The sequence below is a fragment of the Actinokineospora xionganensis genome, assembly GCF_014323725.1.
In the GTDB taxonomy this organism is placed as follows: Bacteria; Actinomycetota; Actinomycetes; order Mycobacteriales; family Pseudonocardiaceae; genus Actinokineospora; species Actinokineospora xionganensis.
In genome coordinates this window covers 115,343-173,013 of record NZ_JABVED010000004.1, presented here as the reverse complement: position 1 = coordinate 173,013, position 57,671 = coordinate 115,343, and the positions used below count along the sequence as shown (strand labels likewise).

The window sequence follows — 57,671 nt, the reverse complement described above, 5'->3', positions numbered from 1 at the left end:
AGACCCCGGACCAGCCGACCTGGTTCTTCCGCGGCCTCGGCGACGTGGTCAAGCTGCCCGGCGACGCCCTGACGGTGCCCACGAGCGTGCTCGGGTTGGGGGAGGAAGCGGAGGTCGTGCTGGTCTACCTGACCGGGACGGACGGCAAGACCCGCTACGTCGGATTCACCTTCGGCAACGACCTCACCGACATCGGCAAGTTCGTCGCCGACCGCGGCCACCTGGGATACGCCAAGCTGACCGACTGCTCGGTCTCGCCGTGGCTGTTCAGCGGCCCGCCCCCGGCGACGGTGAACGGGGAGGTCGCGATCGAGCGGGGCGGGCAGCCCGCCTGGAAGGGCTCGTTCACCACCGGCACCGCGGCGCTGCGGTTCGACTTGGACACCATGATCGACCACCTGCTCTCCTACCCCGCGCTGCGCCACCCAGGCCGCGTCCACTACGTCTTCCTCGGCGCGGACCGCGGCAGCTTCCAGGACGGCTTCCGGATCGCCGACGGCGACCAGGTGACCATCGACGTGACCAGCCACGACGTCCAGCTGTCGAACACGATCGTGTGGGCCACGCAGTCGTGACAACCTTTCCGGCGCCCTGAGCCGTCTTGCCGTCTGTATTCGGCGGGGCGCCTCGACCGGCCACTGGCTGGGTTCGCCGGTGAGCGCGCACGGCCGACCGGCGCTGTGGTCGAACCCGACGGCGCGCGATGAAGCCGCGGAGAGTCGTCGGGGTTGTCCGGTGCCCTAGGCGCTCTTGTTGCCGCGCAGAAGCTTCACGGGCGAGCGGCGCCGCGTGCCCTTGGGTTGCCCGCTGGCCGCTCTGCTGTGCGGTGACTGTCCGAATAGGGTCGACGGATGCCACTTTTCTCATTCGAGGGCAAGAGCCCGAGCATCCACCCCACAGCCTTCATCGCCCCGACGGCCACCCTGGTCGGCGACGTGATCGTCGAGGAAGGCGCCTCGGTCTGGTACAACGCCGTGATTCGCGGCGACTTCGAGCAGGTGATCATCCGGGCGGGCGCCAACGTCCAGGACGGCGCGGTCCTGCACGCGCCGCCGGGGATGCCGTGTGTCATCGGGGCAGGCGCGACCGTGGCGCACGCCTGTGTGGTGCACGGCGCGACTGTCGGGGCGGAGGCGTTGATCGCGAACGGGGCCACCGTGCTCGACGGCGCGAAGATCGGCGCCCGCACGCTGGTCGCGGCCCACTCGCTGGTCGTCGGCGGGGCCGAGATCCCTGACGAGGTGCTCGTGACCGGCAGCCCGGCGAAGGTCAAGGGGCCGATCGCGGGCACGGGCGCCGAGTTCTGGGTGAACGTCAACCCGCAGGCCTACCGCGACCTCGCCGCTCGACACCGCGCAGGCGTCCGGCTGATCGAGGAGTAGCCCCTTCGCTTGACGAGGTGTACGCCGTACGCCTATGGTTCCCGACGTGTCGAGGTGTACGTCGTACACCTCGGTCGTGACGAAGGGACCGCCATGAGCTCGACGAGGACGACCGCACTGGTCGCGGGTGCGTTGTTCCTGCTGACGGAGATCGCCGCGATCGCTGGAATGGCGCTCTACCAGCCAGTCCTGAGCGATCCGGCCTACGTCACCGGCCCGGGCTCCGACGGTCGGGTGCTGCTGGGCGGACTCGCCGAGCTGCTCCTGGTAGCCGCCGTGATCGGCTCGGCTGCCACGCTCTACCCGGTCATCAAGAGGCAGAACCACGGTCTCGCCCTCGGCTACGTCTGCGCTCGCCTGTTGGAGGCCGCCATTATCGCGATGGGCACCATCAGCGTGCTCACGGTCGTGACACTGCGCCAGGGCCTGGCGGACGACGCCGCGCTCGGGACCGTGGCCAAGGCGTTGCTGGCCACGCACGAGTGGACTTTCCTGTTCGGCCCCAACTTCGTGCTGGGCGCCAACAGCCTGATGCTGGCCTACCTGGTGTTTCGGTCCGGACTCGTGCCCCGCCCGATCGCCGTGCTCGGTCTCGTCGGCGGCCCGCTGATCTGCGTGTCGGCGACGGCCGTGATGTTCGGGCTCTACGAGCAGCTCTCCACGTTGGGCGGCCTCGCCGCGCTCCCGGTGTTCGCGTGGGAGGTCAGTTTCGCGCTGTACCTCGTCACCAAGGGATTCAAGCAGGCCGCCGTGGCCCCGGTGGCGACGAGCGCGAGGACGGCGCCCGCGAACACGACCGCCCAGTGCACGGTCCAGGTGCTTTCGTGACGCGATGAGTTTCGCGGGCTTCCCGGATCTGTATAGGCAGAGGACCGATACGGATACGGGAGTCAACCGATGAGCACGATGTTCGTGGTGCGCTATACGACAAGGCCCGACGCGGCCGACGAGAACCAGGGTGCGGTCGAGAAGGTGTTCGCCGAGCTGGCGGAGAACCAGCCGGATGGCTTGCGGTACGCCACTTTCCGGCTGGCCGACGGGGTGACCTTCGTGCACGTCGCGGTGACCGAGGGTGAGGACAACCCGCTGCGGGCGGTCACGGCGTTCGCCGAGTTCCAGGCCGGGATCGCCGACCGCCTGGCAGGCCCGGTGGACCGCTCCGAGGCGACCTTGGTCGGGTCCTACCGGGTGATGTCCGCATGAGCGCCCCGAAGGTCGTCACGCGCGACGAGTGGCTGGTCGCCCGCGGGGAGCTGCTGGCGCGGGAGAAGGAGATCTCCAGGGCTAAGGCTGAGGTCGACGCGCGGCGTCGGGAGCTGCCGATGGTCCGCATGGACAAGGAGTACAAGCTGGCGGGGCCGAACGGGCCAGTGGGCCTGCTCGACCTGTTCGAGGGACGCAGGCAGCTCATCGTCTACCACTTCATGTTCGACCCGGCCTGGGACGAGGGCTGCGCGAGCTGCTCGCTGGTGGCCGACAACATCGGCCACCTCGCACACCTGCACGTCAACGACACCTCCCTGGCGCTGGTGTCCCGCGCGCCCCTGGCCAAGATCGAGCCGTTCAAGGCCCGGATGGGCTGGACCATGCCGTGGTTCTCGTCGCACGACAGCGATTTCAACTACGACTTCCAGGTGTCCCACGACGAGTCCATCACGCCCCCCGAATACAACTACAAGGACGCGGACACCCTGCGGACCGAAGGACTGACGCACTTCCTCACCGGCGAGGACCCCGGCGCGAGCGTCTTCCTTCGTGAGGGCGATGACATCTTCCACACCTACTCGACCTACGCCCGCGGCCTCGACACGCTGCTGGGCACCTACCACTACCTCGACCTCACACCGCTGGGCCGACAGCGCTACGTCAACCAGTTCCGCCACCACGACCGCTACGACGAAGTGACCGGCCATTCCTGTCACTGAGGTGTCGTAGCCTCATCCTGGCGACGCCGTGACCAGCGCGGCGATGAGTTTTCAGCACCGAACGGATCTGTATCGGGGAGAGGTCCGTGCGGTGAGAGGAGCAGTTGGTGTCATCGACAACCCAGGAGCGGGCGGGCGAGGATTTCGCCAGGCTCACCGACCCGTTCCGAACGGAGCTGCTCGCGCACTGCTACCGGATGCTCGGCTCGATCCATGAGGCCGAGGACCTGGTCCAGGAGACGTACCTGCTGGCCTGGCGTGCCTACGGCGACTTCGAGGGCCGGTCGTCCCTGCGCACCTGGCTGTACAAGATCGCGACGCGGGCCTGCCTGAAGGCTTTGGAGCGCGGAACCCGCCGCCCACTGCCCTCGGGCCTGGCAGGCCCAAGCGACGACCCGACCGGTCCCGTGGACCCGCGGCGGCCGGAAACACGGTGGTTGCAACCTTTCCCCGACACCATGCTCGCCCCCGACCCGGCCGCCACGGTCGAGTCCCGCCACACCACCCGCCTGGCCTTCGCCGCCGCCCTGCAACACCTCCCACCCCGCCAACGCGCCGTGCTGCTGCTGCGGGACGTGCTGGCCTGGCGGGCGGCGGAAGTCGCCCAACTCCTCAACACCACCACAGCTTCGGTGAACAGCTCCCTGCAACGCGCCCGAACCCAGCTGGCGGCGGCAGACCCGGTGGAGGACACCGTCGTGGAGCCCACCGACCCCCACCAGAAAGCCTTGGTGCACGACTACGCCAAGGCCTTCGAGGACGCCGACATCCCCACCATCATGCGACTGCTGAGCGAAGACGCCGTCTTCGAAATGCCCCCCATCCCCACCTGGTACGCAGGCCGCGACAACGTGGGCGGCTTCCTGTCCACCCGCCTACGCACCTGCGGAGCCATGCGGCTGTTCCCCACGATCGCCAACGGCCAACCCGCCTACGCCGTCTACATGCGACAGGACGATGGTGAATACCACGCCCACGCGATCCTGGTGCTTACGTTGGCAGGGAGGAAAATCGACCGAATCACCATGTTCCACGAACCCGCCTTGTTCCGCGCGTTCGACATGCCGGATCGCGCACCATAGGCCCTCGTCGGAGCCGCCGGCCGACTACGGCGTGCCCCGCGCGTGGTGGCCGTGGCTCGGCGCGGGCCTGGTGACCGGCTGTTCGTGCCGGTCATCGGGCTCATGGCCGCCATCTGCCTGATCCCCTGCTTCACCGGCGCCGTCGTCACCGTGGCCCGGCTCGCTGGTACTCACACCTCGCGTTCCCGCTGGTCTACCTGGTGCCCGTCGTCGTCTCCCTCGCGCTCAGGGGGGTGACGGGACGAGATGGACGATGGCCTGCGCCAACGCGTCCAGCGGTGCCGGGCTGGGATCGGCCAGGTACTCCGAGGCGATCCCGTTCACCAGGGCGATGAGCGTCATGGCGAGTACGTCGGGCGGCAGCGGCAACTCGGCGCCCGACTGCCTGGCGTACTCCCGGAGCCAGTCGGCCACCGCCGCCCGCAGGATCTTGCGTGAGCCGAGGAGTCGCTCCCGCAGCTCATCGTCGCGGGCGGCGTAGAGCAGGGTCTCCAGGGCCAGCCGGTGTCCGGTCGTGTCGGCCTTGACCTGCGACGCCAGGTATGACGCCACCAGTGCGGGCAGGCCAGCCCCCGCCCCCAGGGTCAGCGCCAGGCCCTTCCCGGTCATCCCCTCGACCCGGTCGGCGATCACCGCGGCGACGAGGTCGTCCTTGCCCGCGAAGTTGGAGTACACCGCGCCGCGGGTGAATCCCGCCGCTGCCGCGACATCCTCCAACCGGGTCGCGTGGATCCCGCGTTCAGCGAACTGCTCGGCCGCGGCGGCCAGGATGCGGCGACGGACCTCGAGGCGCCGGACGCGGGGAGTGGGGGCGGTCGACTTCACCCGGGCACGCTACCGCCGCCCAGCCGACCATGGCGCATCTGGGACAGATTCCCATGTAGGCCAACGAAACCACCCCACACGACTGTCACCCCAAGCCATGATTCGCAGGACTGGCCGGACATTCCGGCCGGATGACGAAAGGTGCGGCGAAACCCCCATGGCAATCAAGAGACTGGTCGGCGGACTGCTCGCGGCGGTGGTGGCCGTGACCGTGTCCGGCGCGGCGACCGCGTCGGCGGCGCAGGGCGACGCCCAGGCCCAGGTGCAGGTCAAGGTCGACAAGGTGGTGACCTACTACCGGGCGATGGGCGCGTCGGTGTTCCGGTCGGGCGACAAGACCTGGGCGGCCCAGGCGGGCAAGGTCTCCGCCTTCGAGAACCGGCCGATCGCGGACGACGACCACTACCGCATTGCCAGCGTGACCAAGTCGTTCGTCTCGACGGTCGTGCTCCAGTTGGTCGCCGAGGGCAAGCTGGCGCTCGACGAGCCGATCGAGCAGCACCTGCCCGGTCTGGTCGCGGGCAACGGCCACGACGGCACGAAGATCACCGTCCGGCACCTGCTGCAGCACACCAGCGGCATCCGCGACTACCTGGGCACGATGTTCGTCAACCCGCTCAACCTGTGGGCCACCCACGACCCGGCCGCGCTGGCCCGCAACGGACTGGCCAAGGGCTCGAACGGCGCTCCTGGCGCGACCTTCCTCTACTCCAACACCAACTACATCATCCTCGGCCTGCTGATCGAGAAGAGCACCGGAAACTCGGTGTCCCAGGAGATCCGGAACCGGATCACCGTGCCGCACGGCCTCACCGAGACCGAGTTGCCCGCCGCGGAGAAGCACCGGCTGCCCGAGCCGTTCTCCTTCGGCTACACCCACCTGCTGCCCACCCTGAAGATCGACACCACGCACTACAGCCCGACCCTCGGCTGGGCGGCGGGATCGATGGTCTCGACCAGCCGCGACATGGCCAAGTTCGCCGCGCTGCTCGCCGAGGGCAAGCTGCTTCCGCCCGCGCAGTTGGCCGAGATGCGCACGACGTTCACCGACGACCCCTGGAGCTACGGACTCGGCCTGGTCGTCGCCAAGCTGTCCTGCGGCGTCACCGCCTACGGGCACAACGGCGTGATGCCGGGCTTCGTCACCGCCGCCTTCGCCACCGCGGACGGCAAGCAGGTGGTGACGGTCAGCAACGCCAACATCGGTCCGGCCCAGCCCCACATGGTGCCGCTCGGCGAAGCGATCGACCTCGCGCTCTGCGGCTGATCAGTGCCCTGCGGCGGCGGTTCCCACGGGGGCCGCCGCCGCTGCAGTGAGTGTCACATTTGATTCCATGGAATTGACCATGGCGCCCCGCCAACTCGATACTCGCGAGTATCGAATCGGCCTGGGGGGTGGGCATGGGTGACGTGCTGGACGCCGAGACGCACCATGGGCGGGTGTACCGGGCCCTCGTGGGCCAACCGCGGACGCGGGTGCCGGGCATCGTCGAGCGGACGGGGCTCTCCGCGGAGGTCGTGGAGACCACACTGCGCGACCTGCTCGACGACGGGGCGGTCTCCGAGCTCGGGGGAGCGTGGGAGGCGCACTCGCCCGCGGAGGTGACCGAGGAGTTGCTGCGCCGCGACGCCGAGCGCCAGGCCGGGCTCCGGCGCAACGGGCTCGAGCTGGAGCAACTGTTCCGCTTCGTCCGCAGGGAAAGCGGCCACTACGGCGCGCTGGAGGTCATCGACGACACCGCGCGCATCTCGTGGACGGCGCAGCAGATGCAACGTGCCGCCAAGGAGCAGTTCCGGGTGGTCGACCGGCCGCCGTACTTCGCGCCCGACGAGTACTACGTCAACCAGGAAGTGATGCAGCGCGAACGGATGGACGCGGGGGTGGTCTACCGGACCATCTACTTCGACTCCGCCTTCGACGACCCGCTGATCGGGCCCAACATGGCGCGGATGATGGCGGCGGGGGAGCAGGCGCGCACGCTCGAGGATCCGCCGATCAAGCTGCTGCTGGCCGACTACGACTCCGCGGTGCTCACCCTGGAGGCGGAGGGCGCGCATGGCGTGGTGTCGCTGTTCGTCCGGCCGTCCGGTCTGCTCGACGTGCTGTCCGGGGTGTTCGAGACCCTGTGGAAGCTCTCGGTTCCGGTGTCGGCCTCACGCATCGAGGGTTTCGTCGACGACCGGGACCGGCAGATCATCTCGCTGATGGCCAGCGGGGCGACCGACGACGCGATCGCCCGCAGGCTGAACCTGTCGCGGCGCACGGTGGTGCGGCGCACCGCTGCCCTGTTCGACCGCCTTGGCGCCACGACGAGGTTCCAGGCGGGGGTGCAGGCTTCCCGCCGCGGTTGGCTTTGACGGCACGGAAAGGGGGTCGGGCGACGTCGCCCGACCCCGATTTCCTAGGCCGCGACCCGGAATCCCGCGCCGACACCGCCGTTGGCGTCCATGTCGGCGATGATGCTCAGGATCGGGCTGCTGTGCTGCAGGCCCCACGCGTTGCCCACCAGCGTCTGGCCCACCACGACGGGCGCGCCCGAGTCGCCCGCCCAGGTCCAGACCGTGTGGGCGAACCAGATCCCGCTGGTGCCGAGGTTGAAGCCGCAGGTGAGCCCGGTCGTCTGGCCCTGCTTGCACATCCGGACACCGACCCCCGGGACGGCGCCGACCGAGGTGATCGTCACCCCACCGACGGTGGTCGTGGGCGCGACCTTGGTTTCGTCCAGGTCGATCACCGCGTAGTCCAGGCCGTCGGGTCCGTCCGACAGCAGGTTGTTCGGGGTGCTGACGTGGGTGACGGTGCCGACGACGCCGGTGTCGGTGTCGGGCGTGATCACTTTGGCCGCGTTGAACGCGGTGCCCGCGGGCGCGATGTTCTTGTAGATCGGCTCGCCGACCAGTTTGGTGCCGTCGGCCCGGATGAAGCAGTGGGCGTTGGTCAGACCGACCAGGTTCCCGGTCCGGTCGTACCCGACCGCCGTGAGAGTGCAACCGGCCGCGGTCGCCTGCGTCACGTCACCCGGCAGTCCTTGGTCGAAAGCGATCCCGCTTCCGCCGCCGAGGGTGACGGTGGTGGCCGCGGCCGAGGTCGGAGCCGCGACACCCAGCAGGCTCGCGGTGAGGCCGACGACGGCGAGCCCCAGCGCCGCGCGCCTGGGTTTGGATCGGATTCCCCGAGACATCTGTGGATTCCCCCTGATTGTGGGATATGGCCTGGACAATGGCGAACCTACATTTCCGGCGTTCCACGAAGGCCGTCCTCGCGCGACCTGTGTGAGCAATGGCGCAGGTGGGCCACGGCATTCGGCCATGGTCGCCCCGATCCGGCCGAGAGAATCGGCTGGCAGCCGAAGGGAGTCGGCTCCCACTTTCGAGGAGAGGAAACGCATGCGCACGAAAATCAGGGGGACCAGCTGGGTGTTGGCGGGGGTGATCGTCGCCGCGTCGGTCGGCATCGCGCCCGCGGCGTCCGCGGCGGAGCCGCACGCGGCCACGCAGGCCGCCATCGACACCCTCAGGACCACCAACGTCTCGCCCGGGGCGGGCGTCGTGGTCCGCGACGGCGACACCCAGTGGGACCTGTCCAGCGGGACCCGGGCGCTGGGCCAGAATCTCCCGTTCGGCCCGGACCACAAGGTCCGCGCGGGCAGTCTGACCAAGTCGTTCACGTCCGCGATCACGCTGCAGCTCGTCGCCGAGGGAAAGCTCGACCTCGACGGCAGCGTGGAGACCTACCTTCCCGGTGTGGTCAAGGGAAACGGCTATGACGGAACCAAGATCACCGTGCGCCAGCTGCTGAACCACACCAGCGGGATCGCCGACTACGTCCTCCCCTTCACCCTCAACCCCTTCGTCCACCTGTTCACCCACACGAAGGCGGAGATGGTGGGCTGGGGCCTGTCGGTCGCGCCGTACTTCGCCCCGGGGACCTCACACCAGTACTCCGGTACCAACTTCCTGCTCGCCGGCATGATCATCGAGAAGGTCACCGGGCGGACCTACGAGCAGGAGCTTCGGTCGAGGATCATCACCCCGCTCGGCCTGACCAACACCTACATCCCCACCCCCGGCGACAAGGCACTGCCGCCGGGCCACGTCCGCGGCTACGTCGGCCGAGTGGTGTACGCCGACTTCACCCAGGTCGTCGAGCCCAGCGTCGGCCAGTCCAGCGGCGGCATCGTGACCAGCGGGGCCGACGCGACGAAGTTCTTCCAGGCCCTGATCACCGGCAAGGTCGTCCCCGCCCCGCAGCTCGCGGAGATGCTCAAGGTGACGGGTATGCCCGGCCCGGGCGTGGACTACGGACTCGGCCTGATCCGCTACTCGCTCCCCTGCGATAGCGTGGCCTACGGCCACCCGGGCCTCTGGCCCGGCTACCAGTCCGTCGCGGCCGCGACCACTGACGGACGGTCGGCCTTCGTGGTGATGAACGTCCTGCCCGCTGTCGACGCGATCAGCGGCGCGGGAGTCGACCGCACCGTCGCCCTGGGCGCCGCCCTCTGCGACCGGGGCTGACAGCCTGATGAGCCCGCGCACGCCTTCCTCGCGTGCGCGGGCTTGTCGTGCCGCGCTTTCAAGCGCACGTGCCCGCTGTCAGTGCAACTGCAGCGGCAAGGCGATCTGGTGTGCCGAGTCGACGGGAGCGGCGCCGGCGCGGGCCGTCGGCGAGGCCAGGCAGTTCGAGCAGGTGACGGTTTCCGCCACCGCGTGCAACTCGCCGACGCCCGTGCCCGACCAGCCCTGACCGCACGCGGGCGCGGGCAGCGTCAGGCTCGCCAGCCACGGCGCCCACCGGACCGCGTGCACGATGGGGGAGCGGCGCACCCGCAGGTTGCGTCCCTCGAACCGGGCCCGCTCGCCCTCCGCTACGCGGGCCAGCATCTCCAGCGGTGTGTCGGTGGGAGCGCTCATGCCGGTAAGCATGCCCGAGGCCACCGACCAAGACCACGCCGTCGGCCCGCTATGCGAAAGTGGGTCATGACCGATGAGCGATTCGAGGTACAACGACAGATCGCCGCGCCACCGGCGAAGGTGTTCGCCTTGCTGTGCGACCCGCGCGGGCACGTGGCGATCGACAGTTCCGGGATGCTCCAGTCCGCCGAGGGTGACCCGGTGCGGCAGGTGGGCGACGAGTTCGTCGTGCACATGGACCGCGAGGCGCTCAACGACTACCCGATGGGCAAATACCAGGTCACCGTGATCATCACCCGGTTCGAGCCGGACGCCGCCATCGAGTGGACCATCTCGGGGCAGATCCAGCCCCCGATCAGGCACCTGTACGGCTACCGGCTCGAGCCCAGCGAGATCGGGACCCTGGTGACCTCGTACTACGACTGGAGCGAGATCGAGGAGCGGTACCGGGACAAGAACATCTTCCCGGTCATCCCCGAGGCCGCGCTGCGGGCCACCCTCGGCATCCTCGCGCGCAACATGGAGTAAACCAGCCGCTACGCCCAGATACATCGGATCTATGTCTTGTGTCACACGCCACCTTGCGGCATTGTGTGCCGAGATTCAGCTCACGTTCAACCTGTGTGACTGATTCATCCGATGACCGATCGGTTTCAACTGGTCGGTACCGCCGTTGGTGGAGGGCGTTCGATGCGCGCACGCAGCTCACTGAGGTCACTCCTGTCCGCTGTCGCCGCGGGAGTGCTGATCTCGACCGGCATCGCCGTGGTCTCGCCCAGCTCGGCCGCACAGGAGTCGGCGGCGAGCGCCGACACCCTGTGGTACGACGAGCCCGCGGGCGACTGGGAGAGCCGGGCGCTGCCGATCGGCAACGGCGCGCTGGGCGCGATGGTCTTCGGCGGCGTGGCCTCCGAGCAGCTGCAGTTCAACGAGAAGTCGCTGTGGACCGGCGGCCCCGGTTCCACGCAGGGCTACGACTTCGGCAACTGGACCGCGCCGCGCCCCGGCGCCATCGACGAGGTCGTGTCCGCGATCGACCGCGACGGCAAGGCCGATCCGACCTGGGTCGCGGGGAAGCTGGGGCAGCCCAAGCGCGGGTTCGGCGCCTACCAGACCTTCGGCGACATGCGGATCGACACCGCGACGTCGGCCTACAGCGGATACCGGCGCGAGCTGGACCTCGCCGCGGGCATCGCCAAGGTCGGCTACGTCGCGAACGGCGTGACACACAGCCGCGAGTACTTCGCCAGCCATCCGGGGAACGCGGTCGTCGGCCGCCTGGGCGCGAGCGAGCCGGGCAAGGTCTCGTTCACCCTGCGCTACACCTCGCCGCGCGCCGACTTCGCGGCGACCGCGGCGGGCGGCAGGCTCAAGATCCGGGGCAAACTCGCCGACAACGGCATGCTCTTCGAGGCGCAGGTCCAGGTGCGGGCCGACGGTGGCACGGTCACCAACGGGAACGGGCAGGTGACGGTGTCCGGCGCGAACAGTGCCACACTCGTCCTCTCGGCGGGCACGAACTACGCCGACACGTACCCGACCTACCGCGGCCCGGACCCGACCGCCGCGGTGACCGCCGCCGTCGACACCGCCTCCGCCAAGGCTTACGCCGACCTGCGCGCCGCCCATGTCGCAGACCACAATGGACTCTTCAGCCGGGTCAAGCTGAACATCGGCCAGGTCATGCCGAACAAGCCCACCGACGACCTGCGCTCGGCCTACACCGGCGGCGTCTCGGCCGACGACCGGGCGCTGGAGGCGCTGTTCTACCAGTACGGCCGCTATCTGCTCATCGCCTCCTCGCGGGCGGGTTCCCTCCCGGCCAACCTGCAGGGCGTCTGGAACAACTCGACGTCCCCGCCGTGGAGCTCCGACTACCACACCAACATCAACCTGCAGATGAACTACTGGCTCGCGGGCCAGGCCAACCTCGCCGAGACCGCCGAACCCTTCACCCGGTTCGTGGAGACGCTGATGGCGCCAGGGCAGAAGACCGCGGCCGAGATGTTCGGCACCGCGGGTTGGGTCGTGCACAACGAGACGAACCCGTTCGGCTTCACCGGTGTGCACGACTGGGCGACCGCGTTCTGGTTCCCCGAGGCCAATGGCTGGCTCGCCTCGCAGGTCTACGACCTCTACACGTTCAACCAGGACACCGCCTTGCTGCGCGACCGCGCCTACCCGCTGCTCAAGGGCGCCACCGAGTTCTGGCTCGCGAACCTGCGCACCGACCCGCGAGACGGCAAGCTGGTCGTCTCGCCCAGCTACTCCCCGGAACACGGCGACTTCACCGCGGGCGACGCCATGGCCCAGCAGATCGTCTGGGGCCTGTTCACCGACACGCTCGCCGCCGCCACCAAGCTCGGCGTCGACAGCACTTTGCGCACTCGGCTGCAGACCGCGCTGGGCAAGCTCGACCCGGGCCTCAAGGTCGGCTCGTGGGGCCAGTTGCAGGAGTGGAAGGCCGACCTGGACAGCCGGACCGACACCCACCGGCACGTCTCGCACCTCTACGCGCTGCACCCCGGCCACCAGATCGCGCCTGCCACAGCGTTCGCCGACGCCGCCAAGGTGTCGTTGACCGCGCGCGGCGACGGCGGCACCGGCTGGAGCAAGGCCTGGAAGATCAATTTCTGGGCGCGGCTGCTCGACGGAGACCACGCGCACAAGATGCTCGCCGAGCAGCTCAAGGGCAGCACTCTGGCGAACCTGTTCGACACGCACCCGCCGTTCCAGATCGACGGCAACTTCGGCGCGACCGCCGGTGTCACGGAAATGCTGCTGCAGAGCCAGACCGGCGACATCCACGTGCTGCCCGCGAAGCCCGCGGCGTGGGGGAGTGGGTCCGTCAGCGGCCTCAAAGCCCGCGGTGACGTGACAGTCGACGCCGCGTGGGCGTCCACCGGATCCACCGAGTTCACCCTGACCCCGGCGAACGCGGGCACACTCAACGTCCGCAACCCGATGTTCTCCGGCGGCTACACCCTCACCGACCTGACCACCGGCCAAGCCGTGACCCCGACCAGGACGGGGGACCGGATCACGTTCACCGCGGTCGCGGGCCACCGGTACCGGGCGACCGGCACGATGCCGCCGGTGACCCCGCCGCCCGCAGTGGTCAACGGCAACCCGATCCGCAACCCGCAGTCCGGTCGCTGCGCCGAACTCGCGGGCGGCAGTTCGACCGCGGGAACCGCCGTGCAGCTCGGGGACTGCGCGGGCGCCACCCACCAGGACTGGATCTACAACGAGACGACCGGTGCGATCACCGGCAAGGACGGCAGCTGCCTGGACGCCAGTGGTGGCAGCTCGGCGGATGGCACGAAGCTCATCGGCTGGACCTGTTCCGGCTCGGCCAACCAGAAGTGGACACTCACCGCGGGTGGCGCCATCACCGGGATCGGCGGCAAGTGCGTGGAGGCCGCGGGCGGCGCCACGGCCGCGGGCACCGCGTTGCGGTTGTGGACCTGCAACGGGTCCGCCGCGCAGAAGTGGGCGGTCGCCCTGGTGAACCCGGTGTCCGGCCGCTGCATGACCGGCGGCCCGACCAACGGGACCGCGGTGCGGATCGCGGACTGCGACCGGAGCGCGGCCCAGCGGTGGATCCTCAACGGCCCGGCGGGTTCGGTCACCGGGGACGCCGGCCGCTGCCTGGACGCGAGCGGCGGCGGGTCGGCGGACGGCACCGCCGTGATCATGTGGACGTGCTCGGGGTCGGCCAACCAGAAGTGGACACTCACCGCGGGCGGCGCCATCACCGGGATCGGCGGGAAATGCGTGGAGGCCGCGGCCGGCGCCACGGCCGCGGGCACCGCCCTGCGGTTGTGGACCTGCAACGGCTCCGCGGCCCAGAAGTGGATTCTCTGACCATGTCGCGAGCGAGCAACGGCCGAAGACTCGTGGCGGCGGCAATGGTGTTGACCCTGGTGTCGGCCTGCGGTTCGCCGCCTCCCGTCACCGAGTCCTCGCGGTCCAAGGAGGTGAAGGTGGCACTGGTGCCAGGTGGCCCGCATCCCTATTTCGCCCTGTGGCGGGTCGGTGGCGCCCAGGCCAAGGAGCGGTTCGCCGTCGGCGAGGTGACCTTTGACGAGTCGAGCGACTGGGACCAGGCCAAGCAGAACCGGACCCTGAACTCGTTGAGCGCGCAGGGCTACACCGCCTTCGGCGTGTTCGCCGTGTCTCAAGTGGACACCAACGCGATGTTCTCGCGGCTCAAGCGGGACGGCATGGTGGTCGCGTCGCTGGGGTCCTGCCCGGGGGAGACGACGAACAAGGCCGACTTCTGCCTCGCCACCGATGTGGAGATCGCGGCGTACAAGGCCGCCAAGGCCGCGATCGGCGCCATCGGTGGCCGGGGCACGCTGGTGCACCTGACCGGGAACTCGGTCGACACGAACACCTTGCGTCGGATGGCGGGGGTCCGGCACGCGGTGGACGAGACCGCGGGCGCCGTGACGCTGTTGGCGACGGTGACCGATCTCGACCAGGACCAGGCCACGGCGGACAAGGCGGTCCTCGACCTGGTCGCGACCAAGGGCGCGTCGATCAACGCCATCGTGACGACCGGATACATCCCCGCCATCGCGACTGTCCGTGGTGTGCGGTCCTCCGGCCTGCCGATCAAGATCGTGGGTATCGACGACGATCCGCTGATCCTCGACGGCATCCGCGACGGCACCGTGGCCGCGACGGTGGTGCAGAACCCGGTCGGACAGGCCTACGTGGGCACTTGGGCGCTGACCCAGCTGTCCATCGGTGAGTGCAAGAACAACCGGCGTGGCGCCGTCGTGGACTCGGGGTCGTTCGTCGTCACCGCGGCCAACGCGGGCACCTACGACCAGGAGCGCACGGCGAAGACAGAGCAGCTGATCGACGAGTTCCGGGCCGACGTGCTGGCGTGCGCGTGATGGGGGATCGGGTGGATGTCGGCCGGGTGTCGCGGCGCGGTTTCCTCGTGGGAGCGTCGGGCCTGCTCGCCGCCGGATGTCGGCGCGAGCCGGTCGAACCGCTCCCACAACCGCCGCGGGCGGCCACCTCCGCGGCAGCCCCAGTCGGACCGGTGACGGTGTTCCGCGCCCTGTCGTACGCGCGCGGCCGTGATGTCCGGGTGGTCATGTACCGCCCGGAGGATGTCGACCGCGTTGGTCTGCCGGTCTGCCTGGCGTTCCACGGAAACGGCGAGGACGCCGACGTGTTCGGCCGCCTCGGTGTCGTCGAGGCGCTGACCCAGCTGTCCCGCTCGGGGGAGATGCCGTTCGCTGTCGCCGCGGTCGACGGCGGCGGTTCGAGCTGGACGCCGACCGGCGCCGACGACCCAGGTCGAATGCTCAGCGAAGAGGTCCCGGGCTGGCTGTCCCGGCACGGGTTGGCGAGCACTCCGTTCGGGGCGCTGGGCATCGGCGAGGGCGCCTATGGAGCGCTCGCGTATGCCTCGAACCCCGGTCTTGCCGCCGTGGCCGTGCTCGACCCGACCCTGTTCACCACCTGGTCCGAAGCACGCACGCGCGGCGGCATGGCGACGGAGGAGACCTGGCGCGCCGCCGATCCGCTTCGCCGCGCGAGCAGGCTGGTGCGGCTGCCCCTGGGGGTGTGGTCGCCGAGCGAGGACCCGGGGATCCGACGGGTGGCCGACGAACTGAAGGCCAGGACGGTCACGGTCGGCGAGGGTGGGCCCGCCTACCGGGGACGGGCGTTGCCGGAGGTGCTCAGGTTCCTCGGAGACCACGGCGAACGGGTCGGCGACGGGTACTAGGGGAGCGGGTTCTCGTCGACGAGGAGCTCGGGGGCGGAGAGCCGCCACGCCTCGAAGAGGAGCTCGGACAGCTCGTCGGCGTCGATCTTCGTCAAGTACACCACGACCCAGCCGAACCCGCCCGCGGTGAACTGCACCTCGAAGACGTCCGGCCGCTCGGCGACCAGCGCGAGCTGCTCGGACAGCGTCTGCTTCAACCCGACGGTCTTGGTCCGCGGCCAGTGGTACCCGAACCGCTTGCCCCGCACGCTGAACGACGTGTAGTCCCGCGCCTCGGCCCGCTCGACCTCGGCGAGCTTGTCCATCATCCGCGCGAACTGATCACTCGACACACCCATACCGGTCATTCTCACGTATGGCACCGACGTTCCAACGCCCCAGCCGCGCCGGACCCGCAGGCCCCGCGGCTTCCAGGGGCGGGCAGCGCGGTCTGGACCTATGTTGTGCCCGTGACGTTCGGACTGCTCGCCATCCTGCCCGCCATCCTGTTCGCGGTGGGCATGGCCCGCGACCGCCGCAGGATCGGCAACGCCGTCTGGCTGGGTCTCACGCTGATGTTCCTGCTGCTGTGGGCCCTGTCGTCCGCGGCGGAGGAAGTGGTCGGCGTCGGTGTCGTGGTGGTGTTGCTGCTGCTGGCCTTGGCGTTGCCGGTCGCGCTGGTGGTCAACGGACTGTTCATGGTCCTGCGCGAGGGCCGCAGGCTCGGCAACCTGCTGTCCCTGCTGACCGGCTTCGGCATCCTGGGGCTCGACGCGGTCTTCCTGATCGCGGCCGCGGACGAGGTCGGCTGGATCGCCGTCACCTCGGGTGCGCTGGTCGTCGTCGTGGGGTACGTCGGGTTCCTGTTCGGAAGCCTGCTGCTGTACGCGATCATCTACGGCCGCACCGGCCGACGGTCCGGGTTCGACGCGGTCATCGTCCTGGGGTCCGGCCTCATCGGCGACCGAGTGCCACCTCTTCTGGCCAGTCGCCTCGACCGTGGCGCGGAGATCTTCCGCCGCAGCGCGGACCGGTCACCGCGACTCGTCGTCTCCGGCGGCCAGGGTCGGGACGAACTGGTCTCCGAAGCCGCCGCTATGCGGGACTACCTGGTGGCCAGGACGATCCCGCCCGAGGCCATCCTGGTGGAGGACGCGGCGACCACCACCGAGGAGAACCTCCGCCTCAGCCTCGCCCTGCTCGATCCCCCGACCGACCGGGTCGCCGCCGTCACCAACAACTTCCACGTTTTCCGCACCGCCATGGTGGCCCGATCCCTGCGCCTGCCGGTGGACGTGATCGGCTCGCCGACAGCCTTCTACTTCCTGCCCAGCGCGTTCCTGCGCGAGTTCGTCGCCATCATGATCCGGCACAGGGGCGCCCACGTGGTGGCCTGTGGACTCCTCGTGGCGGCGTACCTGCTGCTGGTGCTCGGATAGGGTGCCCACCGGTTGTCACGGGTGGAGAGGAACAGGATGAACACGGTCCCGGTGTTGGCCGCGGCGGTGTCGGTCGGCGGAGCGGTCGTCACCGCGGTGCTCGGCACGGTCTTCGAACGCCGCCGCACCCGGGCGCAGCGGCGGGCTCGGCTGCGCCACCTCGCGAGCCGGTACAACGTGCCCCTGCTGCAGGCCGCACATACCTTGCGGGTCAGGCTGGGCAACACGGTCGCCGGGCAGATCAAGGAGTTCCGCGAAGGCTCCGAGCGGTTCCAGGACTACGCTCGATACGAGACCCTGTACCGGTTGGCCCGGTACCTGTGCATCGTCCAGATCATGTGGCGCGAGGTCGACTTCCTGGACTTGGGGCGCCGCAAGCACAACCGGGAATTGATCAAACGACTCACGGCGGTGGGCACCACCTTGTCCGACCGCGGCCTGGGCACTTTCCTGATCCTGGGCGGCGAGCAACGCGCCATCGGCGACCTGATGATCGACCCGGACAGCCCGGCCGACGGCCCCCCGCAATGCGTCAGCTTCCCGGTGTTCCGAGACCGAATGCGAGACGACACCCGCTTCGCCGCCTGGTTCAAGCCGCTCTTGGACGACATCGACACGCTGCTCGCCACCGAGCAGGTCCCACCCCGCCTCGACCGCACCGCCGCGGCCTTGGACGACCTGACCGACTTCCTGGACAAACGCAAGATCGGCCTACCTTGGGCAGACGCGGCGTAGGGACACCCACCCGCGGCTGCCCAAGAGGACCGTGACGGCGGACGACCACGGCTACAACGTATCCGCAGCCGTCCGCGTCAGGTGACCGGATGTCAAGAACTCGGGGAGGCGGAACAGTTACTTGAGGGTGATGCAGCCCAGTCGCGCGCCCGCGGTGCCGGCGTGGCCCGCGTGGGTCTGCGTCGCCTTCTCGTGGATCACCACGGAGGCGGGCTTGCGGTCGGTGAGCTTCCAGTCCACTGTGGAGGTGGCAGTGGCGCTGCCGGTCGCGTCGGTGGTGAGGTCCAACCAGATCTCGTTCTTGGCGTTGGCGTAGGCGGGGTCGACCGACGGGGTCACCGGGTCGGCCTTGTCCTGGAAGTGCGGGCCCGCGGCGTCGCCCTTCTCGCCGCAGGGCTTCACGTGGGCGTGGGCGCCGTAGGCCCGGTTGGGGAGCAGGCCTGTGACTTTGAGCTCCGTGCGCACGCCGCTGTCCGAGGCGTTCACCACGGCCTCCGCGGAGGACCCGGCGGGCAGCAGTTCCGCGTTGTACACGGTTGCCGCGCCATCAGGTGCGAAGGCGGCGAAGGTGCCGCCGCCGCGCAGAGCCGGGGCCGGGGCGTTCGACGACGGCGACTCGGCCGCGGGCGGGGTGTCGGTCTGACCGCATCCGGCGAGCAGCAGGGCGGTGGCCAGAATGGACAGTGTGCGGGCGGACATTGAGCCTCCTTGATCGGCCGGAGCCGTTCACCGCGCTCCGAGGGGGATCCGATAGGGCTCAGAGATTAGCCTACTGGTGAGTAGAACTTTCGCCGGGGTACTCCGAATAGTCCAAAAGGGACATGGGCCGATTGGCTGTACACCTTGCATGTCAAGGGTTTGAGCAAACGACGATGCCCGGCGGTCGTCGCGACCCGCCGGGCTGTCCACTGTGGATGAATGACTACATGGCCGCGGACGCGCGCTTGATGGCGTCGCGGATGCGGCAGTAGGTGCCGCAGCGGCAGACGTTCTCGATCGCGTCGATCTCGGCGTCGGTCGGCGTCTTGTTCGTCTTCAGCAGGGCGGCCGCGGCCATGATCTGGCCGGGCTGGCAGAACCCGCACTGCGCGACGTCCTCATCGAGCCAGGCCTGCTGGACCGGGTGCAGTTCGTCCCCGTCGGCCAGGCCCTCGATCGTGGTGATCTTGCGGCCGCCGCACTCCGAGACCGCGACGGTGCACGGCTGGAACTCCTTGCCGTCGAGGTGACTGGTGCATGCCCGGCACGCCCCGACACCGCAGCCGTACTTCGGCCCCGTGAGGCCGAGCCGCTCGCGCAGCACCCAGAGCAGCGGCGTGTCCGCGGGCGCCTCGACCGCGACCGGCTTGCCGTTGACGTTGAACCTGTACGTGGGCACGGACGTACTCCTCAGAAGTTGATCGGGAAGCTGCGCGGCTTGGTTCCGGTCGCCCTGGCGTAGGCGTTGGCCACCGCCCCCGCCGCCGCGGGCACACCGAGTTCGCCCGCGCCACCGGGTTCGCCGGTCGGGGGCATCACGAACACGTCGAGCTTGATCGGCGCGTCCTTCTGCCTCGCGTAGCGGAAGTCGGCGTAGCTCTTCTCCCGGACCTTGCCCGCGTCGAGGTGCACGCCCGCCTGCAGGACGGTTGAGATCGCGTCCATCAGCCCGCCCATCATCTGGGCCTTGAGACCAGTCGGGTTGATCGCCAGACCCACGTCGACCGCGATGGTCGCCCGGGTCACCCTGGGCGCCTTCGGGTCGGTGGCGTTGATCTCCACCAGGCACGCGGTGACCGACCGGTACTCCTCGTGCACCGCGACACCCTGCGCCCAGCCGCGCGGCATCGCCTTGCCCCACTGGCCTTCCTTGGCGACCTTGGCCAGCACGTCCTTGGCCCGCTTGGACTTCAGCACCGACATCCGGAACTGCACCGGGTCCTTGCCCATCTTCGCGGCGAGCTCGTCGACGACCACTTCCTCGGCCGTGCGCAGGCCCGCCGAGTACACCGAGCGCCAGCTGCCGGTGTGCACCGGAACGGGAACCTCGGTCAACAGCTGCGTGACAAGTCCGAAGTGGTACGGGTTGGACGCCGAGAGGTGGAAGAACAGCAGCCCGTCGCCGGGGCCGGAGACGGCGGCGCCGCTGGCGGAGACGATCTCACCGAAGCCGTGCTTGAGGTCGGTCTCGACCGAGGCCATCCGGTGCTCGAAGGACAACACCTCGCCGAGCAGGTAGGTCGCCCTGATCTTGTGGTGCGACGCGGGCCGCAGCCTGCCGTGGCGCACGTCGTCGGTGCGGGTCCACATCAGCCGGACCGGCCTGCCGATCTTCTTGGAGACCAGCGCTGCCTCGACGGCGGGCTCCCAGAACAGCCTGCGGCCGAACGAGCCGCCCGCGCGCAGGACGTGGAGCTTGACTTTCGACGAGGGCAGGCCGATGGCGCCCGCGACGTCGTTCTGGGCCATGATCGGCGACTGGCAGGCCACCCACACCTCGGCGCCGTCCTCGCGGACGTCGGCGATGGCGCTGTGCACCTCCATCGGCGCGTGGCTGACGAAACCGAAGTCGAAGCTCGCGTCGAGGTGGTTGGTCAGCAGCCGGGGGACGGCGAGCGGCGCGGTCGAGGCGCGCAGCTTGGTACGGATGTCGGCGTCGGACAGCCCGACCGCGGGCCCGTTCTTCCAGGTGATCACGAGCGCGTCGCGGCCCTTGAGCGCCAGGTCGATGGTCTCGGCGCTGACCGCGACACCGCTGGGGATCTGGGTCACCGCGACCACGCCGGGGATGGCCAGGGCGGGTGCGGCGTCGAACGAGACGACCGTGCCCTTGATCGTCGGCGGCCGCGCGACCACGGTCGCCAGCGCGCCCTCGATCGTCATGTCCATGGCGTACTCGGCCTTGCCGGTGACGATGTCACGGGCGTCCATGCGGCCGGTCGGCTTGCCGATCAGGGTGTAGCCCGAGGCGTCCTTCGGCGCGGTGGACACCGCGGTGCTGGTGGTCGACGCGGCGGCCGAGGCCAGTGAACCGAAGCTTTCGCTGCGCCCGTCGGGCGCCCACACCGCGGAGTCACGAGTGGTCAGCGTGCCCGCTTCGACACCGAGACGCCTCGCGGCGGCGGTGATCAGCCGCGCGCGGGCGGTCGCGGCGATCCCGCGCAGCGGGCTCCACAGCGTCCGGACCCCGGTCGATCCCGCGGTGAACTGGTTCCACAGGAACTCGGGCTTGGCGTCGGAGAGCTCCACCGCGACGTCCGAGAGCCGGGCGCCCAGCTCCTCGGCGATGATCATGGCCGCGGTCGTGGTGATGCCCTGGCCGGACTCGGCGCGGGGGAGTTCGAACCGGACCCGGCCGTCGTCTTCGACCCGCAGCACCATCGACCACGCCGTCGGCTTGGTCGCCAGTGTGATGACGTCACCGAGGTCGAGGAGCTCGGAGGGCGCGGGGAGACTCGGCAGGGCGTCGGCGACCGGGTCGAAGGTGTACTTCGCGGCGACGGTGAGAGTCGGGGCGGCGACCAGGAACGTGAGGAACTTGCGCCTGCCGACCCTCGGCTTGGCGTCCGGGGATTCCTCCGTGCGGGCAGTCGGCTCGCCGGGGCCTGCCATCCGAACTCCTTCCGGGAATGCGCGGCAGGAGCGTTAATCCCGGTCCGCACGCTGGTTCAACTGCGAAAACGCGCGATCCGTGAGCATCCCGGTCGCGCGGTGGTCTAGTTTTTATCACATCGGAAATACAATGGGTAAAGCGGTCTCGGGTCTGAAAGAAAGAAGCCTCTTGCTATTTACGCGGGCGGCACGAACAACCGACAACACGGTGTGTGATGTGATCAGCACCTTGCCGTCGGTGGTCGACCGACACTCTACGTACGCCCACACGGGAAGGGCGATCCCCCGTTCGGAGTAATCAAGACTAGGCCATTTGGTGAAGCTACCCTGGAGTATCACCCGTAAGGGTGATCTGCTATAAGTTCTCGGACCACCTCTTCGAAGCTTGCAGAAAATCCTGGCCCGCGGCCCGCGGGTGCCGGCAATCCCGGCCCCGACGCGCCCTCTAATGCGGGCGCCCCGCTCGCCTATAGCCGCGCCCCGCGCATTGTTTGACGTCATACCGATTCATCCCTACGGTGTGTTTCCATTCATAGCCGCGCAACGATCGTTCGGCTCGATCGTTACGGCTGGGACGGCAAAGATCACAACGGCGATGGGACGCGTCCGGACCGGCGAGTTCGCCCGGTTCAGATGATGATCATGGAAGGATCCGGGGCGACGGCCATGCAGAGACTGAACCGGTTACGCGGGTCGGGCACGATCCAGTCCCGGGTGCTGGCCATCGCCTTGATCCCGTCGATCGCGATCCTGCTCGTGGGTGTGGCTCTCTCCGTCTACCTGGCCTACCAGGGTGTGAGCACGCAGTCCTTCGCGGACAACGTGCGCGGCGCGCTCGGTCCCAGCTCACGGGTGATCGTCGCGGTCCAGGAGGAACGCCGCCTGACCACGCTGCAGGTGACCGGCTCCGGAGGCGACCCGGGCGCGCTCGACCGCCAGCGGCGCGAGGTGGACACGGCGGTCAAGGAACTCGCCGCCACGACCGAGGCGCTCGCCGCGGACGCCCCTGACGAGCTCAGCCGCCCCCTGGAGCGGCTCAACGAGACCGCGCGCGAACTGCCCGCGACCCGTCAGCTGGTGGACAGCGGCACCGCGACCGTGCAGCAGGTCTATGACTTCTACGGCGAGCTCGTCGACTTCGTCGGCGAGGGTGTGCAGGGCATCGCGCGCTCGGCGACCGACGCCGAGGTCGGCTTCGAGCAGATGATCAGCTCCGAGCTGTTCCGATCGGTCGAGGCGCAGGCGCGCTCGCACGTGCTCGTCGAGCGGGCCATGGCCAACGGTCTCGACACCAAGGAGTTCCACGAGCTCGCCCACCAGATGGGTACCTACCACGAGCTCATCGAGACGATCGTGCCGCGGCTGACCGAGCAGGAGCGCAAGCAGTACACCGCCCTCAAGGCGACGCCGAACTGGAAGACCCTGGTCGCAGGTGACGACTCCATCATGGCCAAGGGCCCCGGAAAGCACGAGGTCCCGTTCGACGTCGCCGCCTGGGAGGATGCCAACCGCAAGGTCTCCGCGGGCCTGATCGACCTGTACAAGTCGCACTCGTCCTACGCGGCCGACCTGGGCACCGACAGCGGCAGCCGCGTGCTGGCGACGTCGCTGGCCGCCGGTCTGACGATTCTCCTTGTCGCGATCGCCGCGATGCTGATCGCGCTGCGCCTCTCGCGCAGCCTCATCCGCAGGCTCACCAGGCTGCGCGTGGAGACCCTTGACGTCGCCGAGCACAAGCTGCCCGACGTGATCGACCGGCTCGGCCGCGGCGAGCGGGTCGACGTCGAGGCCGAACTGCCGCTGTTCGACCACGGCGACGACGAGATCGGCCAGGTCGCGAACGCTTTCGGCAAGGCTCAGCGCACCGCCGTGGCGGCCACGGCGAAGGAAGCCGAGATCCGCCAGGGTGTCCGCTCGGTGTTCCTCAACATCGCCCACCGCAGCCAGGTCATGGTGCACCGCCAGCTCAAGGTGCTCGACAAGGCCGAGCGCTCCGAAGACGATCCGGACCAGCTCGCCCTGCTCTTCCAGCTAGACCACCTCGCCACCCGAAGCAGGCGCAACGCCGAGAGTCTGATCATTCTCGGCGGCAAGCAGCCGGGTCGGCGGTGGCGCAACCCGGTCGCCCTGCTCGACGTCGTGCGGAGCGCGGTCGCCGAGACCGAGGACTACGAGCGGGTCAACACCGGAAAGCTGCCCGAGGTGTCGCTGCAGGGCGCGGTCGTCGCCGACCTCATCCACCTGCTCGCCGAGCTGATCGACAACGCGACGTCGTTCTCCCCGCCGGAGACGCACGTCGACGTGGTCGGCACCCTGGTCGGGCGCGGTGTCGTGATCGAGATCGAGGACCAGGGCCTCGGTATCGAAGAGGACCAGCTCGAGGACTTCAACCGCAGGCTGCAGAGCCCGCCCGACTTCGGCGTGATGGCGCTGTCCGGCGAGTCGCGCATCGGCCTGTTCGTGGTCGGGCGGCTGGCCACCCAGCACGGCATCAAGGTCGCGCTGCGCGAGTCGATCTACGGCGGTGTACGCGCGGTCGTCCTCGTGCCGAACAGTGTTGTCGTCCGCGAGCCCGGGCGGACCGGTGAGCCCGCCCCGGCGCCCGAGCCGGTCACTCCCGAGCCGACGAGACCGGATCCGCTGCACCGCCGCACTAGCGGCCAGCTCCCGATCGGCCGGGTCGCCGAGCCCGCGCCCGCCTTGGAGAGCAACGGCTTCTCGACCTGGATGACGCCCGCCGACGAGCAGGCAGCCCCGGCGACCAGCTCCAACGGCAACGGCAACGGCAACGGTAGAGCGAAGGCGGGCGGCGACTTCGCCAATCCGTCCATTGTGGACAAGCTGGACCGGGCGGGTGGCGCGCCAACGCAGCGCATCCCGCAGACCCCGCTCGAGCCGCCGCGGTCCACCAAGCCCGCGCCGAGCAAGCAGGCGTCGCCGCCCGCGTCGGTCGAGCCGCCGCGGCTGCCCGCGGCGCCGAACAAGCACACGGCTCCGCTCGCGCGGCGGACACCGCGGGCCAATCTCGCCGCACAGCTGCGCAAAGAACCTGGTCAGGCCCCCGCCGATCCCGCGCCGCCCGCTTCCATTCCCACGCCCGAGCGTTCTCGTGCGAGCATGTCGGCGTTCCAGCGCGGCACGCGACGGGCGCGTGCGGGAGAGCCGGAGACGGGTGCCCGACCAGGCAGGCCAGGGGAGGAAACATGACGGGCATGTCGACGAACAAGAACCTGGACTGGCTGCTCGACGACTTGGTGCAGCGTGTCGGCGACGTCGACAGAGCTGTGCTGCTGTCGGCGGACGGCCTGATGATCGGGAAGTCGAGAACCCTGGCCCAGGCCGACGCCGAGCACCTCGCCGCGGTCGCGTCGGCGTTCCAGAGCCTGGCCACCGGGGCGGGCAGGCACTTCGGCGGCGGTGACGTCTACCAGACCGTCGTGGAGATGCAGCACGCGTTCATGATGGTCACCGCCGCGGGCACCGGCGCGTGCATCGCCGTGCTCGCCGCGCAGGACTCGGACCTGGGGATCATCGCCTACGAGGTCAACCGCATGGTGACCAGAGTCGGGAGTTACCTCACCTCCGCGCCGCGGTCGGCGGTCGCGGGTCCGGCGGCGCCGTCGGTGTCATGATCGACAACGGCGACGACGAGGCCTGGTTCGACGAGGACGCCGGGCCGCTGGTCCGCGCGTACGCGGTCACCCGCGGCCGCACCAAAACCGGCACCACCCAACTCGACTTGATCACTTTGGTTGCCGCGACGGGCCTGCAGGCGCAACAGTTGGGACCAGAGCACGACAGCGTGCTCGCGGTGTGCGTGGAGCAGCAGTCAGTCGCCGAAGTCGCGGCGAAGGTCGGGCTCGCGCTCGGCGTGGTGAAGGTGCTGATCAGCGACCTGATCGAGCGGAACTGCCTGATGGTGCGCTCGCGCCAGAACGCGGTCGAGCCGGACCTCGAGATGATGCAGAAGGTGCTGGATGGAATCCGCAGGCTCTGAACCGAAGACCGCCGTCCCCGACGCCACCGCGGTGAAGGTGCTGGTGGCGGGCGGGGTCGGGACGGACACGCCCGCGCTGGTCGGCTCCGTCAGCGACATCCCGCTGCTGCACGTCGAGGAGTTCTTCGTCGTCGGTGGGGTGGCCGACCTGGCCTCGGTCGGGGTCGACCTGGGTCGGATCACGATCAGCCCGGAGCTGATGCTCTACCTGTTCGGCACCTCCACGGAGGACCGGTCCTGGTTCCTGTGGGACGAGCTGTCCACCGGCGCCCTCGGCGCGATCGTGCTGGCCGACGCCCGCGCGCTCGAGGACTCCGCGGCCGCCGTCGACTTCTTCCGCGGCCGCGGCATCCCGTTCGTGGTCGGCCTCGACGGCGTGCAGGGCGGCAGGCCGCCCGAGGCGGACGAGGTCCGCGCGACCCTCGGCCTGGCCCCGACCGTCCCCGTGCGACTGTGCGGTGGGGCGCGGCGCGAGTCCACCAAGCAGCTGTTGATCGCGCTCGTGGAGAGTCTCATGGCCGCGGCGCGGACGGCGCCCCCGGTCACCGCGATTCGCTGAATACCGGCCAGTCGGGTCCATCGGGGACACCCGCGGGGCGGACCGACAGTCCATTGTGGTCGGTGAGTTCGTCGCCCGCGACCGCGAATCGGTCCGCCGTCGAATGGTGTCGCGACGCGACGCGGGGGCCCGACGGTGGCGAAGCGAGTGGCCCAAGGGGGGCGTTTCCACCGCTTGGGCTAATAGATCGGCGCGTATGCCGGGTGGCCCATTGCGACCCCTCTCACCCTTTCGCCGAATGCGGGTGAATTCGCGCGGATCTTCACCGGTTCCCGCCCGCGGTGCTAGCGTTCCCATTGTCGGCGCAAATTCCCTACTGGAAAGTAAGGAGCGGGCGCCCCGCGGGGGACACCTGTCATCGCCGTCGTAGCGCGACCGTCGACCGAATAGGCGAGCGCGCTTACCGCTGTTCGCAAGGGGGTCGTGTGGGGTTAAGAATTCTTGGACCCCTTGAGCTCGTCGCAGGCGGGTCCTCGTTCAAGATCGGCGGGCCGCGCGACCGAATCGTGTTGGCGACGCTCGCGCTGCGGGTGAACCGGGTGACCTCCGTCGAGCAGTTGATGGACGCGGTGTGGGGCGAGTCCCCGCCGTCCACGGCACGTGGTCAGATCCAGGGGTGCATCTCCGGGTTGCGCAAGCTGTTCTGCGACGCGGGCAGGCCCGAGGCGATCAAGACCCGGTCGTCGGGATACCTCCTGGTGCTGCCGGACACCGAGTTGGACAGCGAGGCCTTCGCCAAGGCGGTCCGCACCGCGCACGGCCAGGCGGCCGACGGCAAGGCCGCGGAGGCGGCGGCGACCCTGCGCGACGCGCTCGACCTGTGGCGGGGACCCGCCCTCGACGGCGTGCAGAGCGACGTCGTGCGCCGGGCCGCCTCGCCGCTCGACGAGCTGCGGCTCGCGGCCATCGAGGAGCGGACCCGGCTCGACCTCGAACTGGGCAGGCACGAGGAGCTCACGGCGGACCTGCGCGCACTGATCGTCGAGCACCCCCTTCGAGAGCGGCTCTACGGCTTCCTGATGCTCGCGCTCTACCGGTCCGGGCGGCAGGCGGAGGCCCTGGAAGTGTTCCGCCGGGCCAGGTCGACGCTCATCGCCGAGTTGGGGATCGAGCCGTGCCAGGAACTGCGCGACGTCGAGCGCGCGGTGCTCAACCGCGCCCCCGCGCTCGACTTGCCCGCCCGGGCCGAGCAGCCGCCCGCCGCGGCGGGCGAGAAGCAGCGCACCAGCCCACGCCAGTTGCCGAGCAGCATCGCGGACTTCATCGGTCGCGGCGAGCACCTCGCCGAGATCAGGCGCGTCCTCTCCGCGGCGCGGCACTCGGCGACGCCCCGCTACGCCGTGCCCATCATCGCCATCTCCGGGCGCGGCGGGGTCGGGAAGTCCACCCTCGCCCTGCGGGTCGCCCATGAGCTGGGTGAGGACTTCCCGGACGGCCATCTCTACGCCGACCTGCAGGGACTCGTCGGCGACGACCGCACCACCGTGTTGCTCGCGCGCTTCCTGCGCGGGCTCGGACTCAGCGGCTCGGCGATCCCGGACGACCAGGCCGAGCGGGCCGAGACCTTCCGCAGCAGGCTGGCGGGAAAGCGGTTGCTGCTCGTTCTCGACGGCGTGACCAGCGAACAGCAGGTGTCGCCGCTGCTGCCGGGCAGCCCGAGTTGCGCGGTGATCGTCACCAGCCGGGTCCGGCTCAGCGGACTGTCCGGGGCGAACTGGATCGACCTGGACGCGTTCGACAACGACACGTCCATGGAACTGCTGGGCAAGATCGTGGGTCCTGACCGGCTCGCGGCCGAGCCTGCCGCGGCCGACGAACTGGCCCGATACTGCGGTGGGCTGCCCCTGGCGCTGCGGATCGCGGGCGCGCGGCTGGCGTCGCGGCCGCGGTGGCCGATCACCGAGCTGACCAGGAGGCTCAAGAACGAGGTGGGCAGACTCGACGAGTTCAGCCACCACGGACTCGAGCTGCGCTCCAGCATCGGCCTGGCGTACCGGAGCCTGCCCGACGGGGCGAAGCGGCTGTTCCGGCTGCTGGCGCTGATGCGCGTCCCGAGCCTGCCGGGCTGGACGGCCGCGGCCCTGCTCGACACCGACCTCGCCCGGGCCGAGGACATGCTGGAGCGGCTCGTCGACGCGCAGATGCTGGACATGGTCCACGGCCCGTCCGGTGACATCCGCTACCGGTTCCACGACCTGATCCGGGTCTACGCCAGGGAACGGTTGACGGAGGCCGAGACCGAGGCCGAGCGGCACGCGGCCCTCGGCCGGGTCCTCGGATCGTGGCTGGCCTTGGCGGAACTGGCGCACCGGCGCGAGTACGGCGGGGACTACACGATCCTGCACGGCGCCGCCCCGCGCCACGACGTGGCCGAGTGGGCGGAGACCGAACTCGCCGAGAACCCGATGGTGTGGCTGGAGAACGAGCGTGCCGCGCTCGTCGCCGCGGTGCGACAGGCCGCCGCGGCGGGCATGGACGAGCTCTGCTGGGATCTCGCGCTCACCCTGGTCAGCTTGTTCGAGGTCAAGGGCAACCTCGACGACTGGCGGGAGACGACGAACCTCGCGCACGCCGCGTCGCGGCTCGCGGGCAACCAGACCGGCTGCGCGGCGATGCTGTACTCGCTCGGCACCCTGCACATGTTCCAGAAGCGCACGGCCGAGGCGGCCGGCTCCTTCGCCGAGGCGCTGCAGATCTTCACCGCCTGCGGGAACGCGCACGGGCAGGCGCTGGTGCTGCGCAACGCCGCCTTGGTGGACCGCGTGCTGGGCAACTTCGAGGACATGCTGGCCAAGTACGAGGAAGCCCTGGTCAAGATGCGCGCGGTCGGCGACGTGATCGGCGAGGCGAACATCCTGCGGAGCATGGCGAAGTTCCGGATCGACGAGGGCGACCTGCCGGTGGCGGAGCAGATGCTCACCGCCGCCCTCGAGTTGTGCAGGCAGGCCAACTACCTGCGGGGCGAGGCCCAGGTGGTCAGCCGGTTCGCCGAACTGTACTTGCGCACCGGGCAGATCCTGCTCGCCAGGAGGGCGCTGCACCGGGTGCTGTGCACCGTTCGGGAGATCGGCGACCGGGTCGGCGAGGCACACGCGCTCTACTGGCTCGGCATCGTCCGCGGCCGGGAGGGCCGGATGGACAGCGCCGAGACGACGCTGCTGCACGCGCTGGCGACCGCCCAGCGCGTCGGCGACCGGATGATCGAGGGGCAGTCCCACTACGCGCTCGGTGAGTTGTGCCTGGCCAGGGGCGACAACACCACGGCGGCGGAGAATCTGGCCCGGTCGCTGGACCTGTTCACCGATCTCGGCTCCACCCTGTGGCAGGCCAAGACGCTCATCCTGCTCTCCGAGGTGCACGACTCGGCAGGCCACATCCGCCAGGCCGACCACGAGCTGACCCGGGCCGCCGCCCTGCTCTCGAAGATCGACTCCAAGGAAGCGGCCCTGCTGCTGTCGCGACTGGACACCGCCTCCTCGTTGGTGGCCGCCGACGGCGTCGCCACTGTGCTGGGTGCGGGCAGCGGGCCGATCCGGCGCTCGACCGAGGCGCGCGAGCACTGATCCGCCTTCGGCCGCGGGCGGATCGCGCGCCGCGGCCGAAGGCGACGGGCGGTCAGTCCCAGGGGGAGTCGGCCAACCCGAACCACTCGACCGCGGTCATCGATAAGTATTCGCCCGATAGGGATTTGGCGTTCGGTGACGAATCCGCGGCAGCGTACGCCGACTGGCCCAACAGCAGCACGCCCGCGGCGCCAATGGCCAGGCAGGCAAGGGAAGTATTCCGCTTTCCGAACATAGTCGTACTCCAAATCTGAAATTGCTTCGGTTTTCTGCGCCTGATCGAGGGGCAGTCAACAGCGCGTCTTTTCCGATCGGCGTCTCGTCCGCTGTCGGTGCGTTTCCGTCGATCGAGAGCGGATGAGAAGGAAGCCAGAAGAAGCGTCCGGAAGATGGATCGAGACCGCTGTCTCGATCCGACCGGAGGCACCAGCGATGACAGGTCCGGCCCTGTTGCTCAGCGCGGACGACGTGGCGCTGGCCGTCGACGACCTGGACCTGCCCGCGCTGCTCGCCGGGGAACTGACCCGTCATGCCGACGAGGTGGGCGGTGTCCGGCGGGTGCCCGGCGGCAACGACGCCGACCAGGTCGCCTTCGAGGACGCGGCGGGAGGGGTCTTCCTGCTCCCCGCGGCCGACCTGCGCCTGGTTCGCGGCGCGGTGCTGGTCGCGCTGGCGGCCCGCGAACTGCACGTCCCCGGCGTGATCACGGCCGCTGTCTTCGGCTCGGCGGCCGTCGCGGGCCGATACCTGTCGGTCATCGCCCGGTGCGTGCCGAACCTCAGCCACGTCGCCTGGCACGGCGCCAGGACCGCCGGTCAGCTGGGCCAAGGGGTGCTCGACCGGCTCGAACTGGCCGGAATCGGCGTGACCGCGACCGACGACATGCGCCGGGCGGCGTTCGGCGCAGGCCTGCTTGTCCTGGCTCCCGGCGCGGACCCGCTGCGGATCGGACCGCTCTCCCCGGGAGTGCTGCTGGCCAACGCGACGGGCACGGACCTGCCCGACGAACTGCCTGCCGGGGCCGACCAGCTCTACGTCGATGACCTCGCGTTGGTCGACGAGAACGCGCACCGCAACTTCGTCGCGATGCGGCGCGAACGCCCCGAGGCCATCCGGCACCACGAAGGGTGGCACCGGCGTCAGTCGCGCTGGCGGGGGGAGCGGCGGATCGAGGCCGACCTCGGCGCCGTGCTGGCAGGCGCACACCCGGGCCGCACCCACGTCGACGACGTCGTGCTGGTGGAGCTGCTCGGCGCGGACGCGCTGGGCACGACACTGGCGGACGGCATCCGGCGGGTGGCGATCGAGAACGGGCTCGGCCGCCGCCTCACCCCGACCGAATAGGGACACCGCACGAAAAGTGGAGGACACATGCGATCGGACACTGTGGTACTGGCCGGGGAGAGACCGGCGACCGAAGACCACGTGGCGAGCGTCTACCGCTACGCCGTCCGCGCGGGTGCGATCGAGACGGTCCAGCGCGCCGCCGACACCCTCGGGCTGGAGTTGGCGGAGGCGGGCCGGGCTATCACGCAGCTGGTCGAGAGCAGGCTGCTGCGTGAGGAGCGCGGCGGACCGCACCAGTTCGTGCCCGTCGACCCGGAGATCGCCGCCGCGCTGCTGGTCAGTCCGATGGAGCGGGAGATCTACCAGCGCCGGGAGCTGATCGCGCAGATCAGGCAGCGCACCGAGATGTTCCGCCAGGACTACTCCCGCACGGGCGGGCTCACCTCCGAGTTCACCGCGATCGAGAACGTCGTCGGCTCGATGGAGGTGCGGGGCTATCTGAAGCTGGCGGGCGACGCCTGCCGCGGCACGATCATGCTGCTGTTGTCGGGCAAGCAGGACGCCGAGGACTTCGACGACTTCCACCAGGTGTGCTCGACCCTGCTCGATCGCGGGGTGCGCGTGCGGATCGTCTGCGGGCACCGCAACCGTGCCGACCTCACCACCCGGACGAAGATCAAGAATCTGACCGCGGCCGGGGCCGAGGTGCGCACGGTCACCCATGTCCCGCGCACCGCCGTGGTGATGGACCGCTCGCTGGCCATCCTGCTGGGCGCCGACGACAGCGGGGAGACCACGGCGTCGAGGGTGCGCAACGGCGAGGTCGTGGAGTTCCTGCTCGACGTCTTCGACCACCTGTGGGACGTGGCGACCCCGCTGGACTCGTTCGAGACCGGCTACGCCGACGTGGCCGACGACCTGCGGCAGACCATCGCGGGGCTGATGGCGAAGGGGTTCACCGACGAGGTGCTGGCCCGCAAGCTCGGGATGTCGCTGCGCACCTGCCGCAGACACATCGCCGCGTTGATGCGCGACCTCGACGCGGTGAGCCGGTTCCAGGCGGGTGTGCAGGCGGCCAGGCGGAGCCTGGTAGATCACGGATGACGACGCTCGGGCGTGGGCGTCGAGTCTTCGGGGAGGCTCGACGTCGATCCGGGCGGTCCCGCCCTTCGGGCGTCAGCCCAGCCAGGTGAGCCTGCCCGCCAGTGTCCGCAGGGGTGTGCCGTCGAGGAACTGGCGGACGCCCACCCCACCCCACCCGTGGTCGCGCAGCAGGGCCAGCACCCGGGGGACGCGCATCGTCCGTCCACCCGCGACGGTGTAGCAGCCGCTCGTGTCGACCTCGTGGTCGAGCCGGTTGGCCTGGCGCACCACGACGGCGAGGATTCGTTCGGCCGCCGGGTCCGGCGTGGGTGTCGACTCCCGGCGCGCGTTCGCCCGCGCCGGGTCGAAGCCGATCAGCCGGGCCATCTCGGTGAGCCGCAGGTCGGTCCCCGGCGGGTCGTGGGCGAGCACGACCGCCTCGTGGCCGAACAGGAACCGCCGCACGGCGTCGGCGTCGAACACCGTCGACATCGCGTCGAGCCCCAGGGCGACCGCGTCGCGCAGCTCATAGATCCGGAAGTAGCTGTCCGCGCCGTATTCGGCCCAAGTGGACGGACCGGTGTGCGAGCCGAACTTGGTGCGTTTGGCGTTGCTGCGCTGGGTGGCGTGGCTCAGGAAGTTCAGCTCCGAGCCGGTCCGCAGCTCCTCGCCGCGTCGGAAACTCTCCCGTGCCAACAGTTCCAGCAGCTCGTCGTAGGGCAGGTGGGTGTGCTCGGCGACCTGGTCGAAGCGCCGCGCCACCCGGCGCAGCAGCTCGCCGAACGTCGGATCGCCCTGGCAGTCCACCCGGGTCAGCAGCGGCGCGAACGCGCACGTCATCACGTCGGAGTAGCGGCCGGAGCCGCGGTTGCCCGCGAACGACAGGTGTGTGACCTCTGGACTGCCGGTGTAGGCGGCCATGGTCGCGGTGTACGCGGCCACATGCACCAGCGAGGGCCACACCTGGTGCCGTTCGGCGATCCGCCTGCTCGCGTCCAGCAGGGCGGGGGAGGTCAGTGTGGCGCCGTGGACCACCGGCACGGTCCGTGGCCCGCGCCGTGAACCGAGGGTGTCCGCGGCCATCCCGGCGATGTCCTCGCGCCAGAACGCCGCGGCCCGCTCCTTGGCCGCCGCGGCCTCGACGGAGGTCTCGAACCGGGCCAGGTCCAGCGGCTGGTGCCGCACCGGTTCCAGTGCCGCGGGTCTTCGGGCCGCTATCGCCGCGCCGAGCGCGGCCAGCTCCTGTTCGAACCGCAGGACGCTCCAGGCGTCGAACGCCATGTGGTTGAGGACCAGCACCAACGTCTTCGGCGTGCCCGCGCGGGTGATGACGCAGGCGCGGATCGGCCATTCCTTGGTGAGTTCGAACTCGGTGCGGGCGAGTTCGTCGACCACCTCGGCCGGTGTCGCGGTGCCGTCGCGTTCCATCGAGACGGTGACCACCGGGAGCGGCGCGGGCGGGTGCACCCGCTGCCACGGATCGGCGTCGGCGTCGAAGTGGTAGGTGGTGCGCAGCGCCTCGTGTCTGCGCACCAGGTAGTTGAGGGTGGTGCGGACCGCGGCGAGCGGAACACCTTGGGGCAGCTCGAAATGCCGGACGATGTGGGACTCGTGCCGCGCGTGCGCGGGCAGGTGTTGGTGGCGCAGCCAGACGTACCGCTGCCCCCAGCAGAGGTCCGCGCTCTTCTCGCCCGACACCCCGACTACTCCGCGATCTTGGTTCGGTGGCACCACTCGAAGACCGGCAACGGCGTGCCGTGCCGCTCGCTGGACCGACCCGCGTACCGGAAGTGCTCGTAGCCGCAGCCGCGGGTGACCTTGACCGTCTCGGTCAGCGCCGGGATCTCGCGGACATCGTTCTCGCTGAGGTCGGCGGGTCCCCCGACCAACAGCACGCGAATCTGCTCCATGGCGTCTCGTCTCCTCGGGTCGGGGACCACTGCACAGACGATCGTCACCCGCGTGGCTGGAGCCGACAATGTGTTCGCCGTTGGCAGCTTCTGGCCGGTGATTAACAGCCGACGAGTCACGTTGACACAGCCGGGCGGTTACCGGAATCTGACGTCCGACGTTTTCGCTACGGTACGAAGTGGCTACGAGGTGGCGCAGTGGCGACAATCCCCGATGAATTCCAGAACCTCCTCCGGCCGCATCTGCCTTTCGCCGATTCCGGCGCGCTCGACGCGGGCGACGAACTCGCGGGACTGGGTCTCGATTCGATGAGCCTGGTCGCGCTGCTTTCCGACATCGAGGACCGCTACGACGTCGAGCTGCCCGACGAGATCGTCGACGAGGCCACCTTCGCCACCGTCGGATCGCTGTGGTCGGCGCTGTCGCCGCTGGTGGGCCATGCCGACCCGACTCGATGACCTGCCCGGCCGCGCGGCGCCCGACAGGCCGGCGCTGACCTTCGGGGACCGCACCGTCACCTACGCCGAACTCGCCGCCGAGGTGCGCGCGGCCGGGGCGCGACTGCGCGACCTCGGTCTGCGCCGGGGCGAGCGGGTGGCGGTGTACCTGGAGAAACGGATCGAGACGGTGGTCGCCCTGTTCGCCGTGTCCGCCGCGGGTGGGGTGGTGGTGCCGGTCAACCCGGTGGCGACACCGCCCCAGGTGCGCCACATCCTGGCCGACTGCGCCGCCGCGCTGGTGGTCACCTCGGCGCCGCGCCTGCGGGCGTTGGGGCCCGACCTCCCGGCCCGGGTGGTGCCGATCGACGAACTGTGTCCGTCGGCGGTCCGCCCGGCCGACGACACGGCACCGGTGGTCGCCGAGAGCGATGTCGCCGCCATCTTCTACACCTCGGGCAGCACGGGTGGGCCCAAGGGGGTGATGGTGTCGCACCGCAACCTGCTCACCGGCGCCCGCAGCGTGGCGGGCTACCTCGGCCACACCGTGGACGACGTGGTCCTGTCGGTGCTGCCGCTGAGCTTCGACGCCGGGTTCAGCCAGCTCACCACGGGATTCCTGGCGGGCGCGCACGTCGTGTTGATCAACTACCTCACCCCCGGTGAGGTGGTTCGCGCGTGTGTGCGCCACGGCGTGACGGCGCTGACCTGCGTGCCTCCGCTGTGGCGGCAACTCGCCGCGCGGCCGTGGCCCGCCACCCGGCTGCGGTACTGGGCCAGCACCGGCGGGCCGATGCCCGCGGCCACGCTCGCCCGCCTGCGCGAGATCTTCCCGGCCGCGGCCCCGTACCTGATGTACGGCCTCACCGAGGCGTTCCGCTCCACCTACCTGGACCCGGCGGAGATCGACCGCAGGCCCGGGTCGATCGGCAAGGCGATCCCCGACGCGGAAGTCGTGGTCGTGCGCCCGGACGGATCGCAGTGCGCTCCGGGCGAGCCCGGCGAACTGGTCCACCGCGGGCCACTGGTGGCGCTGGGCTACTGGAACGACCCGGAGCGCACGGCCGCGCGGTTCCGCCCCTTCCCGCCCGGCACGGGCGAGATCGCGGCTTGGTCCGGCGACCTGGTCCGGCGCGACGAGGATGGTTTCCTCTACTTCGTCGGCCGGACCGACGAGATGATCAAGACCTCCGGCTACCGGGTGAGCCCGACCGAGATCGAGGACGCTGCCTACGCCACCGGGCTGGTGGGCGAGGCGGTGGCGTTCGGCGTCGCGGACGAGGACCTGGGCCAGCGGATCGTCCTGGCCGTGAGCGGATGTCGCTCCGAACCGCTGGTGACCGCGCTGCGCCGTGGCCTGCCCGGGTATCTGGTGCCGCGGCAGGTGCTCGAACTCGCGGAGCTGCCGCGGTCGGCGAACGGCAAGTTCGATCGCGTGGAGCTACGCCGGATGGTGTCGGCGTGACCGCGTTCGGCCGCCGCGGCGGGCAGCTCGCGGTGGGCGGGATCGCGGTGGACAGGGTGGCGGCGCGGGTCGGGGGCACCCCGTTCTTCGCCTACGACCGGGCCATGGTGACCGCCCGGGTCGCGGCCGTGCGCGCCGCGCTGCCCGCCGAGATCGGGTTGAGCTACGCGGTGAAGGCGAACCCGATGCCTGCCCTGCTGCAGCACCTGAGCGCTCTGGTGGACGGGTTCGACGTGGCCTCCGGCCTGGAGTTGCGGCACGCGCTGGACACGCCGGTCTCGGCCGCGCGGGTGAGCTTCGCCGGGCCGGGCAAGTCCACCGCCGAGCTGAGCCAGGCCGTCGCCGCCGGGGTCACCGTCGAGGTGGAGTCCGAGAACGAGATCAGCCGGGTCCGCGCGGTCTCCGACGAGCTGGGCGTCGCGGCCCGGGTGGCCCTGCGGGTCAACCCCGATTTCGCCGTGCGTGGCGCCGGGATGCGGCTCGGCGGCGGCCCACAGCAGTTCGGCATCGACGCCGAGCGGGTGCCCGCCGTGCTGAAAACCTTGGGCGGCCTGGACTTCCAGGGCTTCCATGTGTTCGCCGGTTCGCAGAACCTGCACGCGGAAAGCATCTGCGAGGCGCAGCGTCGGACGGTGGAGCTGGTCCTCGGGTTCGCCGACGCGGCCCCCGGCCCGGTGCGCTACCTCAACCTCGGCGGCGGCTTCGGCATCCCGTACTCGGCGCGGGATCGCCCTCTCGACCTCGGCGTCATCGGCGAGAACCTGGCGAAACTCGTGGACGGCGTGATCCGCCCCGCGCTGCCGCGGGCGCGCGCGGTGATCGAGCTCGGCCGCTACCTGGTGGGCGAGGCGGGCGTCTACGTCACCCGCGTCGTGGACCGCAAGCGGTCACGGGGAAAGACCTTCCTGGTCGTCGACGGGGGACTGCACCACCAACTGGCCGCGTCGGGCAACCTCGGCCAGGTGATCCGGCGCAACTACCCGGTGGCGGTGGCCGAGCGGATGGACGAGCCCGCCGCGGAGACGGTGACCGTGGTCGGCTGCCTGTGCACCCCACTCGACCTGCTCGCCGCCGACGTCGACCTGCCCCGCGCTGAGATCGGCGACTTGATCGCGGTGTTCCAGGCGGGGGCCTACGGGCTCACCGCCAGCCCCACCGGCTTCCTCAGCCACCCCGTCCCGCCGGAAGTCCTTGTCTGATCAGGGATTCGGGCGATCGGGAAGGACCGGGAAGAGCGGTTGCGGCACCCCGGTCCCGACCGCGCTCAGGAGTTCCCTGACGGTGCTGTCCGGTTCGGTCGCCGCGCGGTGGGCGCCCAGGGCGACGGTGCGCAGGAGGTCGGTGAGCGCGGCGGCGGGGACGAGGTCGGGGTCGGTCCGGACCGCGAGGGCGGTGCGACCGTCGCGGACCGTGACGCGCACGTCGAAGGGTTGGCCGTACTGCCGGGGCGTGGGCGACCACTCCAGGACGGCGGGAGTCTCGTCGGCCGGGTCGCTCGCCACGCCGTCGAGCCGCAGGTAGTTGAACCAGCAGGGGAACAGCGTGCTGAACCCGCGCGCACCCGCCGGCGCGAGCGCGGTGACGCGGTCGATGTCGTAGCCCGCGTGCCGGTATGCCTTGGCGCAGGCCCAGTGCAGCCGGGTGACGTGCTCGCCGAGCGTCGCCCCCGGGTCCACCGCGGCCACCACCGGGATCAGCTGGTTCAGGGTGCCGACCGCCTTGCGGTGCTCCTCGCTGAACCGGTTGGACGACATCACGCTCAGCGCGATCCGGTCGGCTCCGGTGTGCTTGGACAGCCCGGCCGCGACCAGCGCCAGCAGGACCGCGGGCGGGGTCACGCCGAGCCGCTTCGCCGCGGCCGCCGCCGCCCCGCCGAGCCGGTGGGAGAACAGGGTGGCCTGGATCCGCCTGCTTTCCTCCCCCGCGGAAGGACACGGAAAGCGGGGGAGCGTCTCGTCGGCGAGCACCCGCCGCCAATACCGTTCCGCACCCGCCTGCCTGCTCCGTGCGAGCTCGGAACGCCGGCCGTGCGCGAGTTCCACCGGCGCCGGTCCCGGCTCCACCGGCTCGCCCGCCGCCAGGGCACGGAACCGGGCGGCGAGTTCCATGGTCGACCAGACGTCGAGGATCAGGTGGGAGAACGACAGGGACAGGAACATGGGAGCGCCGTCGGTGCTGACCAGGACGCCGCGCCAGCACAGGCCCCCGGTCATCGGGATCGCCTCGCCGAGCAGGTCGGTGGTGGTGCGGTCCGGGTCGCCGAAGTCGGTGACCGCGCGGTCGACCCGCTCGATCGGCGGGTCCACCCGGGCGTGGACCCGTTGCACCGGAACACCGTCGCGCAGGTGGTAGCTGGTGCGCAGGGCCTCGTGCCGCTCGACGAGCTCGCGCAGCGCGGTGTCCACCCGCTCGGCGGACCAGCCCCGCAGGTCCCAGGTCGCGGGCAGGTTCGCGTCGGCGAGCGACGCCGGTGGGCAGGACTCGATCTCGCGCAGGCTGTAGAGCTGGCCGTTGCTGAGCGGGGCCTCGATGAACACGCGGTCTCCCGGGGAATCGAATTGACGTCGGGACAGTAGGAACATTTCTCCCGCATCGTCAAGCCCACGCGCAGGCCTATTCTTCTGGGCATTTGTTGCCACCGGCCCCGACCTTCGTTTCGTTGACACGATCGGGTGACACGAAGATGCTTTACCCACGAAATGGCGACTATTACCGCGGGTATTTCTCCCGGTGGATTCCCCACCGAAAATCGGCCGAATACTTAGGTGGCGTTCGATGGTTGGTGATGTGCGCGAGGACCGTTCCCGTGCGACGGCGGAGCCGATCGCCGTCATCGGCATGTCCTGCAGGCTGCCGGGGGCGGGCGACCCCGACGCGTTCTGGCGGCTGCTGCGCGAGGGTGTCGACGCGGTGACCGAGGCGTCGGAGTCCCGGTGGCCCAGCCAGGCCGTGCCGGACTACCGCCGCGGCGGCTTCATCGAGGACGTCGACCGCTTCGACGCCGCCTTCTTCGGCATCTCCCCGAACGAGGCCGCTGCCATGGACCCCCAGCAGCGGCTGACCCTCGAACTCGCCTGGGAGGCCCTGGAGAACGCGCGGATCGTGCCCGCGGATCTCCGGGGGACCGCCGCGGGTGTGTTCGTCGGCGCCATCTCCAACGACTACGCCGCCCTGGCCGCCGAGGTGGGCAGGCACAGCTACACCGGCGCCCACCGGTCGGTCATCGCCAACCGCGTCTCCTACTTCCTGCGGCTGCGCGGTCCCAGCCTGACCCTCGACAGTGGACAGTCCGCATCGCTCGTCGCCGTGCAGCTGGCCTGCGAGAGCCTGGGGCGGGGCGAGACGGACCTGGCCATCGCCGGCGGGGTGAACCTCAACCTGCTCGCCGAGACGACCGCGGCGATCGGCCGGTTCGGCGCGCTGTCGCCGGACGGGCGCTGTCACACCTTCGACAGCCGGGCCAACGGTTACGTGCGCGGTGAGGGCGGCGGCCTCGTCGTCCTCAAGCCGCTGTCCGCGGCCGTGCGGGACGGCGACGTCGTGCACTGCGTGATCCTCGGCGGCGCGGTCAACAACGACGGCGGCGGCGAGTGGCTCACCTCGCCGAATCCGCGGGCGCAGACGGAAGTGATCGAACTCGCCTGCGCGCGGGCCGGGGTCCGTCCGGCCGAGCTGCGCTACGTCGAGCTGCACGGCACCGGAACCCCGGTGGGCGACCCGATCGAGGCCGCCGCCCTCGGCGCCGCGCTCGGCGGCCCTGGGCCCGAGCCACTGCTTGTCGGCTCGGTGAAGACCAACATCGGCCACCTGGAGGGCGCGGCCGGGATCGCGGGCCTGCTCAAGGCCGCGCTGAGCGTCAAGCACGCCGAAGTGCCGCCCAGCCTGCACTTTCAGACGCCGAATCCGCGGATCCCGTTGGCGGAACTGGGCCTTCGCGTCGCCGACGTCACCACCGCCCTGCCCGCCCGACCGCTGGTCGGGGTCAGCTCGTTCGGCATGGGCGGCACCAACTGCCACCTCGTCCTCGGCGCGGCGCCCGCCGAGCCCGCGCGCCAACCCGTCGTCGTCGCGGACGACGCCTGGGTGCTCTCGGCGCGCACCGCGGACGCGCTGCGAGCGCAGGCCCGCCGATTACACGACCTGATCCACCCCGACGAAGTCGCGGCGGCCGAGGTCGCCATCGCCCTGGCGCGCGGCCGCGCCGCGTTCGAGCACCGGGCCGTCGTCATCGGCGACGACCGCGCCGCGAGCCTGGCCGCCCTCGCCGACGGCAGGCCCGACCCCTCGGTGGTCTGCGGCTCCGGCTCCGCCGAGCGGATCGCCTTCACCTTTCCCGGGCAGGGATCGCAGTGGCCGGAGATGGCCCGCGGCCTGCTCGGTGTCCCCGCCTTCGCCGACCGGATCGCCGAGTGCGCGGCGGCGGTCGACCCCTTCGTGGAGTACTCCCTGCTCGACGTGCTGCGCGGGGTCCCCGGAGGACCCGGGTTCGACCGGGTCGACGTCGTGCAGCCCGCGTTGTGGGCGGTCATGGTGTCGCTCGCCGAGGTGTGGCGGGCCAACGGCGTGATCCCTCGGGTCTTGATCGGCCACTCGCAGGGCGAGATCGCCGCCGCCACCGTCGCGGGCGCGCTGTCCGTCGAGGACGGTGCGCGAGTGGTCGCGTTGCGCGCCAAGGCGATCCGGGCCATCGCCGGTCGCGGGGGGATGCTGTCCGTCGCGGCGCCACTGGACGTGGTCGAGTCCCTGTCGGCGGGCCGCGCGGACGTCGCCGCGGTCAACGGGCCCCGCTCGGTGGTCGTCTCCGGTGAGAGTGCGGCGCTGGCCGCGCTGCGGGCCGAGTTCGACGCGGCCGGGTACCACGCGAAGATCGTCCCGGTCGACTACGCCTCGCACTCGGCCGCGGTCGAGGATGTCCGCGACGAGATCCGCTCTGCTCTCGCCCCGATCCGGCCGGTGTCCACCGACCCGCTGTTCATCTCCACTCTCACCGGTGAACCGATCGACACCGCGCGGCTCGACGCCGACTACTGGTACCAGAGCCTGCGGCGACCGGTCCGGTTCGCCGCGGCGGTCCAGCACGCGCTGCGGGCCGACACCGACCTGTTCGTCGAGTGCAGTCCGCACCCGGTGCTGGTCAACGCCGTCGAAGAGGCCATCGAGGAAGCCGAGCGGAGCGCGACCGCCGTCGGCACCCTGCGGCGCTCGGCGGGCGGACCGGAGCGGATGCGCCTGGCCTTGGCCGAAGCCCACGTCGCCGGCGCGCCGGTGGACTGGACCGGTCCGGTCGAGGTCGTCCGGTCGCAGCTGATCGACCTGCCCACCTATGCCTTCCGCCGGGACCGGCACTGGTCCGGCGGGCAGCGGACCCCAGCCGCCCCGGGCCTTCCCGAGCAGCGTGACCTGCGCGCACTGGTGCTCTCGTGCGCCGCGGCCGTGCTCGGGCACCCGGACACCGCAGCGATCCGTCCCACATGGACGTTCAAGGACCTCGGGATCGACTCCACCACGGCGGTCGAGCTGCGTGACCGCCTGCGCGCGGCCACCGGTCTGCCGCTGACCACCGGCCTGTTGTTCGACCACCCCACCCCGCAACGCCTCGTCGCACACCTGCGGGCGCTGACCAAGGGCGGCCCGCGCACGCCGGCCGCCGAGCCCGTCCGCGGCGCGGCCGAGGACCCGATCGTCATCGTCGCCATGGGCTGCCGCTACCCCGGTGGGGTGGCCACGCCGGAGGACCTGTGGCGGCTCGTCGACAGCGGGACCGACGCGATCACCGGGTTTCCCACCGACCGCGGCTGGGATCTCGCCTCACTGTTCGCCGACGACCCGGCGCGGTCGGGCGCCAGCCAGACCCGGCACGGCGGCTTCCTGCACGACGCCGACCGGTTCGACGCCGCGTTCTTCGGCATCAGCCCGCGCGAGGCGACCGCCATGGACCCGCAGCAGCGCCTGCTGCTGGAGGTCTGCTGGGAGACCGTCGAGCGCGCGGGCCTGGACCCGACGTCGCTCGACGGGACCGACACCGGTGTGTTCGTCGGCGCCATGGCCCCCGACTACGGCCCGCGCCTGCACCAGCCGGACGGGACGGCCGACGGGCACCTGCTCACCGGGACCGCGCTCAGCGTCGTCTCCGGCCGGATCGCCTACCACCTGGGCCTTCAGGGGCCCGCGCTCACCGTGGACACCGCGTGCTCGTCGTCGCTGGTGGCCATCCACCTCGCCGTCGCGGCGCTGCGCCGCGGCGAGTGCGCCCTGGCGCTGGCCGGTGGCGCGACCGTGATGTCCACCCCCGGCATGTTCGTCGAGTTCAGCCGACAGGGCGGGTTGGCCGCCGACGGCCGCTGCAAGGCGTTCGCCGAGTCGGCCGACGGCACGGCCTGGGCTGAGGGCGCGGGAATGCTGCTGCTGGAACGACGTTCCGACGCGCTGCGCAACGGGCACCCGGTGCTCGCCGTCGTCCGCGGCGCCGCGGTCAACCAGGACGGCCGGACGAACGGGCTGACCGCGCCCAACGGCCCGTCCCAGGAACGGGTGATCCGCCTGGCGCTGGCCGACGCGGGGCTGGAGCCGTCCGAAGTGGACGCTGTGGAGGCGCATGGCACCGGAACCCGGCTGGGCGACCCGATCGAGGCCGAGGCGCTGGTGGCGGCCTACGGCGGCGACCGGCCCGCCGAGCGCCCGCTCTGGCTGGGCTCGCTCAAGTCCAACATCGGCCACACCCAGGCCGCGGCCGGGGTCGGCGGCGTCATCAAGATGGTGCAGGCGCTGACCCATCGGAAGCTGCCCCGCACGCTGCACGCGGCCGAGCCGACCGGCCGGGTCGACTGGAGCGGCGAGTCCGTGCGGCTGCTCACCGAACCCGTCGACCTGCCAGGGGACCGGCCGCTGCGCGCCGGGGTGTCGAGTTTCGGCATCAGCGGCACCAACGCCCACATCGTCATCGAGCGCGCCCCCGAGGCAGCCGACGAGCCGGAGGCCCTGACCGGTCCGCTGGTGTGGGTCCTGTCCGCCCGCACCGAGGCGTCGCTGCGGGCGACAGCCGTGCGCCTGCGCGACCACGCCGAGCGTGCCGCGGATGCCGACCTGCCCGCGGTCGCCCGCGCGTTGGCCTGCCGCACGCGGTTCGACCACCGGGCCGTCGTCGTCGGCCGCGACCGGGAGCAGCTGTTGGCCGGTCTGGCCGCGCTCGCCGAGGGCGCCCCGCACTCGGCGCTCGTCACCGGTGTGGCCTGCTCCGACGTGCGGCCGGTGTTCGTCTTCCCCGGCCAGGGTTCGCAGTGGCCCGGGATGGCGGTCGACCTGCTGGAGAACAGCACGGTGTTCCGCGACGAGCTGGCCCGCTGCGCCAAGGCCTTGGAACCGCACACCGGGTGGTCTGTGGCGGACGTGCTGCGCGGGGCCGAGGACGCCCCGGCCCTCGAAGGCTCCGACGTGATCCAGCCCGTGCTGTTCGCGGTGATGGTGTCGCTCGCCGCAGTGTGGCGCTCGGCTGGTGTCGAACCCGCCGCCGTCATCGGGCACTCCCAGGGCGAGATCACCGCGGCGTGCGTCGCCGGCGTGCTCAGCCTCGACGACGCCGCCGAACTCGTGTCGCGGCGGGCGAAGGCGCTGATGTCGCTCACCGGGACCGGCGGCATGCTCGCCCTGTCCGTGTCGGCCGTCCGGGCCGCGGAACTCATCGCCCCCTGGGCGGACCGGCTCTGGTCGGCGATCCACAGTGGACCCGAGAGCACGGTGGTCGCCGGTGACCCGGACGCGCTCGCCGCGCTCGCCGCCGCCTGCGACGACTCCGTCCGCGCTCGCGCCGTGGCCATCGACTACGCCGCCCACACCCCGCACATCGAGGCCCTCCACGACGACCTGCTCGCCATCGCCCGGGACATGCTCCCGCGATCGACGGAGGTCGGGTTCTGCTCGTCGCTGGCGGGCGGCTTCCTCGACCCGGCCGAGCTGACCGCCGACTACTGGTACCGCGGTCTGCGCCACCCCGTGCTGTTCGAGCAGGCGATCCGGGCCTTCGACGGCTACGGCACCCCCTTGTTCATCGAGGCCAGCCCGCACCCGGTGCTGACCGGCCACGTCCGCGACACCCTCGACACCCGGGCGATCGGCTCGCTGCGGCGCGGCGACGGCGGCCTGGACCGCTTCCTCGCCGCGGTCGGCGAGGCGTTCGTCTTCGGCGCCGACGTCGACTGGACCGCCCTTCTCGGACGGCCCCGCGGGCCGGTCGCGCTGCCCGGCTACGCCTTCGACCGACGCCGGTTCTGGCTCGACCCCGCCGCCGCCGACACGACCGCCTCCCGGCACCCGCTGCTCGGCTCGGTGCTGCCGCTGGCCGCGGGCGACGGCAGGCTGATCACCGCGAAGCTGTCGTCCGGCACCACACCGTGGCTGGCCGACCACGCCGTGGACGGCACGGTTCTGTTGTCCGGCACCGCGTTCGTCGAGTTGGCGCTCGCCGCGGCCGACGCCGCGGGCTGCGACCGGATCGACGACCTGACCCTGGAAGCGCCGGTGGACCTCTCGGACCGCCGTGCGGTCCAACTGCAAGTGGTCGTCGGCGGCCCGGACGACGACGAGAGCCGGGAGGTCGCGGTGTACGCCCGGCCGGATGACGACTCCCCGTGGACCCGACACGCGAGCGGGACGCTGGGCGTCGCCGGGCCGCCGCCCGCAGACCGGCTCACCCTGTGGCCGCCCGCCGACGCGGTCGCGATCGATCTCGACTCGGCGTACGAGCGGCTGGCCGACCTCGGCTACGACTACGGCCCGGCGTTCCGAGGGCTCACCGGGGCCTGGCGCACCGACACCGATCTCTGCGTCGAAGTGCGGCTGCCGGACGGCGTGCGCACCGACGCGTCCGCGTTCGCGCTGCACCCGGCGCTGCTGGACGCGGCCCTGCACCCGCTGGTGCTCGACGCCCTCGCCGACGCCGACCCGGACACCCTGGTGTTCCCCTTCGCCTTCGCCGGCGTGCGGGTCGGCGCACTCGGCGCGGACTCGCTCCGCGTCCGCCTCCGGGCACTGTCCGCCGACCGCTTCGCTCTCACCGCGCACGACGGCACGGGCGAGTGGGTCGCGGGTGTCGACGAGCTGACCCTGCGCCGGGCGCCCCGGCGGCAGGCGGCGGCCCGGCCGGACGCGATCGTCCACACCGTCGACTGGACCGAACTCGCCCTGTCCGAAGTGGACCTGGTCGGGCAACGGCTCGCCGTGGTCGGCGACGGCGGCATGGCCGCGGACACCGCGACTCAGCTGGGCGCGGCGGGCGCGGAGGTCGCCCTCTATTACGACCTGCCGTCCCTGGCCGAGACGACCGCCGGCGACGTTCCCGGGATCGTCGTCGTGCCCTACCAGCCCGAGGTCTACGCCGACGACGTTCCGTTCGCGGTGCGCGAGGGGATGTACGGCGCGCTGGACGTCGTGCAGGGCTGGGTCGGCGACGAGCGGTTCGCCGGCAGCAGGCTGGTGTTCGTGACCGCCGACGCGGTGGCCGCCCAGGATCTGCGAGGTGTCGTCAGCGGCCCGCTGTGGGGCCTGGTGCGATCGGCGCAGACCGAACACCCAGGCCGGTTCGTCCTGGTCGACTTGGACCGCGACGGCGGCTTGACGGATCCCGGATGGGGTCTGGTCGCCGCGGCCATGGCGGCGGGCGAATCACAGATCGCTCTCCACGACGGCTCGATCCGGGTGCCACGCCTCATCCAGCGACCCGCCGTGTCGACGGAACCGCCTCCCGCCACCGAGCCCGCGCTCGCGGCGGGCACGGTGCTGGTGACCGGGGGAACCGGCGGGGTCGGCGCGCTCGCCGCGCGCAGGCTCGTCACCGGGCACGGGGTCCGGCACCTGCTGCTGGCCTCGCGCCGCGGCCCGGACGCGCCCGGCGCGGCCGCCCTGGTCGCCGACCTCACCGACCTCGGCGCGGACGTGACTGTCGTCGCCTGCGACGTCTCCGACCCCCGGGCGCTGAAGCGCCTGCTGGGCTCGGTGCCCGCCGACCGGCCGCTGACCGGCGTGCTGCACGCGGCGGGCGTCGTGGATGACGCCACCGTCGACGGGCTGTCGGCGTCCACAGTGGACACCGTGTTCGCGCCGAAGGTGGACGCCGCCTGGACGCTGCACGAGCTGACCCGCGACCGGCCGCTCGCGCTGTTCCTGCTGTTCTCCTCGGTGTCGGGCCTGATCGGTGGCGCGGGCCAGGGGAACTACGCCGCGGCCAACGTGTTCCTCGACGGCCTGGCGCGGCACCGCCGGTCCCTGGGACTGCCCGCCGTGTCGGTCGCTTGGGGACTGTGGGACCTGGCCACCGGCATGACCGGGGATCTCGGCGAAGCCGACCGGTCCAGGCTCGCTCGCGCGGGTATCGCCCCGCTGAGCACCGAGCAGGGCCTCGACCTCTTCGACGCGGTGATCGACGCGCCCGAGCCGGTCGCCGTGGCGGCCCGCTGGGACAAAGCCGGACTGCGGGCCCGGGCGGCGGCGGGCGACCTGCCGCCGGCGCTGCGGAGCCTGGTGCGCGCGCCGCGCCGGGTGGCCGTCGCGGCCACCCCGTCCGCCGCGACCGGGTCGGGCGGATTGGCGGCGGGCCTGGCCACGATGACCGAACCGGCCGCGCGCGCCGCGGTCGTGGACGCGGTGCGCGCCCACGTCGCCGCCGCGTTGGCGCTGCCGAGCGCGGACGCGGTCGAGGTGGACCGCACGTTCCGGGAGATGGGCTTCGACTCGCTCACCGCCGTGGAACTGCGCAACCGGCTCGACGGCGCCACCGGCCTGCGGCTGCCCGCGACCGTGGCCTTCGACCATCCGACGGTGGCCGGGCTCGCCGACTACCTGCACCGGACGCTCGCGCCCGCCGCTCCGTCCCCGGAGGACGCGTTGCGCGCGACGCTCGACGAGGTGCGCCGCACTCTGTCCGAAGAGGACGAAGGGGGCCGAACGAAGATCGTCGCCATCCTGCACAGCGCGCTCGCCCGGCTCGGCGCGGGCCACAACGGCGCCCCCGGCGTCCAGGAGAAGATCCACTCCGCTTCGGACGACGAGATCTTCGCTTTCATCGACACCCAGCTCTGATCCGCTTCCGTTCGGCGAAAGGCCCGTTCCCATGGCGACCGAGGACAAGCTCCGCGACTACCTCAAGCGCGTTACCGTCGACCTCACCGAGGCGCGTCGCAGGCTGACCGAGATCGAGGACGGCCGCCACGAGCCGATCGCCATCGTCGGCATGGCCTGCCGCTTCCCCGGCGGGGTGCGCGGCCCGGAGGGGCTGTGGGACCTGGTGGCGTCCAAAGTGGACGCGATCGGCGAGTTCCCGGCCGACCGGGGGTGGGACCTGGACGGGCTCTACGACCCGGACCCGGACGCCCTCGGCAAGTCCTACACCCGGCACGGCGGGTTCCTCGACGACGCGGGCGCGTTCGACGCGGGCTTCTTCGAGATGAGCCCGCGCAGCGCGCTGGTCACCGACCCGCAGCACCGGCTGTTCCTGGAGACCAGCTGGGAGGTGTTCGAACGCGCGGGCATCGACCCCACCACGCTGGCGGGCAGCCGGACCGGCGTCTACGCGGGCACCATGTACAACGACTACGCCCTGCGGTTCAACGGAAACCCGCCGCCGGGGCTCGAAGGCACCATCATGGTGTCCAACGCCCCGAGTGTCCTTTCCGGACGCGTCTCCTACACCTTCGGGCTGGAGGGCCCCGCGGTCACGCTGGACACCGCGTGCTCGTCGTCGCTGGTCGCGATTCACCTGGCGGCCCAGGCGCTGCGGGCGGGCGAGTGCTCGCTGGCCATCGCCGGGGCGGCCACGGTGATGGCCACCTCCGACCCGTTCGTCGAGTTCTGCCGCCAGCGCGCCCTGTCCCACGACGGCCGGTGCCGGGCGTTCTCGGCCGAGGGCGATGGCGCGGCCTGGTCGGAGGGCGTCGGTGTGCTGCTGCTGGAGCGGCTCGCCGACGCGCGGCGCAACCGCAGGCGGATCCTCGCCGTCATCCGCGGCAGCGCGGTCAACCAGGACGGCCGCAGCAACGGCATGACCGCGCCCAACGGGCCCGCCCAGGAACGGGTGATCCAGCAGGCGCTGGCCGACGCGGGCCTCGACACTCGCGACGTCGACGCGGTGGAGGCGCACGGCACCGGCACGACCCTGGGCGACCCGATCGAGGCACAGGCGCTGATCGCCACCTACGGGCAGAACCGGCAGGACGACCAGCCGCTGTGGCTCGGCTCGATCAAGTCCAACCTCGGGCACACCCAGGCCACCGCCGGGGTCGCCGGGGTGATCAAGATGGTGATGGCCATGCGGCACGGCACGCTGCCGCCGACCCTGCACGCCGAGCGGCCCAGCCCGCACGTCGACTGGGCGGCGGGCGCGGTCCGGCTGCTGACCGAGGAGCGGGAATGGACCCGCCGCGGGCACCCGCGCCGCTGCGGGGTGTCGTCGTTCGGCATCAGCGGCACGAACGCCCACGTCATCCTGGAGGAGCGGCCGGAACCGCCGAGCCCGCTGGTCGACGCCCCCACGCCGGCGGCGCCCGAGCACGTCGGCCCCCTGGCGTGGGTCGTCAGCGCGCGCACCGCCACGTCGCTGCGCGCCCAGGTCGCCCGGCTGCGCGAGTTCGCCGCCGAGGCGACGGCGCGACCGGTCGACATCGCGCACGCCCTGGTCACCGGCCGGGCCCTGTTCAAGCACCGGGCCGTGGTCCTCGGCGCCGATCGCGACACCCTGGTCGCCGGCTTGGACGCCTACCTGCGTGCCGACTCCGTCGCCGACGTCGTGCACGGCACCGCGCGCGACAAGGCCAGGGTGGCGCTGCTGTTCACCGGCCAAGGCGGGCAGCGGGTGGGCATGGGCCGCGGGCTGTACGCGGCCTCCACCGTGTTCGCCGACGCGCTCGACGAGGTGTGCGACGCGCTCGACGCCCACCTGGACCGACCGCTGCGCGAGGTCATGTGGGCCCGGCCGGACAGCCCGGAGGCGCTGCTGCTCGACGAGACCCGCTACACCCAGCCCGCGCTGTTCGCCTACGAGGTGGCCGCGTTCGGGCTGCTCGCCTCCCTCGGTGTGGTGCCGGACCAACTCGCGGGGCACTCGGTCGGCGAGTTCGCCGCCGCCCACGTCGCGGGCATCTGGTCCCTGGCCGACGCCGCCCGGCTGATCACCGCCCGGGCCCGGCTGATGCAAGCCCTGCCCACCGGAGCCATGGTCGCCATCGAGGCCACCGCCGAGGAGGTCGCGCCGACCCTGGCGGGTCGGGAGCACCTCATCGGCATCGCCGCGGTCAACGGGCCGACAAGCGTCGTCGTCTCCGGCGACCGGGAGGCCTGCGCGGACGTCGCGGCGCACTGGAAGGACCTCGGCAGGCGGGTTCGCGCGCTGCCGGTGAGCCACGCCTTCCACTCGCCGCTGATGGAGCCGATGCTCGACGAGTTCGCCGCGGTCCTCGCCGAGACGACCTTCTCCCCGGCCGCGATCCCGTCCGTCACCAACCTCGGGACCGACCTGGCCTGGACCGACCCGGAGTACTGGGTGCGGCAGATCCGTTCCGCGGTCCGCTTCCAGGACACCGTCGAGGGCCTGGAGTCGCGCGGCGTCAACACGTTCCTTGAGGTCGGTCCGTCATCGGTCCTCTCCGGCATGGTCCACGGGTGCCTCTCCGCGCCCGAGGCGTCGGTGATCGCGCTGCACCGGCGCGACCGCCCCGAGGCCGACGCCCTGTTCGACGCGCTCGCCCAGGCCAGTGTCGCCGGTGTCCCCGTCGAATGGGCCGCGCTGTTCACCGCGGGCGCGGACAGCGACGTCGGCACCGACCTGCCGGTGTACGCCTTCGACCGGGAACGGTTCTGGCTCTACCCGCCCGCCGACCGCGCCGACGTCACCACGGTCGGCCTGCGCGAACTCGACCACCCACTGCTGGGCGCCGCGGTGGAGATCGGCGACGGCGGCGGGCTGGTCCTCACCGGCAGGCTGTCGCTCACCGACCTGCCTTGGCTGGCCGACCATCAGGTCTCCGGGGCGATCGTGGTGCCGGGAACGGCGGTGCTCGAAGCCGTGCTGGAGGCGGGTGCGCAGGTCGGCTGCGACCGGGTCGAGGAGCTGATGTTCGAGGCGCCGCTGGTGCTGCCCGCCGACGGCGAGCTGTACCTGCAGGTCGTGCTCGACGCGGGGGAGCACCGGGCGGTGCGGGTCTACTCCCGGCTCGGCGCGGGCGACTGGGTGCGGTGCGCCTCGGGCGTGCTGGCCGCCGGGTCGGCCGCCGACGCCCCGCGCGCCTGGGCGAGCGCCTGGCCGCCTGCCGAGGCGTCCACTGTGGACATCGACGGCGGGTACGCCGATCTGCTGAACGTGGGTTACGAGTACGGGCCCGCCTTCCGGGGCGTGCGCGGCGTGTGGCGGCGGGGAGCCGAGCTCTTCGCCGAGATCGCCGCCCCGGCCGAGGTGGACCTCGCCGGTTTCGGGGTGCACCCGGCACTGCTGGACGCCGCGTTCCATCCGCTGGTGCTCACCGGCGGGTCCGGGGAACTGCGGCTGCCGTTCGTCTTCCGCGGGGTGCGGCTGTGCGCCTCCGGCGCGTCGGCGCTGCGGGTCCGGCTGGTGACCTCGGGCGACGACGTCGAGGTCGAGGCGGTGGACGGGGCCGGGCGGTTGGCCTTCGGCATCGAGTCCCTGCGGGTGCGCACGGTGGCGGCGGAGTCGCCGGCGCCCGCGTCCGCCGCCGGTGTGGTGCCGCACGGTGTCGACTGGGTGCCGGTCCCCGGCGCGTCCGCCCCCGACGCGTCGCGCTGGGTGTCGCTCGGCGGTCCGGTCGCGGCCCTGGACGGGTACGCGGACCTGGAGGAGTTGATCGCCGCGGTGGCCGCCGGCACGCCGATCCCGGACCGGGTCGTCGTCCCGTGCGTGTCCACACTGGACATTCCGGCGGCCGTGCGCGAGCTGTCCGGCCGAGTGCTGGAACTGGTTCAGGCATGGGCGGCCGACGACCGGTTCGCCAAGACCCAGGTCGTGTTCCGCACCAGCGGTGCGGTCGGCCCCCACGCCCATGACGTGGGGGCGGGCGCGGTGTGGGGCCTGGTGCGGTCGGCCCAGTCCGAGCACCCCGGCCGGTTCGCTCTGGTCGACGCGCCCGCCGACTTCGGCCGGTGGGCGGAGGTCGGCGCCGCGTTGGCGGTCGAGGAATCGCAGATCCTGGTCCGCGACGACGTGCTCACCGTGCCGCGCGTCACCCGCCGGGAGACGCGGCCGGAGATCGTCGCCGAACCGCACGGGACCGTGCTGGTGACCGGTGGGACCGGTGGCCTGGGCGCGCTTGTCGCCCGCAGGCTGGTGGCCGAGCACGGGGTCCGGAGCCTGGTGCTGGTGTCCAGGCGCGGACCGGACGCGCCCGGCGCGGCGGACCTGGTGTCGGACCTGGAGAGCCTCGGGGCCGCCGCGGTCACCGTCGCCGCGTGCGACGTGTCCGACCGGGACGCGCTGGCCCGGCTGCTGGCCGAGCACCGGCTGACCGGTGTGGTCCACACCGCCGGCGTGCTCGACGACGCCACCGTCGAAGGGCTCACACCGTCGCGACTGGACACGGTGTTCGCCCCGAAGGTCGACGCGGCATGGCACCTGCACGAGCTGACCCGTGACCACCCGTTGTCGATGTTCTTGCTGTTCTCCTCCCTGGCCGGTGTGCTCGGCAACCCGGGGCAGGGCAACTACGCCGCGGCCAACACCGCGCTCGACGCACTGGCCGCGCACCGCACCCGCCGTGGCCTGCCCGCCGTCTCGGTCGCCTGGGGCCTGTGGGACGCCGACACCGGGATGTCGGGCGCCCTCACCCCGGCGGAGGCGGCGCGACTGGCCCGCTCCGGCGTCGGCGCGCTGACCCCCGAGCAGGGCCTGGGCATGTTCGACGCGGCGCTGGGCTGCGCCGACCCGCTGGTCGTGGCGGCCGTGTGGGACGCGGCGGGCCTGCGGGCCAGGGCGGACGGCGGCGTGCTGTCGCCGATGCTGCGCGGCCTGGTGCGCGTTCCCCGCCGCGCCGCGAGCACCGGGCAGTCCGCGGACCACGGCGGCCTGGTCGCCAGGCTGGCCGCGCTCTCCGAGTCCGAGGGCAGGCGCCTGGTCCTGGACCTGGTTCGCACGCACGTGGCCGCGGTGCTGGCGCACCCCAGCACGGACGCGGTCGACCCGGACCGCGCGTTCAGCGAACTGGGTTTCGACTCGCTGACCGCGGTGGAGCTGCGCAACCGGCTCGACGGCGAGACCGGCCTGCGGCTGCCCGCGACGGTGGCGTTCGACCACCCCACGGTCGCCACCCTCGCCGACCATCTCCATCGGACACTCGCGCCCGCGCCCCCGTCGTCGGAGGACATCCTGCGCGCCAGCCTGGACGAGGTGAGCCGGTCGCTGCCGGATCAGGACGAAGCCACCCGCACCACGCTGATCGCGATCCTGCACAGCACCCTGGCCCGGTGGGGAGCGGGCGCGGGATCGGCGGTGGCCGACGTGGTCGCGGCCGAGACCGTCGCGGCCAAGGTCGACTCGGCCTCCGATGAGGAGATCTTCGCCTTCATCGACAACCAGTTATAGGCCCCAGGCTTTCCGCCCCACCGCGTTGAAAGGTTCCGACCATGGCGACCGAGGACGAGCTCCGCACCTATCTCCGACGGGCGACCGTCGAGCTCGCCGACACCCGCCGCCGCCTCGCCGACACCGAGACCCGGCTGACCGAGGTGGCCGACGGGCAGCACGAGCCCGTCGCCGTCATCGGCATGGCCTGCCGGTTCCCCGGTGGCGTGCACGGTCCCGACGACCTGTGGGACCTCGTCGTCTCCGGCGGCGACGCCACGGGCGAGTTCCCCGCCGACCGCGGGTGGGACACCGACGGACTCCACGACCCGGACCCGGACACCTCGGGCACCACCTACGCCCGCCGCGGCGGGTTCCTGCACGACGCGGCGGACTTCGACGCCGGGTTCTTCGGGATGAGCCCGCGCGCCGCGCTGGCCGCCGACCCGCAGCACCGGCTGTTCCTGGAGACCACCTGGGAGGTCTTCGAGCGTGCGGGCATCGACCCGGCCGCGGTGGCGGGCAGCCGCACCGCGGTGTTCGCGGGCGTCATGTTCGACTACTACGGCGCCCGGTTCCTCGGCGGCGTGCCCGACTCGGTCGAGGGCACGCTGCTCACCTCGAACCTGCCCAGTGTCCTTTCCGGACGCGTCGCCTACACCTTCGGGCTGGAGGGTCCCGCGGTCAGCGTGGACACCGCCTGCTCGTCCTCGCTGGTCACCCTGCACCTGGCCGTGCAGTCGCTGCGCAAGGGCGAGTGCTCGCTCGCCCTCGCGGGCGGCGCCACGGTGATGGCCACCCCCGACACCTTCGTCGAGTTCTCCCGCCAGCGCGGCCTCGCCCCCGACGGGCGGTGCAAGCCCTTCTCCGCCGCCGCCGACGGGGTGGCCTGGGCCGAGGGGGTCGGGGTGCTGCTGCTGGAGCGGCTGTCCGACGCCGTGCGCAACAAGCGGCACATCTGGGCGGTGGTCCGGGGCAGCGCGATCAACCAGGACGGCCGCAGCAACGGCATGACCGCGCCCAACGGGCCCGCGCAGGAGCGGGTGATCCGGCAGGCGCTCGCCGACGCCCGGCTCGACGCCCGCGACGTCGACGCCGTCGAGGCGCACGGCACCGGCACGACCCTGGGCGACCCGATCGAGGCCCAGGCGCTGCTGGCCGCCTACGGCCGGGGCCGCGACCCCGAGCGGCCCCTGTGGCTGGGCTCGGTGAAATCGAACATCGGGCACACCCAGGCGGCGGCCGGGGTGGCCGCGGTGATCAAAACCGTGATGGCCCTGCGGCACGGCGTGCTGCCCCCGACACTGCACGCGGCCACGCCGACCCCGCACGTGGACTGGTCGGCGGACACGGTCCGGCTGCTGACCGAGGCGCGGCCGTGGCCCGCGGCGGGCAGGCCCGCGCGGGCGGGGGTCTCCGGGTTCGGCATCAGCGGCACCAACGGCCACGTGATCCTGGAACAAGCCCCGGCGCCCGACGAGCGCGGGCCGGTCGCCGACGGGCCGCTGGTGTGGGTGTTGTCCGCGCGCACCGAGAACTCGCTGCGGACGCAGGCGGGCCGGTTGCGCGACTTCGCCGCGGGCGCGGGCGACCTCGCCGACGCGGGCCGGGCGCTGGCCCGGCGAGCCGCCATGGAACACCGGGCCGTGGTGGTCGCGGGGGACCGCGACGAGCTGGTCGCCGGGCTCACCGCGCTGGCCGAGGGCGAGTCGCATCCGTCCCTTGTGGAGGGTGTGGCCGCCGCCGACGCGCGACCGGTGTTCGTCTTCCCCGGACAGGGATCGCAGTGGGCCGGGATGGCGGTCGAGCTGCTCGACGGCGACGAGGTGTTCCGCGCCGAGCTGACCAGGTGTGCCGACGCGATCGCGGTACACACCGGCTGGTCGGTGATCGATGTCCTGCGCGACACCGAGATCGTGCCCACGGGCTCCGACGTGATCCAGCCGGTGCTGTTCGCCGTGATGGTCTCGCTGGCCGCGCTGTGGCGCTCCGTGGGCGTCGAGCCCACGGCCGTGCTCGGCCACTCCCAAGGCGAGATCGCCGCCGCCTACGTCAGCGGCGCGCTCTCGCTCGCCGACGCGGCCAGGATCGTCGCCCTGCGCGGCAAGGCGCTGACCAGACTGGCCGGGACCGGCGGGATGCTGGCCGTCGCGCTGCCCGAGGACCAGGTCCGCGACCTGCTGACCGAGGGGCTGTGGCTCGCCGTCCACAGTGGACCGGGCAGTGTGGTGCTCGCGGGCGACACCGCCGCGCTCGACGAGTTCGTCGCCGCCCACGGGGAGCGCGCCCACCTGCGCCGGGTCGGCGTGGACTACGCCTCCCACACCCCGCACATCGAGGCCCTGCGCGACGAACTGGACACCGTGCTGGCCGGGATCGCGCCCGCGGCCACGGACATCCGGTTCTGCTCGTCGCTGGTCGGCGACTTCATCGACACCGCCGACCTGTCGACTCGGTACTGGTACGACAACCTGCGCCATCCCGTCCGGTTCGGCCAGGCCGTCGGGGCCTTCACCGAACCCGTCCTGTTCGTCGAGGTCAGCCCGCACCCGGTGCTGGCAGGCGACCTCGGCGACCTCGCCCCCGCCGCGGGCGTGTGCGGCTCGCTGCGCCGGGGAGCGGGCGGACGGCGGCAGTTCCTCACCGCCGCCGCCACCGCCTACGTGCTCGGCGCCCCGGTCGACTGGACCACCGCGCTCGGAGCCGCCCGCGAACCGTGGAGCGACCTGCCGACCTACGCGTTCGACCGGCGTCGGTACTGGCTCGACGACTCCGGCCGCACGGGGTTCATCGCGGGCGTCGGCGGGTCGGCGCACCCGCTGCTCACCGCGGTCGTGCCGCAGGCCGACGGCGGGTTCCTGCTCACCGGCCTGCTGTCCCAGGCCACCGCACCGTGGCTGGTCGAGCATGCCGTGCACGGCACGGTGCTCTTCCCCGGCGCGGGCATGGTCGAACTGGCCCTGGAGGCGGCCGGGGTGGCCGGTTGCGACCACCTGGAGGAACTGACCCTGCAACACCCGCTGGTCCTGACCGGCGCGGTCGACCTGCAGATCACCGTGGCCGCACCCGGTGCCGACCTGCGCCGCGGGCTGACCCTGTCCGCCCGGATCGACGGCGCCTGGGTGCGCTGCGCGTCCGGGACCGCGGGCGCGGGCACGAGCGGCGGCGTCCGCGAGTGGGCGACCCGGTGGCCGCCCGCCGACGCGACCCCGGTCGAGCCCGCCTACGAGCGGCTGGCCGACCTCGGCTACGAGTACGGGCCCGCTTTCCAAGGCGTGCGGGGGATGTGGCGGCGCGGTCCCGAGTTGTTCGCCGAGATCGCCGCGTCCGTCGACGTCGCGGGCTACGGCGTCCACCCTGCGGTGCTCGACGCCGTCCTGCACACGGTGGTCCTGGCCGACCCGGGCGACCAGGTGCGACTGCCGTTCGTCTTCCGCGGCGTCCGGCTCGGCTCCGCCGGCGCGTCCACCTTGCGGGTGCGTCTGGTCGTCACGGGCGACGACATCTCGGTCGACGCCGCCGACGACGCCGGGCAGCCGGTGCTGGGCATCGAGGCGCTGCGCGTGCGGCCGATGGCGACCGGCCCGGTGCCGGGCCCGCCGCCGTACGGACTCGACTGGGCGCCCCTGTCGGTCAGCTCCACCGAACCGCCGACCTGGGCCTTCCTCGACGACCTCGGCGACACGGTGCCCGACCACGTTCTTGTGTCCTGTGTGGACGACTCGGTGGACGTCCCGGCCGCTGCCCGGCGGCTGGCGGACCGGGTGCTGGAGCTGATCCGGACCTGGATCGCCGACGACCGGTTCGCCGGGTCCCGCCTGGTGTTCCTCACCACCGGCGCGGCAGGCCCGACGGTGACCGACGTGGCGGGCGCGGCGGTGTGGGGGCTGGTCCGGTCGGCGCAGTCGGAGCATCCCGGCAGTTTCGTGCTCGCCGACGTCCCCGAGGGATTCGCCGACTGGGACCTGCTCGTCTCGGCCGGGGAGCCCCAGGTCGCGGTGCGCGACGGCGTCGTCCTGGTGCCCAGGCTGGCCCGCCGCGGCGCGCCCGACCCGGCCGTCGTCGACCCCGACGCGACCGTGCTGATCACCGGCGGCACCGGCGGACTGGGCGCGAAGATCGCCGAACACCTGGTCGTCCGCCATGGTGTGCGGGACCTGGTCCTGGTGTCCCGGCGCGGTCCGGACGCCCCCGGCGCGACCGAACTGGTGGACCGGCTGACCGGGCTCGGCGCGTCGGTCGCGGTGCTCGCCTGCGACGTGGCGGACCGGGCCGCCGTGGCCGAGTTGCTGGCCGCCCGGCCGGTGACCGGCGTGGTGCACGCCGCGGGCGTGCTCGACGACGCCATGGTCGACGCCCTCACACCGTCGCATGTGGACAGAGTGTTCGGGCCGAAGGTCGACGCCGCCTGGCACCTGCACGAACTGGCGGGCGAGGTGTCCCTGTTCGTGGTGTTCTCGTCGCTGGCGGGTGTGCTGGGCAATCCCGGGCAGGGCAACTACGCCGCGGCGAACACGGTCCTGGACGCGCTGGCCAGCCTGCGCCGCGACGCCGGGCGGCCCGGGGTGGCGATCGCCTGGGGTCTCTGGGAAGCGGGCACCGGTATGACCGGCGACCTCGCCGCCGCCGAAGTGGGCAGGCTGGCCCGCTCGGGCGTGGCGCCGCTGAGCACCGCCCAGGGCCTCGACCTGTTCGACGCCGCCCTCGCCGGAGGCGAACCGCTGGTGGTGGCCGCCAAGTGGGCGCTGTCGGGCCTGCGCGGCGATCCGCCGCCGGTGCTGCGCGGCCTGGTCCGCCCGGCGCGCCGCGCCGCCAACCCGGTCACCCGGCTGGCGGGCATGACCGAGAACGACGCCCGCGACGTCCTCACCGACCTGGTCCGGGGGCACGTGGCCGCCGCGCTGGGCCACGCCGACCCCGGCGCGGTCGACGTGGACCGCACGTTCAACGAACTCGGCTTCGACTCGCTGAGTGCGGTGGAACTGCGCAACCGGCTGACCGCCGACACCGGGCTGCGCCTGCCCGCCACTCTCGCCTTCGACCATCCCACGGTCACCGCGCTGGCCGAACACCTGCACCGGGTGATCGCCCCCGCTCCGCCGTCGGCGGAGGACACGCTGCGAAACACGCTCGAACAGGTGCAACGGATGCTCGACGCCGACGAGTCGGCTCGGCCGAAAGTCATCGCGCTGCTGCACG

Annotated in this window: 36 protein-coding genes and 2 pseudogenes (2 of these 38 running past the window's edge); 28 read left to right on the top strand and 10 right to left on the bottom strand. The window is 71.7% G+C overall.

Features of this window, described 5'->3' with window-relative positions; all coding sequences use genetic code 11:
* The 6 genes from GPZ80_RS09515 to GPZ80_RS09490 form a co-directional block, all read left to right on the top strand.
* On the top strand, positions 1–575 hold the 3' portion of the coding sequence (locus GPZ80_RS09515; protein WP_187219928.1) for an FAH family protein. 268 nt of this gene lie to the left of the window's left edge; only the last 575 of its 843 coding nucleotides appear in the window; the start codon falls outside the window, past its left edge; the stop codon is at positions 573–575.
* Positions 576–851: 276 nt separating this feature from the next.
* Entirely contained in the window at positions 852–1,382 is a 531-nt protein-coding gene (locus GPZ80_RS09510; RefSeq protein ID WP_187219927.1) for a gamma carbonic anhydrase family protein, read from the top strand.
* A 93-nt stretch (positions 1,383–1,475) separates the two neighbouring features.
* On the top strand, positions 1,476–2,210 hold the full coding sequence (locus GPZ80_RS09505) for a DUF4386 domain-containing protein (RefSeq protein WP_187219926.1): 735 nt from the start codon (positions 1,476–1,478) through the stop codon (positions 2,208–2,210).
* A gap of 69 nt (positions 2,211–2,279) precedes the next feature.
* Positions 2,280–2,585 carry a hypothetical protein gene (locus tag GPZ80_RS09500; RefSeq protein ID WP_187219925.1) on the top strand — a complete coding sequence of 102 codons (306 nt, stop codon included), beginning with the start codon at positions 2,280–2,282 and terminating at the stop codon, positions 2,583–2,585.
* Positions 2,582–3,307 (top strand): DUF899 domain-containing protein, encoded by a 726-nt coding sequence (locus tag GPZ80_RS09495; RefSeq protein WP_187219924.1) that lies wholly within the window; start codon positions 2,582–2,584, stop codon positions 3,305–3,307. Before GPZ80_RS09500 ends, GPZ80_RS09495 begins: the two co-directional genes overlap by 4 nt.
* Before the next feature lie 107 nt (positions 3,308–3,414).
* Entirely contained in the window at positions 3,415–4,389 is a 975-nt protein-coding gene (locus GPZ80_RS09490) for a sigma-70 family RNA polymerase sigma factor (protein WP_187219923.1), read from the top strand.
* A gap of 225 nt (positions 4,390–4,614) precedes the next feature.
* Here the strand turns inward: GPZ80_RS09490 and GPZ80_RS09485 are convergent, their stop codons facing one another.
* The gene (locus tag GPZ80_RS09485; protein WP_187219922.1) at positions 4,615–5,214 is read right to left on the bottom strand and encodes a TetR/AcrR family transcriptional regulator; all 600 of its coding nucleotides are present in this window, start codon (positions 5,212–5,214) and stop codon (positions 4,615–4,617) included.
* Positions 5,215–5,371: 157 nt separating this feature from the next.
* Between GPZ80_RS09485 and GPZ80_RS09480 the strand changes: the two genes are divergently transcribed.
* Together GPZ80_RS09480 and GPZ80_RS09475 are read left to right on the top strand one after the other, a co-directional pair.
* Positions 5,372–6,481, top strand: a complete 1,110-nt coding sequence (locus GPZ80_RS09480) for a serine hydrolase domain-containing protein (protein WP_187219921.1) — start codon at positions 5,372–5,374, stop codon at positions 6,479–6,481.
* Between the two features lie 134 nt (positions 6,482–6,615).
* Positions 6,616–7,572, top strand: coding sequence for a helix-turn-helix transcriptional regulator (locus GPZ80_RS09475; protein ID WP_187219920.1), 957 nt, complete (start codon positions 6,616–6,618; stop codon positions 7,570–7,572).
* Between the two features lie 44 nt (positions 7,573–7,616).
* On the opposite strand, the gene GPZ80_RS09470 is transcribed toward GPZ80_RS09475, so the two are convergent.
* On the bottom strand, positions 7,617–8,396 hold the full coding sequence (locus GPZ80_RS09470; RefSeq protein ID WP_187219919.1) for a chymotrypsin family serine protease: 780 nt from the start codon (positions 8,394–8,396) through the stop codon (positions 7,617–7,619).
* A 205-nt stretch (positions 8,397–8,601) separates the two neighbouring features.
* Between GPZ80_RS09470 and GPZ80_RS09465 the strand changes: the two genes are divergently transcribed.
* Positions 8,602–9,729 carry a serine hydrolase domain-containing protein gene (locus tag GPZ80_RS09465; RefSeq protein WP_187219918.1) on the top strand — a complete coding sequence of 376 codons (1,128 nt, stop codon included), beginning with the start codon at positions 8,602–8,604 and terminating at the stop codon, positions 9,727–9,729.
* 78 nt (positions 9,730–9,807) lie between these two features.
* On the opposite strand, the gene GPZ80_RS09460 is transcribed toward GPZ80_RS09465, so the two are convergent.
* Positions 9,808–10,125: a hypothetical protein gene (locus tag GPZ80_RS09460; protein ID WP_187219917.1), complete on the bottom strand. Its 318-nt coding sequence runs from the start codon at positions 10,123–10,125 to the stop codon at positions 9,808–9,810.
* A gap of 66 nt (positions 10,126–10,191) precedes the next feature.
* On the opposite strand from GPZ80_RS09460, the gene GPZ80_RS09455 reads away from it, so the two are divergent.
* The 4 genes from GPZ80_RS09455 (at position 10,192) to GPZ80_RS09440 (ending at position 15,877) form a co-directional block, all read left to right on the top strand.
* Positions 10,192–10,653 (top strand): SRPBCC family protein, encoded by a 462-nt coding sequence (locus GPZ80_RS09455; protein WP_187219916.1) that lies wholly within the window; start codon positions 10,192–10,194, stop codon positions 10,651–10,653.
* A gap of 162 nt (positions 10,654–10,815) precedes the next feature.
* Complete coding sequence (locus GPZ80_RS09450) at positions 10,816–13,992, top strand: glycosyl hydrolase family 95 catalytic domain-containing protein (RefSeq protein ID WP_187219915.1); 3,177 nt, start codon at positions 10,816–10,818, stop codon at positions 13,990–13,992.
* A 2-nt stretch (positions 13,993–13,994) separates the two neighbouring features.
* Positions 13,995–15,032 (top strand): sugar ABC transporter substrate-binding protein, encoded by a 1,038-nt coding sequence (locus tag GPZ80_RS09445; protein ID WP_187219914.1) that lies wholly within the window; start codon positions 13,995–13,997, stop codon positions 15,030–15,032.
* On the top strand, positions 15,032–15,877 hold the full coding sequence (locus GPZ80_RS09440) for an alpha/beta hydrolase (protein ID WP_187219913.1): 846 nt from the start codon (positions 15,032–15,034) through the stop codon (positions 15,875–15,877). The genes GPZ80_RS09445 and GPZ80_RS09440 overlap by 1 nt, the downstream gene beginning before the upstream one ends.
* Here the strand turns inward: GPZ80_RS09440 and GPZ80_RS09435 are convergent.
* Positions 15,874–16,215: an MmcQ/YjbR family DNA-binding protein gene (locus tag GPZ80_RS09435; RefSeq protein WP_187219912.1), complete on the bottom strand. Its 342-nt coding sequence runs from the start codon at positions 16,213–16,215 to the stop codon at positions 15,874–15,876. The two genes, GPZ80_RS09440 and GPZ80_RS09435, sit on opposite strands and share 4 nt — an antisense overlap.
* 111 nt (positions 16,216–16,326) lie before the next feature.
* Here GPZ80_RS09435 and GPZ80_RS09430 point away from each other — a divergent pair, with 111 nt between their 5' ends.
* Complete coding sequence (locus tag GPZ80_RS09430) at positions 16,327–17,295, top strand: YdcF family protein (protein ID WP_312880223.1); 969 nt, start codon at positions 16,327–16,329, stop codon at positions 17,293–17,295.
* A 36-nt stretch (positions 17,296–17,331) separates the two neighbouring features.
* Positions 17,332–18,030: a hypothetical protein gene (locus GPZ80_RS09425; RefSeq protein ID WP_187219911.1), complete on the top strand. Its 699-nt coding sequence runs from the start codon at positions 17,332–17,334 to the stop codon at positions 18,028–18,030.
* A gap of 117 nt (positions 18,031–18,147) precedes the next feature.
* Here the strand turns inward: GPZ80_RS09425 and GPZ80_RS09420 are convergent, their stop codons facing one another.
* From GPZ80_RS09420 to GPZ80_RS09410, 3 genes are all read right to left on the bottom strand, one after another.
* A complete protein-coding gene (locus GPZ80_RS09420; protein WP_187219910.1) occupies positions 18,148–18,729 on the bottom strand; it encodes a superoxide dismutase family protein in 582 nt (193 codons plus the stop codon).
* A 223-nt stretch (positions 18,730–18,952) separates the two neighbouring features.
* The gene (locus GPZ80_RS09415) at positions 18,953–19,408 is read right to left on the bottom strand and encodes a (2Fe-2S)-binding protein (RefSeq protein WP_187219909.1); all 456 of its coding nucleotides are present in this window, start codon (positions 19,406–19,408) and stop codon (positions 18,953–18,955) included.
* An 11-nt stretch (positions 19,409–19,419) separates the two neighbouring features.
* Positions 19,420–21,621: a xanthine dehydrogenase family protein molybdopterin-binding subunit gene (locus GPZ80_RS09410; protein ID WP_187219908.1), complete on the bottom strand. Its 2,202-nt coding sequence runs from the start codon at positions 21,619–21,621 to the stop codon at positions 19,420–19,422.
* Between the two features lie 666 nt (positions 21,622–22,287).
* Here GPZ80_RS09410 and GPZ80_RS09405 point away from each other — a divergent pair.
* The 7 genes from GPZ80_RS09405 to GPZ80_RS09375 all read left to right on the top strand — a co-directional run bounded on the left by GPZ80_RS09405 (position 22,288) and on the right by GPZ80_RS09375 (position 32,131).
* Entirely contained in the window at positions 22,288–24,828 is a 2,541-nt protein-coding gene (locus GPZ80_RS09405) for a sensor histidine kinase (protein WP_187219907.1), read from the top strand.
* A complete protein-coding gene (locus GPZ80_RS09400) occupies positions 24,825–25,253 on the top strand; it encodes a roadblock/LC7 domain-containing protein (protein WP_187219906.1) in 429 nt (142 codons plus the stop codon). Before GPZ80_RS09405 ends, GPZ80_RS09400 begins: the two co-directional genes overlap by 4 nt.
* The gene (locus GPZ80_RS09395; RefSeq protein WP_187219905.1) at positions 25,250–25,618 is read left to right on the top strand and encodes a DUF742 domain-containing protein; all 369 of its coding nucleotides are present in this window, start codon (positions 25,250–25,252) and stop codon (positions 25,616–25,618) included. Before GPZ80_RS09400 ends, GPZ80_RS09395 begins: the two co-directional genes overlap by 4 nt.
* On the top strand, positions 25,599–26,177 hold the full coding sequence (locus tag GPZ80_RS09390; protein ID WP_187219904.1) for a GTP-binding protein: 579 nt from the start codon (positions 25,599–25,601) through the stop codon (positions 26,175–26,177). Before GPZ80_RS09395 ends, GPZ80_RS09390 begins: the two co-directional genes overlap by 20 nt.
* Before the next feature lie 425 nt (positions 26,178–26,602).
* Positions 26,603–29,740, top strand: a complete 3,138-nt coding sequence (locus GPZ80_RS09385) for an AfsR/SARP family transcriptional regulator (protein ID WP_187219903.1) — start codon at positions 26,603–26,605, stop codon at positions 29,738–29,740.
* 432 nt (positions 29,741–30,172) lie between these two features.
* A complete protein-coding gene (locus GPZ80_RS09380) occupies positions 30,173–31,084 on the top strand; it encodes a hypothetical protein (protein WP_187219902.1) in 912 nt (303 codons plus the stop codon).
* 27 nt (positions 31,085–31,111) lie between these two features.
* On the top strand, positions 31,112–32,131 hold the full coding sequence (locus GPZ80_RS09375) for a hypothetical protein (RefSeq protein ID WP_187219901.1): 1,020 nt from the start codon (positions 31,112–31,114) through the stop codon (positions 32,129–32,131).
* Between the two features lie 72 nt (positions 32,132–32,203).
* On the opposite strand, the gene GPZ80_RS09370 is transcribed toward GPZ80_RS09375, so the two are convergent.
* Both GPZ80_RS09370 and GPZ80_RS09365 read right to left on the bottom strand, forming a co-directional pair.
* A complete protein-coding gene (locus tag GPZ80_RS09370; RefSeq protein WP_187219900.1) occupies positions 32,204–33,808 on the bottom strand; it encodes a condensation domain-containing protein in 1,605 nt (534 codons plus the stop codon).
* Between the two features lie 5 nt (positions 33,809–33,813).
* Entirely contained in the window at positions 33,814–34,020 is a 207-nt protein-coding gene (locus GPZ80_RS09365) for a DUF5988 family protein (protein ID WP_187219899.1), read from the bottom strand.
* 198 nt (positions 34,021–34,218) lie between these two features.
* Between GPZ80_RS09365 and GPZ80_RS32565 the strand changes: the two genes are divergently transcribed.
* The 3 genes from GPZ80_RS32565 to GPZ80_RS09355 are packed head-to-tail and all read left to right on the top strand — an operon-like array spanning position 34,219 to position 37,122.
* Positions 34,219–34,479, top strand: coding sequence for a phosphopantetheine-binding protein (locus GPZ80_RS32565; protein WP_187219898.1), 261 nt, complete (start codon positions 34,219–34,221; stop codon positions 34,477–34,479).
* Positions 34,460–35,923, top strand: a complete 1,464-nt coding sequence (locus tag GPZ80_RS32065) for an acyl-CoA ligase (AMP-forming), exosortase A system-associated (RefSeq protein WP_222719102.1) — start codon at positions 34,460–34,462, stop codon at positions 35,921–35,923. Before GPZ80_RS32565 ends, GPZ80_RS32065 begins: the two co-directional genes overlap by 20 nt.
* On the top strand, positions 35,920–37,122 hold the full coding sequence (locus GPZ80_RS09355; protein WP_312880222.1) for a pyridoxal-dependent decarboxylase, exosortase A system-associated: 1,203 nt from the start codon (positions 35,920–35,922) through the stop codon (positions 37,120–37,122). The genes GPZ80_RS32065 and GPZ80_RS09355 overlap by 4 nt, the downstream gene beginning before the upstream one ends.
* Here the strand turns inward: GPZ80_RS09355 and GPZ80_RS09350 are convergent, their stop codons facing one another.
* Positions 37,123–38,460, bottom strand: a complete 1,338-nt coding sequence (locus GPZ80_RS09350) for a condensation domain-containing protein (RefSeq protein ID WP_187219896.1) — start codon at positions 38,458–38,460, stop codon at positions 37,123–37,125.
* 238 nt (positions 38,461–38,698) lie between these two features.
* On the opposite strand from GPZ80_RS09350, the gene GPZ80_RS09345 reads away from it, so the two are divergent.
* From GPZ80_RS09345 to GPZ80_RS09335, 3 genes and pseudogenes are all read left to right on the top strand, one after another.
* A complete protein-coding gene (locus GPZ80_RS09345; RefSeq protein WP_187219895.1) occupies positions 38,699–46,993 on the top strand; it encodes a type I polyketide synthase in 8,295 nt (2,764 codons plus the stop codon).
* 37 nt (positions 46,994–47,030) lie between these two features.
* Positions 47,031–52,493 (top strand): annotated as a pseudogene (locus GPZ80_RS09340) (SDR family NAD(P)-dependent oxidoreductase); the annotation flags it as partial.
* A 77-nt stretch (positions 52,494–52,570) separates the two neighbouring features.
* A pseudogene (locus tag GPZ80_RS09335) lies at positions 52,571–57,671 on the top strand (type I polyketide synthase) (its annotated part continues 110 nt past the right edge of the window); the annotation flags it as partial.

Coding starts and splice junctions, on each gene's coding strand:
- GPZ80_RS32065 (WP_222719102.1), top strand. CDS start 34,460: ATGCCGACCCGACTCGATGACCTGCCCGGCCGCGCGGCGCCCGACAGG.
- GPZ80_RS09405 (WP_187219907.1), top strand. CDS start 22,288: ATGCAGAGACTGAACCGGTTACGCGGGTCGGGCACGATCCAGTCCCGG.
- GPZ80_RS09375 (WP_187219901.1), top strand. CDS start 31,112: ATGCGATCGGACACTGTGGTACTGGCCGGGGAGAGACCGGCGACCGAA.
- GPZ80_RS09420 (WP_187219910.1), bottom strand. CDS start 18,729: ATGTCCGCCCGCACACTGTCCATTCTGGCCACCGCCCTGCTGCTCGCC.
- GPZ80_RS09365 (WP_187219899.1), bottom strand. CDS start 34,020: ATGGAGCAGATTCGCGTGCTGTTGGTCGGGGGACCCGCCGACCTCAGC.
- GPZ80_RS09470 (WP_187219919.1), bottom strand. CDS start 8,396: ATGTCTCGGGGAATCCGATCCAAACCCAGGCGCGCGGCGCTGGGGCTC.
- GPZ80_RS09505 (WP_187219926.1), top strand. CDS start 1,476: ATGAGCTCGACGAGGACGACCGCACTGGTCGCGGGTGCGTTGTTCCTG.
- GPZ80_RS09510 (WP_187219927.1), top strand. CDS start 852: ATGCCACTTTTCTCATTCGAGGGCAAGAGCCCGAGCATCCACCCCACA.
- GPZ80_RS09475 (WP_187219920.1), top strand. CDS start 6,616: ATGGGTGACGTGCTGGACGCCGAGACGCACCATGGGCGGGTGTACCGG.
- GPZ80_RS09465 (WP_187219918.1), top strand. CDS start 8,602: ATGCGCACGAAAATCAGGGGGACCAGCTGGGTGTTGGCGGGGGTGATC.
- GPZ80_RS09345 (WP_187219895.1), top strand. CDS start 38,699: ATGGTTGGTGATGTGCGCGAGGACCGTTCCCGTGCGACGGCGGAGCCG.
- GPZ80_RS09455 (WP_187219916.1), top strand. CDS start 10,192: ATGACCGATGAGCGATTCGAGGTACAACGACAGATCGCCGCGCCACCG.
- GPZ80_RS09395 (WP_187219905.1), top strand. CDS start 25,250: ATGATCGACAACGGCGACGACGAGGCCTGGTTCGACGAGGACGCCGGG.
- GPZ80_RS09495 (WP_187219924.1), top strand. CDS start 2,582: ATGAGCGCCCCGAAGGTCGTCACGCGCGACGAGTGGCTGGTCGCCCGC.
- GPZ80_RS09450 (WP_187219915.1), top strand. CDS start 10,816: ATGCGCGCACGCAGCTCACTGAGGTCACTCCTGTCCGCTGTCGCCGCG.
- GPZ80_RS09410 (WP_187219908.1), bottom strand. CDS start 21,621: ATGGCAGGCCCCGGCGAGCCGACTGCCCGCACGGAGGAATCCCCGGAC.
- GPZ80_RS09445 (WP_187219914.1), top strand. CDS start 13,995: ATGTCGCGAGCGAGCAACGGCCGAAGACTCGTGGCGGCGGCAATGGTG.
- GPZ80_RS09425 (WP_187219911.1), top strand. CDS start 17,332: ATGAACACGGTCCCGGTGTTGGCCGCGGCGGTGTCGGTCGGCGGAGCG.
- GPZ80_RS09390 (WP_187219904.1), top strand. CDS start 25,599: ATGGAATCCGCAGGCTCTGAACCGAAGACCGCCGTCCCCGACGCCACC.
- GPZ80_RS09380 (WP_187219902.1), top strand. CDS start 30,173: ATGACAGGTCCGGCCCTGTTGCTCAGCGCGGACGACGTGGCGCTGGCC.
- GPZ80_RS09435 (WP_187219912.1), bottom strand. CDS start 16,215: ATGGGTGTGTCGAGTGATCAGTTCGCGCGGATGATGGACAAGCTCGCC.
- GPZ80_RS09480 (WP_187219921.1), top strand. CDS start 5,372: ATGGCAATCAAGAGACTGGTCGGCGGACTGCTCGCGGCGGTGGTGGCC.
- GPZ80_RS09460 (WP_187219917.1), bottom strand. CDS start 10,125: ATGAGCGCTCCCACCGACACACCGCTGGAGATGCTGGCCCGCGTAGCG.
- GPZ80_RS09500 (WP_187219925.1), top strand. CDS start 2,280: ATGAGCACGATGTTCGTGGTGCGCTATACGACAAGGCCCGACGCGGCC.
- GPZ80_RS09440 (WP_187219913.1), top strand. CDS start 15,032: ATGGGGGATCGGGTGGATGTCGGCCGGGTGTCGCGGCGCGGTTTCCTC.
- GPZ80_RS09400 (WP_187219906.1), top strand. CDS start 24,825: ATGACGGGCATGTCGACGAACAAGAACCTGGACTGGCTGCTCGACGAC.